Here is a 41,659-nt window from a genome sequence, read left to right on the forward strand (position 1 = left end):
GTGAACGGCATGGCAGAGGCGACAGGTCCGTCACCCGCATCGGCGCGTCCGCGTGGCAACGTCCGCTGGGTCATTTGCGCGCTGCTCTTCTTCGCCACCACGATCAACTATATCGACCGGCAGGTCATCGGCATCCTGAAGCCGCTGCTGCAAACCGAACTCGGCTGGACCGAGGTCGACTACAGCATGATCGTGTTCTGGTTCCAGGCGGCCTACGGCATCGGCCTGCTCGCCAGCGGGCCGATCATCGACCGGGTCGGATCGAAGCTCGGCTATGCCGCCGCGATCACGCTGTGGAGCGTCGCCGCCGTCGCGCACGCGCTGGCGCGCAGTCCGATGGGGTTCGCCACCGCCCGGTTCGCGCTGGGCCTGGGTGAGGCAGGCAATTTCCCCGCCGCGATCAAATCGGTCGCCGAATGGTTTCCGAAGAAGGAACGCGCGCTGGCCGCCGGTATCCTCAACGCCGGCGCCAATGTCGGCGCGATCGCCACGCCGATCATCGTGCCGATCCTAGCCATCAATTATGGCTGGCAGGCGGCGTTCATCGGCACCGGTCTGCTCGGCTTCGTCTGGCTGGTCGCCTGGCTGCTGCTCTACCGTGCGCCCGAACGGCATCCGCACGTCACCGCCGACGAGCTCGCCTATATCCGCGCGGACCAGGACAATGACGCCGGCGCCGCGCCGATCCGGTGGGGCGCGCTGTTCCGCTATCGCGCGACCTGGGCGTTCGTCGCGGGCAAGTTCCTGACCGACCCGGTCTGGTACCTGTTCCTGTTCTGGCTGCCCGATTTCTTCGCCAAGCGTCACGGGCTCGACCTGAAGAGCTTCGGCCCGCCGCTGATCGCGGTCTATCTGCTCGCCGACGTCGGCAGCATCGGCGGCGGCTGGCTGTCCTCCGCACTGATCAAGCGCGGCTACAGCGTGAATGCCGGCCGCAAACTCGCGCTGCTCGCGTCCGCCATCCTCGTCACGCCGATCATCTTCGCCAGCAGCGTGTCGAGCCTGACCGCCGCGGTCGCGATCATCGGCCTCGCCGCCGCCGCGCACCAGGGCTGGTCGACCAATCTCTACACGATGGTGTCGGACACGTTTCCCAAAAGCTCAGTCGCCTCCGTCATGGGCATCGGCAGCGCGGCCGGTGCGGTCGGCGGCATGATCATGTCGCGCTATGTCGGTCAGGTGCTGGAGACGGTCGGCAGCTACGTCCCGATCTTCCTCTGGGCCGGCAGCGCCTACGGCGTGGCGCTCGTCATCATCCACCTGCTCGTCCCGCGGCTCGACACCCCCGTCGTGCCCGCCGTCGCCAATCGGGCCGAATAGAATGCCCACTCATTCCGGAGACCACCGCATGTCCGCCGACCTGAAGGACGCGATCTCGCGTCGTACCCTGATGAACGGCGCCGGCTGGGGCACCGCGATCGCCGCCCTGCCCGCGATCGCCGCCGCCGCGTCGAAGCGCATCGCCGCGCCCGACCGCCGGACCGCCTTCCCGCTGATCGCGGACGGCGTGCCCGCCACGGTCCTGATCGACGCCACCGCCGACAGCGCGGTGCGCCATGTCGCGACCGATTTCGCCAAGGACCTCGAACGGGTCAGCGGCAAGCCCGCACGCATGATCGACGGCGCGGCGGGCGACCTGCGCGGGCCCGTCGTGATCATCGGCGTGCTGGGGCAGAGCCCGACGATCGACCGGCTGGCCGCCACGGGCAAGATCGCCGCCACGGATCTCCGCGGCGAATGGGAGGCGTTCCGCCAGATCGTGGTCGACGATCCGATGCCGGGCGTGGCGCGCGCGCTGGTGATCGTCGGGTCGGACCGCCGCGGCGCGGTGTTCGGCACCTACGACGTGTCCGAACGGATCGGCGTCTCACCCTGGCACTGGTTCGCCGACGTCCCCGTGCCGAGGCAGCGCGACGTCCTGATCCCGCCCGGATCGCGGCGCGACCAGCCCAAGGTGCGCTATCGCGGCTTCTTCATCAACGACGAGGATCCGTGCCTCAGCGGCTGGGCGAAAAAGGCGTTCGGCGGCGTCAATTCCGGCATGTACGCGCATGTCTTCGAACTGCTGCTGCGGATGAAGGGCAATTATCTGTGGCCCGCAATGTGGGGCAAGGCGTTCGCCGACGACGATCCCAAGAGCATGGTGCTGGCCGATGCGATGGGCGTCGTGATGGGCAATTCGCACCATGAACCGATGCTCCGCGCGCAGGCCGAATGGCATCGCCACACGGACGGCGGCGTCACAGGCGGCGCGTGGGATTATGAGAAGAACGGCGACAATCTGCGCAAGTTCTGGCGCGGCGGGATGGAACGGATGATGGCCAAGGGTGGCGGTCGCCGTTATGAATCGGTCGTCACCGTGGGCATGCGCGGCGACGGGGACGAGGCCATGGCGGAGGGGACCGCGACCGGCCTGCTCGAACGCGTCGTGACCGACCAGCGCAAGATCATCGCCGACGTCACGGGCAAGCCCGCCGCCGCCACGCCGCAGGTCTGGGCACTCTACAAGGAAGTGCAGGATTACTACGATCACGGCATGAAGGTGCCGGACGACGTCACCCTGCTGTTTTCCGACGATAACTGGGGGCAGATCCGCCGCCTGCCCGATCCCGCCGCCGCCCCGCGCGCCGGCGGCTACGGTATCTATTACCACTTCGATTATGTCGGCGGGCCGCGCAACTACAAGTGGCTCAACACCAACCAGATCGAAAAGACCTGGCAGCAGATGGACCTGGCGTACCAGCGCGGGGCGCGCGCGATCTGGATCGCCAATGTCGGCGATATCAAGCCGATGGAATATCCGCTCGGCTTTTTCCTGGCGCAGGCCTGGAACCCGGAGGCGATGACGCCCGCCGCGCTCGCCGCCTATCCGCGGGACTGGGCCGCCGCCACGTTCGGCCCGGAACAGGCCGATGCGATCGGCGAGATGGTCACCGCCTACAGCCGCTACGTCGCGCGGCGGAAACCGGAGCTGATCGACGAGACCAGTTTCCCGCTGGGCGGCGTCACGCCCGCCGGGCTCGACGGCGGCGAATTCGGCACGATGATCGCGGAATGGGATGCGCTCGACGCCCGCGTCGCGTCGGTCCGCGCCCGGCTCCGCCCCGACCAGCACGACGCCTATTACCAGCTGGTTGAGTTCCCGGTCTCCGCGGTCGGCAACCTCTACCGGATGTATTACGCCACGGCCTGGAACCGGCTGCTCGCCGGCACGAACGATCCGCGCGCCAACTATTTCGCGGACCAGGTGGAAGCCACGTTCGCGCGCGATGCGGCGCTGACCCGCAGCTACCACGCGCTGAACGGCGGCAAGTGGGACGGCATGATGGCGCAGGTCCATATGAGCTACGTCATCTGGAACGACCCGACCGCGCAGACCATGCCGAGCATCGTCCGGATCGCCGGCGACACGCCCGTTTCGGAACGCAGCCGCCAGCCCAAGTTCGTGGCACCCCGCCCTACCGACGACGGCATCGTCGCGGTGGAGGCCCCCGCGTTCAGCCGTGCCCGCGACGGCAAGGGCCTGCGCTGGGCCACGCTTCCCAATCTCGGCCGCACCGCGGGTGCGGTCGTCGCGCTGCCGCAGGGCCGCCCGGCGACTGCCATGACCGACGGCGTCTGCCTGGAATATGACATGACGGTCCGAAAGGCGGGTCCCGCGACGCTCACCCTCACCCTCGCCCCCACGCTCGACACGATCGGCCATGCGGGCGGGCGGATCGGCGTGTCGATCGACGGCGGTCCGGTGCAACCGCTGGTCGCCGCGCCGGAAGTGACCGGCGGCAGCACCGACACACCGGGCAAGAAGCGCTGGGCGACCGCGGTCTGCGACAATGCGGTGCGACTATCGGCCAACCTCGGCCAGGTCACGGCCGGGCGTCACACGGTGAAGGTCTGGCGGCTGGACGACAATATGGTCCTGCAGAAGCTCGTGCTCAGCACGGTGCCCGTCCCGCCCTCCTATCTGGGGCCGCCGCCGAAACGGGCCTGAACCAAACGTTGCGGGACCAGTTAGGCTCGCACCACCTGCCACGGTCCGTCCGCCGCGTTGGGTCCGGCGCGCGCCACGATGGCAGGCGGCCCGAAATAGGACGCGACCGGGGCATCCCGCGACACCGCGAGCGTCTGGATCACCATCGTGGGATCGATCATGCCGATGGTCAGCACGTGGCGTCCGGGCCGGTCCGCCTTGACCGTGAACCGCATCGTGCGGCCATTGTCCTTCGTGTTCGCGGCATGCTTGTCGCCCAGGAAATCCTGCGACGCCGCGTCCGCCGGCGTGAAAACCGTGGCGATCTCCGCCGGCCCGGCGTCCAGCCACATCGCGACGCTCAGGTTGCGGCCCGGCAGGACCTGCAACGTCGGCCCGGTGACCAGGTCGACATGATACGTCCCCGCCTCGGCCAGATAGACCAGATATTCCAGCCGCGGTGCTGCCTTCGGATCGGCATGGGACGCCGCATCGACCGGAAAGATCGACATCGCCGCCCCCACCCGTCCGAAATCCGGGATCGCCTCCCACCGCACGCCACCCACCGGCACCGCGCGCGAGAACCCCGTCACCGGCACCGCGAACGGCCCCGCCAGCCCGCCATACGCCCCGCGCGCATCGCGTTCCTGTGCGGGAGTCGCGCGGATCGCCGTCACCTTCACGCGCACCGTCTGCTCGCCCTTGACCGTCACGGACGCTTCCGACCGGCCGACAGGCGCCTTCGCCCAGTCGACATCGATCCAGTAGCGCCGATCACGCGGCGACACGCCGAACGCCTTGCCCTCGCGGATGATGAGCCACGGCTTGTCCGCGGTGACCGTCACGGCCAGCGGCACATCCGCCCCGCGCGGAAACACCTCGAAATAGGTCGGCATCCGCGTGATGCTGTCGAGCGTCGGCAGTTCGGGCGGCAGGTAATAGCCCGGCCACGACCGCCGGTTGCCGTCCACCGCCACGCCGAACCCCGTCACGTCGGCGGAGTCCACCTCGCTCACCGGCGGCATGATGTCCGCTTCGGGCGGGTACCAGTCGAAATAGCCGATATGGGTCTGGTCCATCATGTGGTTCCATTTCCCGCCGGCCATGACGTGGTTGTACGTATCGCTCAGCTCGCGATCGTAACGGAACCGGCGGCGCACCTCGTTCGCCTCGACGGCCGTGCTGGCGCGCGCCTGTTCCGCGAACAGCGCGTTGCGCCCCGCCGCGACGTACATCGACGTCAGGTTGGCGCATGCCCGCACCGGATACAGCACGAGCTGGTAGAAGGCATCGCGCTGGTCGGCGCGCAATGCCGCATTCACCGCATCGGCGCGGCGGACCAGATCGTCCCACGCCGCACACATCCGCTCCGCCTCGCGGTAGTTGACCAGGCTGAACGTGTCGGGCCGGATCTGCTCGGGTTTGCGCAACGCGTTATACTTGCCGTAGCGCGCCGCGAGATATGCGATCTCGTCGGCATGCGCCGCACCGAACTGCCGCTCCGCCCAGTCGCGGGTCCAGCCGGCGATCTTGTCCTTGCCCACATCGGCAGGGTTCCACGCCATTGCCAGGAAGAACTCGATCGGCAGCTCCAGCGGCTTCAGGTCACCGACATTGGCGATCCAGATCTCGTTCGCGCCGTACTGGTTCGCCAGGTTCATCTGTTCCCAGATCTTGGGCAGCGGATTCGAATTGATCCACTGGTACGCGAACGGCCCGCCGTGCATGTCCATGTGGAAATAGATGCCGAACCCGCCCTTCCGCCCGCGCTCGGCCGGCGTCGGCAGGCGCCGCAAATTGCCGACATTGTCGTCCGCGAACATCAGCGTCACGTCGTCGGGCAGCTTCAGCCCAGCGTCGTAATATTTGTAGACCTCGGTAAACAGCACCCAGACCTGCGGCACCTGTTCGGCGGGTTTCGCCATCCCCTGCGCGATGATCGCACGCTGGTCCGCGATGATCGATTCGAGCAGTTTCACGTCGGATTGCAGGCTGCCCGTGCTTTCCAGCGCCACGTCGCCGTCGCCGCGCATGCCGATCGTCACCACGACCTCGTTCGCCCGGTTGCGCGTGATCCCTTCGCCGAAGAACTTGCGCACCGCGGGCTTGTTCGTGGCGTAATTCCACGCGCCGTTGCCATACTCGGCGCGGTTGTCGGTCCATTCCTTGTGCGCGCGCATCATCGGTTCGTGATGCGACGTGCCCATCACGATGCCGTAATCCTCGGCCATCGGCGCGTTGGCGGGATCGTCGATGGCGAACGCATTGTTCCACATCGCCGGCCACAGATAGTTGGCCCGCAGCCGCAGCAGCAGCTCGAACAGCCGGCCGTAGAACTTCGCGTTCATCCCGCCGAACTTCTCGGTGGTCCAGCCCGACAGGCACGGCGCCTCGTCGTTCAGGAAGATGCCGCGATACTTCACCGCGGGCGACCCCTGGACATAGCGACCATGCGCCACGCGCAGATGCGCCTGCCGCACGACGGGCACGTCGGCCCACCAGTACCAGGGCGATACGCCGATCATGCGCGACAGGTCATAGGCGCCGTAGATCGCACCGCGCCGGTCGCTGCCCGCGATCACCAGCGCCTCGCGCACGCCGGGCAACGGGTTGGCGATCGTCTGCACGACGAACGCCTCCCACTTCCCCGTCACGCCCGTGACGTCCAGCTTGCCCGTCGCGATCATCCGGTCGATCAGCGGGCTGTGGCCGATCGTGCCGACGACGATCATCCGGTCGGGCAAGGCCGCGCGGTCGCCGATGATCCGCGCCGCGGTGCCGGTCACCCGCCCGATGTCGGCGGCCAGATCCGCCGCCGCACGCCGCACGCCGGAAATGTCGGCCGCATCGACGAATAGCGGCACGACGCCGCCGCCGTCCGGCGTGAGGACGAAGCCCGGCTTGCGTCGGTCGAACCGCACCGCGGCGGCCAGCGGCGATGCCATCAGGCCTGCCGCCACCGCACCGCCCATCATGCCGCGTCGTGTGATCGTCATGTCGCCTCCCAGCCGTTCGATCGAAGTTGTACTGCCTGAACGTCGCATTCCCACACCGGAATGAGCGTCTCCCGCTCCGCAGTCCGCGAGGCGATGATCGCGTTGGCGGTTCAGGGCTGTATCGACGTTCGGGTTGGCGCCGGGGCGTTCGTCCGGCGCGTGCGAGGTGAAGAAGGTCGCCCCGGTATCGGCATCACCACATTAGAACTGACCGAAGCGCGCCTCGTCTTCGAAGGCGAAGCGGCAGCCCCGGCCGCCATCACCATCACCGATCAGGAACTGGCCGAACTGAAATTGCTCGTCGAGGCGATCGGTCGAGAATAGCTGAAAGCCAGAGAGACCGAGAATGCCGACCGCGCGTTCCACCGCACGATCGCGCGCGCGACGCAGAACGCTGCGATCGAAATCACGATCGACCAATATTGGCGACTGCGCGAAACCTCCCCCCAATGCGCACTCCTGCACGGCCGGGCCCGCAGCGCGAAGGTGCCCGGTCGTCGAGGAACATCGCCTCATTCTGGCGGCGCTCCAAGGGTGCCGCGTTCGGCGATGCGCTCGCATCTCTCGGCGGTCACGAGTCACCTGCTCTACGCGACGGAAGAACGGGCGGGCGAACCCATGCGAGGGTCTGCCGCCGATATGCGCGCACGCTACGAGGCGGCCGTCACCGCCTTAGCGCGTGCCCTCCCCAATGCACCGTTGCGGCAGCGTCAGCCGCGCGCGCCGACCATCGCGATTCGGGGGCGATGGCCAGAACGAATTTGCCGGAGAGCATCATGCTAAGAATCGTCGGCGCCGCGTCATAATCACCTGTCCGGGCCGCACCGTAACGATGACCACGATCGCCGCGGTCTGCCGTCGCGCCGCTGTCAATCGACCGTAACCAGACTGCCATGCGACAAATCTGCAACATAAGTGCGTGTCATCATACCGAGGCCTATTTTTCGGTTTGAAACCGCCTCGGAAACATGTCCATTATGACATGTCCAATACAGCCGGATGGCACGGTCAAACGTTTGCCGGGTAAATCGGGGGTAAGGTTCAACACGTCGAAGAATCGGCGGCTGAACGGCGGACTTGGAGAAAGAGGGTATCTGAAAGCGCCTTAATCAATTGGGGGCTCTTGATGATCAGATCTATGACTTCGTCCATCGCGTTGGCGTTCTCGCTCGCGTCGGGGTCCGCAGCCTTTGCGGCCGATACGGAGGCAGCCGCGGCGACGGCATTGATTACGACCCAGGCCGCAGCGTCGCAGGACACCTCCGCTTCCTCCGGCACGGCAGCGTCCCAGGATCCGGCCAGTGAAATTGTCGTGCTGGGCACCCGCAGAACCGATCGCACGCTGGCCAACTCGCCCTCGCCGGTCGACGTGATCAGCGCAGCGGACTTCGCCGTGCAACCCGCCGCCAACATGATCGACCAGCTGAAGAACATCGTCCCGTCCTTCTTCGCGGGCCAGAATTCGATCTCGGACGCCTCGACCTTCGTGCGCTCCCCCTCGCTGCGCGGCCTCGCGGGCGATCAGGTCCTCGTGATGCTGAACGGCAAACGCTACAACCGCTCCGCGCTGGTCCAGGTCTATGGCGGCAGCGACACCGGCCTCGGCCGCGGTGCGCAGGGCCCCGACATCTCGGCCATCCCGTCGCTCGCGATCGGCAGCCTGCAGGTCCTGCGCGAAGGCGCCACCGCACAATATGGTTCCGATGCGATCGCCGGCGTGCTGAACTACGGCCTGCGTGAGGATCAGGGAATCGAGATCGTCGGCCGCACCGGCCAATATTATGACGGCGACGGCGAAAGCTACCAGATCGCCGCAAATGCGGGGCTGAAGGGCGAGTGGGGTTTCGTCAACGTCACCGGCGAATATGTCGACGAAGGGCAGACCAGCCGCGGCCAGACCCGCCCCTCGGCCGCCAATTTCGCGACGAACTTCCCCGCGCTCGCCTCGCAACTGCCCAACTACCCCGGCCCGGTGCAGATCTGGGGCAACTCGCCCTCGCACGGGTTCAAGACGGTCTTCAACTCGGCGCTCAACGTCACCGACGACAGCAAGCTCTACTTCTTCGCCAACTATGCGCAGAACAAGGGCAACCAGAGCTTCAACTACCGCCCGTCCGTGTCCAGCACTGCGGTCGATACGGCCGGCGTGGTCCGCAATCAGGGTGCGAACGCTGCGTTCAACAACACCTTCTTCCTGACGCCCTGCCCCGCCGGCAACGCCACCTGCCCGACCGGCGGCTTCGTGCGTGACGGCAACACGTTCCGCTTCTCGGAACTCTATCCGGCTGGCTTCACGCCGCGCTTCGTCGGCAAGACGCAGCAGATGTACGGTGTGCTCGGCTACAAGGGCACGTCCGGCAAGTTCAGCTACGATCTGTCCGGCACGCTCGCCCGCAACAAGCTGTCGCTGTCGATGTACAGTTCGGCCAACTTCTCCTTCGGCCCGCAGACGCAGACCGCGTTCGACTTCGGCGATCTGATCCAGGAGGAAGTGAACGCCAACGCCGACTTCACCTATGCGGCCGACGTCGGCCTCGCCGCCCCGCTGACCATCTCGTTCGGTGGTGAATTCCGCGAGGAAACCTACGAACAGACCGCGGGCGACGAGCAGTCCTACGCCGCCGGCCCCTATGCGGTCGCGCAACAGCTCTACACGCAGACCGCACCTGGTGTGTACACCCCCTCCGGCAGCACCGCGGCGCAGGGGGTGGGTGCCAGCGGCTATGCCGGCACCAGCCCGCAGACCGCGGGCAAATTCAGCCAACGGGCTTATGCCGCTTATGTCGGTCTCGAAACCGATATCACGGAGGCGTTCACGGTCGGCGCGGCTGGCCGCTACGAACATTACAACACGTTCGGCGACGCTTGGGTCGGCAAGGTGAACGCGCTCTACAAGCTGACCGACATGTTCTCGATCCGCGGCAGCTTCGGCACCGGCTTCCACGCACCGTCGCCGGGCCAGTCGAACGTCTCGATCGTCACGACCTCGTTCAACAACGGCATCGCGTTCCAGAGCGGCACCTACCCCACCAACACCGCGGTCGCGCAATATTATGGCGCGTCGAACCTCACCCCCGAAAAATCGAGGAACTACGGTGTGGGCTTCATCCTCGAACCGGTCCGCAACATGACGATCACGGTCGACGGATATCAGATCGACCTGCGCAACCGGATCGGCCTGACCTCGCCGTTCATCGTCACCGCGGCGGATCTGACCGCACAGCCCGCCTTGTTGCCGGTCGGCATCGGCGGACAGGTCCAGTATTTTACCAACGGGTTCAAGACCCGCACGCGCGGCGTCGATTTCGTCGGCACTTGGCGCGCGACGCTCAGCCGCGCGCTGGTCAACGTGTCGCTCGCCTACAACTACAACGATACCAAGGTCGTCGACTATAACGACCGCATCATCAGCATCGCGCAGCTGATTGATGCCGAAAACCTGGCCCCCAAGCACCGCGTCGTCTTCAACGCTAACTGGTCGCTCGACAATGTGAACCTCAACATCCGCGAGAACTACTACAGCTCGTTCACCAGCGCGCAGGACTATGGGCAAACGAACGGAGTCCCGAACCAGGTTTTCGGTGGCAAGTTCACGACCGACCTCGAACTCGGCTACAATTTCGGTGAGCACTTCACGCTGGCGATCGGCGCGCAGAACGTCCTCGACGAGCGCCCCGACAAGCTGAAGGCGACGAACACGGTGCAGATCTATCCGATCACCGGCGGCACGTCGGACGGGCAGGTCTATCCCCGCGCCGGCGGACCGTTCGGGTTCAACGGTGGCTTCTACTACACGCGCCTGCGCGTGAAATATTGACGGCCGGTGGCGGTGCGGACAGTCTGCACCGCCACATCCGACAGGGCATGCCTTGACCGACTTCACCCACCGCATCGCGACGATCAACGACCTCGATCGTCTGCATACCCTCATTCGTCGGGCGATCGACCGGCTCCAGTCCGGCTTCCTCGACCCCGATCAGGTCCGGGCGAGCCACCGCGTCATGGGTCTCGACACGCAGCTGCTCCACGACGGCACCTACTTCATGCTGTTCGATGGCGACGCGCTCGTCGGCTGCGGGGGGTGGAGTTACCGCAAGACCCTGTTCGGCGGGGACACCAGCCTCGTCGCGCGCGAACCGGAGACCCTCGACCCCGCAACCGATCCCGCCCGCATCCGGGCGATGTACACCGACCCTGACCATGCCCGCCGCGGCATCGGCCGCGCGATCCTCGACCTCTGCGAACATGCCGCGCGGTCGCACGGTTTCCGTGACGCTGAAATGATGGCAACGCTCGCGGGCGAACCGCTCTACCACGCCTGCGGTTATCGACGGCTTTGCGACCCGATCGCCGTGCCGTCCGATGGGACGATCGTCCCGCTGGTCAGGATGGGCAAGGCCTTGTCGCGCGCGGAATGAGCCCGGGGGAGGCGTCGCGTCCGCGCATGCGGCCCGCTTCAACAGGGTGCGGGACCCTGCCGCCATCTTGCCCTGCAAACCCTCAGCACTGTCGATGAACAGGTGTTCGAACTAGCTGCCTTTGCAGCCGCGACACGGTCGACGCTCAGGACGCTCCGGCGCGTGTGCGAACGGACGCGATCCCGCTTTCGTGCCGCCGTTCGCTACGAACGGTCTCCCACAACGCGACATCTTCGCGATAGAGTCGGCGGATCCGCTCGCGCTGGACATCGGACACCGTCATCCCCGAAGCCCGGCTGACATTAAGTCGCGGAAACGGCGCGACCTTGCGATCAGCGAACAACGCATGGAGCCGGCCCAGATCATCGATCGGCACCAGATGTTCGACCGCAAGTCGCCCGGCGGCGTCCGCGAGATACCAGCGTTGCGGACGGAAGATGTGATCGACATCGAACGGGTCGCGGTAGCGTTCGAGATGATCGAGCGCCGCGTCGATCGATTGGAACGCCTGATACGTCGCCCGGAACGGTTCGGAAACCCACCGGCACGGCGTGCCCCCGTTCGTTGCATAGCGGAACGCCGAGACGAACCGCTCGACCGGTTCGCGAACGACCGCCACGGTGGCGGCCGACGCGACGAAACCGGGCGCCACGCGCTCGTAGTAGCGCATTGTGTCGTGCGTGATAGCGTGACCGTACAGCGCCATGCTGAGCGAGGTTCCCGCATTCTTGGGCACATGAATGAACAACACACCGCTCGACCGGATACTGGCCAGCCGATCGCGGCGCTTGGCGCTGAGCGGTACGGGAAGCCCCGCTGCTATCAGCCGCTCGGGAATGTCACCGGTCAGCTTCACCCCGAACATGCGGGCCAGATGGCGACGCCATCGATAACTCTTGGGGGCGTTGAGCTGTTCTGTGTGCATGAATAGATCATGCGGCTTCAACTTTGCTGGGGAATTTCGGAACATGTCCGGCGTGTGACCAGCATCACGCTATGTACCGACGGATTGAAAGACACCTGCACCCGCTCATCGGAGCGTAGGTGGCCATACTGGAAGACGATCATCTGACCATAGACTTACGGCACGAGCTGGCCCCGACCCGAAGGCTATCCTCTATCGTCGGCTGAAAATACGCATCTTTCCGTCATTTCTTCACATCTCGGTCCCATCCCTTGATATCGATCAACAGGTTATTGCCTGACTGTTTCCATGATTATCATAACGAAATAAATTGAGACATATTCGGTTTATTCGATACCCATAATATTGCCCCAGACGTAACTCGTGAGGAACAAGCCGCCGTCGAAGCAAAATGTAGAATGTCGAGTTTCAGCGCCGCAGCAATTGCGTCGAGCGGGTTCGACGCAAACCGTAGTGATCACTGGATCAACGGCGCGGTCTAGATGGGCACCTTAAGGTGTCCGCACCACGCGCTGCACAGGAGCACGCGGAATGCCGTGCACAGCCTCCGCCCACCGGCATCTGCCGCGGCAGTCAAACGACCAAAGATGGGAAACCCGTCTGCGCTAGCTGCAACGGAATGCCCGCGATGCACCATCGTAACGTTCTAGCGATAGAGGCGTCGAAATCGTTCCTGACAACAATCGTTATCATTTATCAATGTGCTACGTTATTGACGCGACGCAATAGGTTTGAGGACGTCCTCCGGGTACAGATTTTACATGCCCAATGCTTTCATACGTAAGTTGCAGAGCTTCGGTTCTCTCGTTGAAAATGATATCTCCGCGCTTCAGGGATTGACGGCCAACGCGCGCAATGTGCCGGCGCGCTCTGACCTGATCCGGGAGGGCGACCGCCCGGGGCCCATGTTCGTCGTCCTCGACGGCTGGGCGCAGCGATACAAGATTCTGCCCAACGGGACGCGGCAGATCGTCGCGTTCCTGCTGCCCGGTGACGCGTGCGACCTGCATGTCGGCACGCTGGCGGAGATGGATCACAGCATACAGACCGTGAAAGCCGCACGGGTTGCGACGATCGGTAGCGGCATCATGGAACGGGTGATGGATCATCATCCCAATATTCAGCGGGCAATGTATCGTGCCCAGCTGACCGACGAAGGGACCCTGCGTGCCTGGATCGTGAGCATGGGACGACGATCCAGCATAGAACGCGTCGCGCATCTGATGTGCGAACTCTACCTGCGGGCCAGCCGGATCGGGCTTGTCCATGGCGAAGGTTTTGAATTGCCGCTGTCCCAGATTGCGCTGGCGGACGCGCTGGGCATGACACCTGTGCACGTCAACCGCGTGCTGAAGGACCTGCGAACGACGAATGCGATGGAGGTACGGCGCGGGACGATGATCATCGCCAATCCTGTCGCCCTGGCGCAGATCGCCGGGTTCGACGAAAATTACCTGCATCGCAGGATGCGGCAGGCGAACTGAACCTGCGGTCGCGGGGTCCGATGCGACCCGCACCAGCTCGTCGCCGAAGACGCTCTCCTGTGCGGCCTCGCTCTGGAACGGGGTCAGCCTGCGCGGGCGTCGATCGGCCACGCGATCCGGCAGACAATCCCGTCCGGTCGCAACACGAAACTCGTTTCTGCGCCGATCTGGTACGGCAATCCGTCCTCGATAAACTCCCGTCCGAAACCCTTGTGTAGCGGCTCTTCGGACAGTCCCATGACGCCGCTTTCCGACCATGTCAGGTCCAGTCTCTGTCCGGACATGACCCAACGGATTTTCAGCTTGGCTCCGTCCGTGGCAAGCGCCCCGAACTTCAATGCGTTTGTCACAAGCTCGTGGATCGCCAGCCCGAAAGGCTGCGCCTGTTCCAGGGGCAGATTGACGGCCGGCCCCGCGATCGTGATTCCCGGCGCGGACCCGAAGTCGAACTGCTGGAGTTCGTCGCGGAGAAGTTGCTCAAGGTCGACATCACCGCGCGAACCCAGCGATCGTGGCAGTTGGTACCGAAGCAGGACGCTCAGGCGGCCACAGAAATGGCGCTCGACTTCCTCCAGGTTTTCCGCCGTCGCGATCGTGGTTTCGAACACCGCGCGCACCAACGCGGCGGTGTTGCGAACACGGTGCTGCAACTCGCTCAGAACCTGCGCGTGATGCCGGGCGGTCTCCGCGTCGCGCAGGTCCCGTGCGGCGATCTCTTCCCGCAACGCCGTCAGCGCGGCCCGAATATTGCCCGGTTTCGTACCGGGATCCTGCGGAAGACAGGTCGGGATCGTATTGAAAGAGGGGTCATTCGTCATTGGCGGTTGAAACCGGCGCATGTCATGTTCCAGCGTGTCGCAGAAGGTGCCGAACAGGGCACCTGGAAAGCGGGATAAGCCCCCCGTCTGAGCGTAAGCGAAGGTCTGCCACTGCCTCGGCTATACCTTCATATCGTACGACAATTGGCCCATCGTCTTGATGATCTGTGACATGCGCAGCGGTTTTTCATATCGTGCAACATGCGTGAAGCGGTCCGGGATGATCGACGCATCATATCCGGTCGTGAACATGAACGGGACCCCCTGCTCGGCCAGCATATCCGCCAGATCGAAGACCGGTTCGCCGCGCAGGTTCACGTCTAGAATCGCACCGTTCAACCGCGGCGTGTCGCGTAGGAAAGCGGTGCCCTGCTCCACGGTCGCCGCCGGTCCGACGACCTGTACCGACTCTGCCGCCAAGGCCGCGGACAACTCTTCCGCCAGCAAATATTCGTCTTCGACAACAAGGATCGAGCAACCCTTTAACGTGAGCTCAGTCATGCAATGCTCCGGATACGGGTATGATCATCTGGCACTTTATACCATCGGGGCCGACATCGTAACGCGTTTCTGCATCAAGTTGATACGGCAGCGCGCGTTCGATCAACTCGCGGCCTTGCCCCGTTCGTTTCGTCGCCATGCCATCCGGCGGCATGATAACGCCATGCTCTTCCCAGATGATTTCCAATCGGTCTGGAAGACCATCGATCTGCAGCGTGCGCCAGCCTATCTCCAGCCGTCCGTTCCGTTCCCGTAACGCGCCGTACTTCACGGCGTTCGTGGCCAGTTCGTGCAACGCCAGCGCCAGCATCTGGACCATGCCGGACCGCAGCGGGATCCCGCGGATCCCGCGCAAAATGACCCGCCCCTCATCTCCGCCCGCCACGCCGTGCGCGGCAAGCTCGGCGCAAATCAACTCGTCGAAAGTGACGCGGTACTGATTGTCCACGCGCGACAGCAGGCTCTGCACACGCGCCAAAGCATCCAACCGCGCGCTGAAATCCCGCTGGAACTCCTCCATCGTCGCGGACTGCCGCATTGTCTTGTCCGCAATCGAACGCGTGACGCCCATCAGATTGCGCGTCCGGTGCTGCAATTCGCCGACCAGGATTCTCTGCCTCTCCTGCAATCCGCGCAGGTCGTCAATGTCGGTCGAGGTGCCGAGCCACTCGGTGATCGTGCCGGATGCGTCCCGGATCGGCGTCGCCCGTGTCTGGAACCAGCGATAGACACCTTGCTGTTCGCAGATACGGTAATCCACTTCGAGGATTCCCCGCTCGATGGCGTGAGCCCATGCCTCGCGTGCCCGCCCGCGATCGTCCGGATGAAGCGGCTCCAGCCAGCCCCATCCGCGGCTGTCCTGCTCCGCCTGGCCCGTGAACCGGGTCCATTGCGGACTGCACCAGGTCCACTGGCCCGGGTCGCCGGCCCGCCACACAAATTGCGGCACACCTTCGATCAGCGCCCGCTGGCGGTCTTCACTCTCGCCCAGCGCCGCCTCCGCGCGGGCACGCTGAATGGCCGCCCAGGTGCGCTCGGCAGCCCCTCTGAGCAATTCCCTGTCGCCGTTGGTCCATTGACGCACGCGCGTGTCGGCGACCAGAAGCACCGCAGCCAGCCGCCCGTTCCGTAAGAGCGGGGTACCGAGCGCAGCGCGAATGCCAAGCGCACCGTAAGCCGACCTAGCCTGCGCGCTGAACTGCTCGGCGCTCGTCAGGTCCGGCATGTCGAGCATCGACTCCGAGCACATCAGATCGAGAAAGCCCTGCTCGCCCGACAGGTCATGGACGCCGACCATCGAGGGCAAACCGTCGTCGTGGAAGTCGCCAAGCACGGTCGCGTGCGTGCTGCCGTCATCGAACTCGTTGAAATAGCATCGACTGACGCCAAGCTGTCCGGCCAGTAGGCGCGCGGCCTCCGCCTGAATGGCTTGGGGATCGGCCAACGACGCGAGCGCATCACTGAGTGTCAGCTGGAAAGTCTGCCGCTCCTCGCTCTTGCGGAGGGCTTCCTCGGCACGCGCACGTTCCGTCGCCGCCCAGGTGCGCTCGGCCGTTTCTCGCGCCATCTTGACCTCGTCCGGCGTCCAGGCACGCGGAAGAATGGAATGCAGTGTCAGGCCACCGACAAAGCGCCCGTCCTTGACCAGCGTGATCCCGACATAGGCACGGACCCCGATCTCAGCAAAGCTGCGCTGCTGCGCCTCGCTGTGCGCATCGGCAATGTCGGCGACGACGACGGTGGTTTGACCCTGGCGGTGCTTCTCCACCAGGTCATCGCCAAAGGACTTAATGGAATGCCGTCCGGCCAACGAGGCTCCGCTCCGCCCCCAGTCCTTCTCGATCAGATAGTCGTCGCCGTCGGTCTCGTAATAAGCGACGCGATCGGCCTCAACCTGCTCGCCCAGGACGCGCGCGGCCTCAGCTTGTATCTGGATCGGATCGGCGAGGGGCGCGAGGGCGTCGCTCAGCTTCAGCAGAAAGGATTGTCTCTGCTCGCTCTCCCGCAGGACCGCCTCGGCGCGCCTGCGCGCGTCGATGTTGATGTTCATCCCGGCCCACTTCTCGATGTTTCCTTGCGCATCGAGCACGGGTGCCGCGCGGACATTGGTCCAGCCCCACCCACCATTCGCATCACGAAGGCGGAACTCCGCGTCGACGAGCCCGTGGGCGGCGGTCGCTTCCCGCCACTGTCGCTCGGCATAGGGCCGGTCGTCAGGGTGAATCGCGTCGAGCCAGCCGTAGCCGAGCCATTCCTGCAACGTCTGACCGGTATAAGCACGCCAGCTCGGGCTGTCGGCGATCACGACACCATTCGGATCCGTTTCCCACACCGCCTGTGCCCAGCTCCCGATCAGCAGCCTGTGCCGCGCCTCGCTTTCGCGCATGGCTGTCTGGGCCTTGAGCCGGTCCGTAGCCTCGGCCAGGGTCTGGAGAGTCCCCGCGACCGCGCCGAATTCGTCATGGATCGGGACCCAGTCGGTGTCGAATACGCGTTCCTCGACCCCATCCGGGCCGTGCAACGGGACGGGGAACGCCGTTAGCTGTGTCGCGCGGCCGGTACGCGCGCTCTCCAGCAGCCGCGCGATCACCGTGTCATGGGCATCCGGCCAACCGTCCGCCACCGGGCGTCCGAGCAGCAAGGGGTGACGGTCCCGTGCGATGGTGATGTAGGCATCATTGTACAGCTGGACGTGCTGCGGGCCCCACAAGATCGTTGCAGGGCTGGGCATCGCTAGCATGATGTCGACGGCAGTGCGCAAAACCTGCGGCCATCCCGCGATGGCCCCAAGCGGCGTCGGTGCCCAGTCGTGGGCACGGATACGCGCGGCCATCTCGCTTTCGCCGAACGGCCATTGTGTCATCGCCAAACGTTTGTCCATTTGCGCCTGACGTCACCATCCTATCGACGGCTGACGCTGGCAGAAGCTCACGCAATGACAAGCCTTTTTGTTGCCCGTAGGCGGGCCGGCGCAGCGAGAACAGGGCGCCGGCGTCCAGGCTGACGGTATCGCACGCGTGGTTCAACGATCCGCTAAACTCGCACATGGCACATAGGTCGCCGGGCTACGCACAAGGGCGGCGACAGAGGCGCGATCGACCGGGTTCAGGACCCGCAAGTCCGCGACCGCTGCCAAGGACGCAACGGCCGCGACATGCATTGATGACGTGAAATGGCGACTCATCGCTGCCATCCCGGGCGCACCAAACTCCTGGAAGGCGGCCGAAAGTCGAATCTGACGTCCTCGTGCGTACCGAACCGCCGCTACCGAGCCCGACGTCGGCACTTCGATCAATGCAAGCCGGGCGTCGCGATCGGCAGCCGCCGCCAATGTCCTCAATGACATGCCGCCCCGCGTGACGCCGTCGAGCGGCAGCGCCGCGCGTCCCTCCGGCGCTCCGATGATCGGGAAGCAGCCAATCTGCTCATACTCCGCGATGACGATCTGATCCGGGACACCGAGTGCGGCACCACCCTTCGTATCAATGAACGTGTCGTCGTCACGATTGCGAAGCGTCTTGATCGGACGCAGCCTGCCGCTTCCGCCGTGGTAGGACTTTGCAAGCTGGCCACGCATGAGGCTGGTCATGGTCACGTCCGAGCCCGTGATGCCGAACTCGCGACGGGTGCGGCTCGTATCGGCAAGCAAACCGGCAAGCGTATGACGCTGCCCTTCAAACGCTTGATAGCCTCTCGACGTGTCCCCTGCCGAGCAGCGTTCCTTGGCGCGGGTGGAGAAGGGACCGAGCAGGCACGCGATCGGCGAACCGACGAGCGTCGCGATCGGTCGCAGACTGAATTTGGCGGCAATCGCACGCGGCTGATCCAGCTCGGCGAAATGCAGCAGGCCAAGACCGATCAACGCGGCGATCAACGCGCACCGACCGAACAGGTCGAGACCGAGAACATCCTCGTCGTCGCCGCGTCGGACGGACGCGACAGCCTGTCCGGCCAGCGCGCCCTGTCCGAACGAGACGCGTTTCAACGACTCCGGCGTGGTCGCCGCTGTCCAGTCTTCCGGCCGCGGAGCCGAGGGTGCATTGAACACCATCGATCCGGTCGTTCGCGCCAGCGCCGCGATCCGTTGGGTCACCGTCGGATGAGTTGCGCCGGCCCCTTCGGTGTCGCCCGCGATCATCATCGCGTCGTCCTGGGCCCGGGCACCGGAGACCCGGTGGAGCCCGTCGACCTTCAGCAACGCCGATGCCAGCGCGGCGGGGTTCTGCGTCCAGCGGGCAGCTTCGGCATCGGCGATAAACTCGCGCGAGGACGCGATCAGCAGGCGCGATACTTGCCCCGCCTTCAGCGCCCAGCGCGCGACGATGCCGCCGACCAGCGACAGCGGCAGGATCGCCGGGATCGCCCAGGACAACATCGCATGCACCCAGGTAAAGCGCAGCCCGTTGCGCGCATGCAACTTGGTCAGCACCGACATGAAGATATTGGCTGCCGCCATCAGCCGGATGTCGCCGTGCCGGATATGCGACAGCTCGTGTGCCAGGACGCCGGCCAGTTCATGGTCGTCAAGCGCGTCAAGCAACCCGCGGGTCACTACGACGACCGCCCTCTTCCGCCCGATTCCGCAGGCAAAGGCGTTACGTGCCGGGTCTTCGATCACGCCCACAAAGGGCACGGGCAGGCCCGTCAGGATAAGGAGCGGCTCGATGACGCGGCAGAGTCGCGGCTCGTCCGCCGCATCGACGAAGTGGAACCCGATCGCCCGCTTCACCGTCTCGAGATGCCACCAGAACTGCGCGGCGAACCACAGGACCGACGCGACCAGCACGACCGGCGCGTAGCGGCGAAGATAGCCGCCCCAGCCGAAGATCGGCGCATGTTCGATGTCTGCCAGAGTGAGCGGAACGAGCAGGACGAGCGGTGCCAGCATCTGGATCGCGACAAGGAACGCGATGAACAGCCCCGTCGAGCGGCCGTCGTTGGTGCGGATCCAGCCATGAAGTCCGGTGGGAGCGGCCCGCGCGATCATTCCGGCGGACCTAAAGAGCGAGGCTTAGCGGCTCATCGACGAGCACGCGCTCGATGCCGAGATCATAGACTTGGCGGCTATGCATGCGGCGCTTGGTGGCGATGTAGCTGCCGGGGAATTGCCGCAGCGCGATGTTATACTCTTCGATCGCGAGGTTGTAGAAACGGCGTGCCGCGGTGATCCTGTCCTCGCAATCGGTCAGCTGGCTGCGCAGTTGCGCGAATTCGGGGATTGCCTTGAGTTCGGGGTAGCGCTCGCTGCTCGACAGGAGGGTGATGACCTTGCGGCTTAAGTCCCACTCGGCCTGCAGTTTTGCGTCGGGTGCGACGGCGGCAAGTGCCGTCGACCGTGCTTCTGCAACCCCGAGAACCAACGCCCGCTCATGCCCCGCGACGGCCTTCATGACGTCGACGAGGCCGGGCATGAGATTGTGCCGGTGCTTCAGGTGGACGTCGATATCGGCGAAGGCCGTCTCGCACCGCTGGTCGAGCGCGACCAGCGTGTTCGTGGTCACGGCATATGTCCGGATCAGCAAGAACAGCGCGAAGACGATCGCCGCGATCAAGGCGACGATCACCCATAGCAACGTCATCATCCCTCGTTCCCCCACGCTCGTTCGTTCGTTCGAAGAATAGCGCAGCGGGTCTTGCCGAAACGTTATGGCCAAAGAGCTTTACGGCATTTTAAGTCCGAGGACGGAGAGTAAGGCAGCACCTGAACGGAGGGATTGATGGCCGAGTCATTATTCGCGCGCGTAAGCCGTCTGTTGTCGGCCCGGGTCGAGGACAATGTCGATGCGATGGAGCGCGCGAACAGCGACGGCGTCATGCGTGAATCGATCCGCGAGGTCGATCGTACCATCGACGCGGTCCGCGCCGACCGGGAGCGCGCCATGACGCGTCGTCTCCAGGCCGCTCGGCAGCAGGAGATGATTGCCAGGAAGGTCGAGGAACTGACCGGAAAGGCACGCTTCGCGATTGAGAATGGCCGCGACGATCTCGCCGAGGCGGCACTCGCGCGTCAGGTCGATCTCGAAGGGCAGAGTACGGGCCTGACAGACGTGCAGTCGGTGGCCCGCGAGGAAGAAGCAAAGCTTGAGGAAAGCCTCGCCGCACTTCGGGCGCGCAAGACGCAGATGCAGGAAGCATTGGCCGCTTTCGATATCGCGCGCAGCGACGCATCGATGGGCGGCGATGGCGGTTTCGCGCAAGCCTGCAAGATCGAGCGCAACGTGGAACAGGCCGAAGCCGCCTTCGACCGCGCAATGGCTGGTGCGGGCGGGGTCGGCTTCGCGCGCGGCAACGCCAAGGCACTGAACGGTGTCGCCGAACTGGACACGCTGCAAAAGAGCGCAACCGTATCGGCGCGACTAGCGGCGCTCAAGCAGGCCGCCACCCAGGCGACCTGAGGTGATCCGTAAACCCGACGACACGGAGTTCCGTGAGCGCGACGTTGTTGCGGGGCTCCGCGATGCGCGCACGCTCACCGTCAAGGGGGTCCGAGGCATCGGTCGGGGCGCCGGCAGTCTGCTGAAATGGTGGCTGATCGTCATGTTCGGGTTCAGTTTCGTCATGTCGGTGCTGAGCCAGATCGAAGCGGCCGGCATCCTGGTGCTCATGGCCGGCGGCGTCGCGTGGTTCTGCTACGCTTGGCGAAAGCGCGCCCGCCGTCACGTCGATCTGCCGTCGTCACCCCATATGCGAACACCGCGCGCCGCGGGCGAGACGGGCGCGTTGTCCACCGGTCGCTACGATCTGTCGGTGGCCGAAGTCGGCCGCCGGGTCGCAAGGCTCGCGCTGTTCGCCGTGCTGCTGTTCCTTATGGCTTCGACCGTCTCTGCCATGGCGCCGCTCTGGCTCCTCGGCATTGTCGTGTTCGCGCTGGCGATCCTGACTGTCGCGCGGTTGTTCGGCGACCGGACCATGCTGCGTTTCGACGATCGGACCCTGACCGTTCGCGGATTGCTTGGCGAAGCCACGATGCGGTGGGACGACGTCGGCGACATGGTGATCCGCAAGGCATCGTTCCTGAGCCTGCCGACGCTCTTCTCGAGCGGCACGAGGCGTAACATCCAGGTGACCGCCCGGATCAACAGATTGGGCGGGCCGGAACGGCTCCTGATACCCTATCCCTTGCTGGGCATCGGCGAGGACGGCCTTGTGGAGCTGTACGAGACTTTGACGACGGTTCTGGCCGGTGGCTCGCCGCCCGCGGTCGTCTCCGGCACGGCCGACGTTGCTCCGACCGCTCCGAACGCGCGCGGGGACGACACGGCTTCCACGCCATTCGATCCGGACGGCAGCATCTCACGCTACTTGGCTGGACGCGACCAGGCTACGCTTATTCCCCGACAGGAGGTGACGAGTACCAGTCGGCCGATGTTCGGGCGCAAAACCATCCGGCACTGATCGCAGATCAACCGCTTTCCGGAAGTGGACGCGTATTGATCATGGTCGGGCGACGGATCAAACACGCATCGCCGCGACGAATGCGCGGAAAGCGGCCGTGGGTTGGCGGCGGCTGGGATAATAAAGATGGTTCGGGGGCAGGACAGGTGCCCAGCCGGCCAGCACCTCGACCAGCGAGCCTTCCGCTAATTGCAGCGCGGCGTGCGGTAGCGGCAGACAGGTCACGCCCAGCCCCGCCAGCGCGGCGTCGCGCATCACGTCGATATCGTTGGTGATGAAGTCGCCGCGGACCGACCGCTCGGTCGTCCGGCCATCCCGCTCGAAGGCCCAACGGTGGACGACGCCGGACGACGTGTACCGGTAACATAGACAACGATGCGCGCCGAGGTCGTCGGGATCGACCGGTGCGACACGCCCGGCAAGATAGGCCGGCGCCGCGACGAACACGAGCGGGACCGGCGCGCTGATCCGTACCGATATCATGTCCGCCTGCAACGTCTGCGCATGCCGTATCCCGCAGTCGAAGCGATCGGCGACGATATCGACGAACCCGTCATCCACGACCAGCTCGACGGCAATATCAGGAAAGGCGCGCGCGAAGTCGGCAAGCCGCGGCAGGATGGCATAGATCGCCGCCACCCGGTGCGCGCTGACCCGGATGCGACCCGCCGGTCGATCGCGCGCGCCGTCCAGATCCTCCAGCGCGCCCGCGACCGAGGCGATCGCCGGGCGCAACCTTAGCAACAGTTCCTCCCCCGCGGGTGTCGGCGCCAGCGACCGCGTCGTCCGGTCGAGCAGCCGAACGCCCAGCTTGGTCTCCAGCGACCGCATCGCATGGCTGAGCGCAGACGCCGACAGCCCGAGCCGCGTCGCCGCCCGCGCAAAGCTTCCGGCCTCGACGATCGCCTCGAACACCGCCAGGCCGGACCACAGATCACGATCCACTGCTGAACATCCTTCAGTGACCCATGCGCCGCAGACCGTCTAATCCCGGTGCCGCTTCGCGTCCATCTGAAGGGTGACACAACGCAGGATCCGACCATGAACCTCGACACCTACCGCCCGCTCGGCCGCTCCGGCCTGCTCGTCAGCCCACTGGCGCTCGGCACAATGACCTTCGGCACACCGCGCTGGGGCCTGGACGAGGCCGGCAGCCGCGCCGTGTTCGATCGCTACACCGACCTCGGCGGTAATTTCGTCGACACCGCCGACGTCTATGCCGGCGGCCGATCGGAGGAGATGGTCGGCGCGTTCGTCGCCGCGCAATCGTCGCGCGACCGGATCGTCATCGCGACCAAGTCCGGCTTCGCCACCGGCCGCGGCTATCATGCCGGCGGCCACGGCGCGCGCCACGTCCTGGCCTCCGTCGATGCATCGCTTCGCCGGCTCCGCACGGACTTCATCGACCTCCATTGGGTGCATGTCTGGGACGGCGTCACGCCGGCCGAGGAACTGTTGCGGACCATGACCAGCCTCGTCGCATCGGGCAAGATCCGCTACTGGGGCCTCTCCAACAGCCCCGCCTGGTATGTCGCCGAACTCGCTACGCTGGCGCGGGTCCGCGGCGATCCGGCGCCGATCGGCCTGCAATATTTCTACTCGCTGGTGGAGCGCGGGGTGGAGGCCGAACATCTACCGCTCGCCCGGTCGGCGGGCATGGGCCTCGTCCCCTGGAGCCCGCTCGCCTACGGCCTGCTGACCGGCAAGTACGACCGCGCGACCGTCGAGGCGGGGCCCAAGCGCGCGGGCGGCGTCCCTAACCAGGCCGGACAGGCCGACGCGGCGCGGCCCGCCGACGACAAGCGTCTGGACGGCGACAACCCGTTCGGCGACACGCTATTTACCGACCGCAACTGGCAGATCCTCGATGTGTTGAACGGCGTTGCCGCGGCGATCGACGAGACACCGGCGCGCGTGGCGCTGGCCTGGGTCGTCGGGCGGCCGGGCGTCGCATCGACCCTGATGGGGGTAAGCCGGCCGGAGCAGGTCACCGACAACGTCGCTGCGCTTGGTCTAGAACTTCCGCCGGAACACCGTGCCGCGCTCGACGCGGTCAGTGGTGACAATCTACCGTTCCTTTACGGCCTGTTCGAACAGGCCGCACGCAACCAGATCGTCTTCGGCGGCGGCGATGTTCGGACCTGAGACGCGTCGGGCTCCTGCCCGGAAAGCGGAACCGAATGGTCGTCGTCCGGCCTTCTGCGTTGCAGACCTCCCCAATCTCAGTCCATCTCCAGGACTGCAAGTGGCGGTTCGTGAAAGCGGCCTTCGGGCAACATGGTACTGCCGTCATTATTCCAGCTGGTTGGCAACGACATCACGGGGCGGCACGTTCGTTCCTCATGCCAGCAGATCCAGATCAAACCGCGACCATCATTACCAGCCGGGCGATCCGCGTCGGTCATGAGGAGGACTTTGAACGGTGGGTCTCTGAGCTGAACCGCCTCGCACGAACCGCGCCCGGCTATCGGGCCGCGATTCGACTTGGTCAAACTGCCGGGTTCCAGCATCTGCTGTTCCGTTTTGACGATCAGGACGCGGCCGAGGCATGGCAGGCCGACAAGACCATCCGCGCTCATGTCGCCGTTGCCGACGGCTATTCTACTGCGCTTCGGCAAATGAGCAAAGGCGATGGGGTCGCTTTCGAGTTGCCCAGCGATGCGAGCGCAAGCAAATGGAAACGCTTTGTGACGACATGGCTGACGGTTTTTCCGGTCCTGCTTGTGATCAGCCTGGCGGTCCGCACAGTGTTGAAGGATGCGCCGCTCCCGCTCCAGCTTCTACCGTCGTCGTTGATACTTACAGCGACGTTGCAATGGATCATCCTGCCGCGCCTGCAACGATACACCCGCTTCTGGTTGCTGCAGGACGGGTCTGGGCGACTACAGACCTGATTAGCAGGAGATAGGACTAAGAAAATCCGGCCCGATCTACCTTCCAATTTCCATCGATAAGCTTTTCAACGGTCGGCTTAAATCAAAGGTCGGCATTCATCCTCTCCTCATAATGATCGCGACGCGTCAACCCCTCAGTCTTGCCATAGTATCGGGTAGCGGCGGGTCGCCTCCGAACAGACCGGGCGGATCGAGCCGGCCGTCTGGCACCGAATTTAGGTGCAACCGCCCGACTGTAACGCGATAGTTCGGAGGATGCACCGCCCCCGGATCACGACCCGTCAGCTCAGTTACCTGGCGGCCCTTGCCGAAACGGCAAGCTTCACCCGCGCGGCCGAACGCCTGGGCATATCGCAGCCGTCGCTATCGCAGCAGATCCGCAGCCTGGAACTGGTCATCGGGGCGCCGCTGGTCGAGCGGAGCGGCCCGGCCATCCTGACCCCGCTGGGTCGCGAGGCGTTGAAGGGGGCGAAGCGGATCCTGCTCGACCTGACGGAGCTGGAGGCGATCCGCGCGGCATCCGAGGACGCGCTGGTCGGCACGATCCGGCTCGGCGTGTCGCCGACGCTGGGCGCGTATCTGTTGCCAAGCCTCGTCGCCCGACTGCACCGCGAACATCCGACGTTGCGCGTGCATATCCGCGAGGGATTGCCGGCCCTGCTGACGAGCGGGCTCGCCGCCGGCGACCATGACCTGATCCTGCTGCAGTTGCCGGTCGTCGGCCGTGCGTTTCACACCGAACGGCTGTTCCGCGACGCGCTCTGGCTGGCGATGGCGACCGATCATCCGCTGTGCGCGAAATCGGCGATCGCGGCGAGCGACCTGCAGGGCCAGAACCTGCTGACGCTGGTGCCGGAGTATCGGCTCGCGGAACAGGTCGCGGCGATCGCGGTCGATGTCGGGGCGAACATGCTGAACGATTACGAAGGCACGAGCCTGGACGCCATCCGCCAGATGGCCGGCATGGGAATGGGCCTCGCACTGCTGCCCGAACTCTACGTCCGGCAGGAGGTGCGCGACGGCGACGACGTGGTCGTGCGGCCGATCAAGGGTGGGCGTTATTACCGCGAGATCGGCCTGTTGTGGCGGATCGGCGCGGGTCGGGCACCCGCCTACCAGCTGATCGCGGACATGCTGCGCGCCGTGGCGCCATAGGATAATCCTATCAGGAGAATAGTCCGCACTATATTGTGTCAATGACGTGGATCGTCGATTGATGGCATCGTTGCAATGATGGTGGATGGCGCAAGTGGCAGGCGAACGGCTCGGATGGCGTGAGGCAATCGGCTGGCTCGGCCAGATCGTCGGCCCCGACATGCCCTACATACGCCTCGCGGCGGTGTACGGCGTCGCGATCAGCCTCCTGTCGCTGGCGACCCCGATCTCGGTCCAGCTGCTGATCAACAATGTCGCCAACACCGCGCTGCCGGCGCCGCTCTGGACGCTGGCCGGGCTGCTGCTCCTGCTGCTGCTGTTCGTCGCCGGGCTCAGCGCGATGCGGTTCTGGATCATGGCGTTGTTCGAGCGGCACGTCTTCGCGCGGGTCGTGTCCGAAGTGACGACGCGCGCGATCCACGCGCAGAACCCGTTCTTTGCCGATCAGAGCCGCGGCGATCTGTTCAACCGCTATTTCGACCTCGTCGTCGTGCAGAAGGCAGTGCCGAGCCTGATCATCGGCGGGTTCACGATCCTGTTGCAGTCTGCGGTCGGGCTGGTCGTCACCAGTTTCTACCATCCGTTCTTCCTGGCGTTCAACGCGCTCCTGGTGGTGCTCGTCCTGGCGATCTGGCTGATCTGGTCGCGCGGGTCGATCCGGTCGGCGGTCGCGCTCAGCCACGCCAAGCACGACGCCGCGCGGTGGCTGGAGAGCGTCGGCGCGTCGAACGGCTTCTACAAATCGAGCCGTCATCTCGATTTCGCGATGGACCGGTCCGAGGCCGTGACGGCGACCTATGTCGATCGGCACCGGCGCTATTTCCGCTACACCTTCGCGCAGACCGTCGCCTTCCTGCTGCTCTACGCCTTTGCCAGTGCCGCGCTGCTGGCGCTGGGCGGAAGCCTCATCCTGCGCGGGGAACTGTCGATCGGGCAACTGGTCGCTGCAGAACTGATCCTGAGCGGCGTGTTCTACGGCATCTCGCAACTCGGCTGGTATCTCGACACGCTGTACGACCTCGTCGCGAGTGCCGAGGAGCTGTCGTTGCTGTTCGCGGTGCCGCAGGAGCCGCCGGTCGCCCGCGCGGGCCAAGCCCCCGTCGACGGGGCCGTCCAGCTGTCCGGGGTCGAGGTCGAGCAGGCGCGTTTCGACTTCACGCTGGCGGCCGGCGAGCAGCTCGTCACGCTGTCCGACGGGGGTGCCGAGCGGCTGCTCGCGATGGTGCTGAAGCGCCACATCATTCCGGAGCGCGGGCTCGTCACGGTCGGCAATGCCGACATGGCGACGTTCGACAGCTACCGCCTGCGGTCCGAGATCATGGTGCTCGACCGCCCGAGCATCGTCGAGGTCACGATCCGCGAATATCTGACGCTGGCCGACAACGGTTCGATGCCCGGAACGGTGCTGGACGCCCTCACCACGGTCGGCCTGCGCAACACCATCGCGCGGCTGCCGCTCGGGCTTGATACGCCGCTGGCCGCATCGGGTTTCCCGCTGTCGATCGCGGAGGTGATCGCGTTGAAGCTGGCGAAGGCGCTGCTGGTCCGTCCCCGCGTGCTCATGCTGTCGCAACTGTTCGATCTGGTTCCGGCCGATCGGCTCGCCAACGTGCTGCGCCAGTTGAAGGCCGCCCAGACCACCACCCTGCTGTGCACCGGCCGGCCTGAGGACATCAGCCTCGACGGCTGGTTCCAGCTCGACCTGCGCCAGCAACGACGGTTCGACACGCGCGAGGCGTTGATCGCTGCCATGCGGAAGGAGGCGAACGATGCCGTCACTGTCTGATCGCCCCGTGCATTTCACCACCCTGGCGGCGATGCGGCCGCCCCGCGTCGCGACCGCGCTGGCTTGGATGCTGCTGATCGGCGTTTCGACCGCGGGCGCGATCATGGCGCTGGTCCCCTGGGTGCAGACCGCGAGCGGCACCGGCCAGGTCGTCGCGCTCGACCCCGACGATCGGCAGCAGCAGGTCACCGCGTTCGTGCCCGGCCGGGTCGAGCGCTGGTATGTCCATGACGGCCAGCACGTCGCCAAAGGCGATCCGATCGCGCGCGTTGTCGATCTCGACCCCGACCTGTTGTCCCGCCTTCGGGCCGAACGCGCGCAGGTCGAGGCGGAGATCGCCGCCGTGCAGCAGAGCCGGGCCGTCGCGGGGATCGACGTGTCGCGCACCGCACAGCTGTTCGCCGAAGGGCTGGCCGCACGGCGCGATTACGAGCAGACCCAGATCAAGGTCGCGGATGCGGGTGCCAAACTCGCCGAGGCGCGGGCGAAGCTCAACCGGATCGACATCCAGCTCAACCGCCAGTCCGCTCAGATGGTCCGCGCACCCCGCGACGGTCGTGTTCAGCAACTGAACGCGGCGACCGGCGGCGCGATGGTTTCGCCGGGCACGGTATTGGCCGTCATCGCGCCCGAGCGCGTCGAACGCGCGGTCGAGCTGTTCATCGACGGACGCGACGTGCCGCTGCTGCGCGCCGGCCGACCGGTCCGGCTGGAATTCGAAGGCTGGCCGGCGATCCAGTTCAGCGGCTGGCCGTCGGTCGCGCAAGGCATGTTCGACGGCCGTGTCCGCACGATCGATCCCAATGCCGCGACCGACGGGCTATTCCGCATCCTGGTGGAACCGCAACCGGGGAAACCGGCCTGGCCCGCCCGCGAATTCGCTCGCCCCGGCGGCAAGGTGCGCGGGTGGGTTCAGGGCGAGACGGTGCTGGTCGGCTACGAACTGTGGCGACAGCTCAACGATTTCCCGCTGGAGTTCGGGCGCCGCCCGGCCGCACCCGTGAACGGGGATGCCAAGGCTGCGGCACCGAAGGCGACTGAAGACGAGGGAGCGAAGAAATGATCCGCCTCCTGCTCGGTTCGCTCGTCGCGCTGTCCCCGCTCGCCGTCGCCGCGCAGCGACCCCCGCGCGTGCCGGTCGTGCGTTCGCCCGAGGTGAGCCCCCTTACGCTGGACGAGGTGCTGCGCTCCTCCGCCCGGTCCGCGCCGCAGATCGTCGAGGCTCTGGCGCGCGTCCGGCAGGCGGAAGGTCGTTCGCTCTCGGCGGACGGGGCGTTCGACACGGTGTTCGATGTCGACAGCAAGTCGCGGGTCGCGGGCTATTATGACGGCACCGTGATCGAAGGGCGCGCGACCCGCCCGCTGACCGGCAACGGCGGCTACGTCTACGGCAATTACCGCGCATCGCGTGGCACGTTCCCGGTCTACGAAGACCAGGCCTATACCAACCGCGCGGGCGAGGCGAAGGTCGGTGCCTTGTTCGCGCTGCTCCGCGACCGGGTCATCGACGAACGCCGCACGCGCCGGACGCTGGCCGGCGCCGATATCGACGTCGCCAAGTTCGAAGGCGAGATGGTCGCAATCGGTGTGCAGCGGCGCGCGGTCGACGCCTATCAGGCCTGGGTCGCGGCGGGATTGCGGCTGCGTGCCTACCGCGAACTGCTGGACCTTGCCGAGCGTCGCCGCGGCGCCATCGGCCGGCTGGTCGCGCTCGGTGCCCGGCCCGAAATCCTGCTGACCGAGAACGACCAGAATCTCGTTCGACGTCGCGCGCTGGTCGTCCGGGCGGAGCAGGATCTCGCGACCGCCGCCAATACGCTGTCGCTTTACCTGCGCGATGGCGATGGCGCACCGCTCCTCGTCTCGGCCGACCGGCTTCCGCCCGACGCGACGCCGCTTGCGGGTCTCCCGACCGCCTCGCCGATCGCGGCGGCCATCTCGCGGCCCGACTACCGCGCGATCCTGACGCGGATCGACCAGTCGACCGCGCGGCTCATGCTCGCCGAAAACGAACTGTCGCCACGGCTCGACCTGCGCGGCGACGTCGGCAAGGACATCGGCGCCGTCGGCCTGGGCGGCCCGACGCGCACACCGCTCGAGGCCACGATCGGGTTCCGCTTCAGCGTGCCGTTGCAGAACCGCGCCGCCAAGGGCCGCGTCGCCGAAGCGCGTGCCGAGATCGACGCCCTGAACCAGCGCAGCCGCTTCCTGCGCGACCAGATTGCCGTGGAGGTCGACGGGATCGTCATCGCGGTCGATGCGAGCGAGCGGCTGGCCACGATCGCGGACGAGGAACGCCGCCTGGCCGACCGCCTCGCTGCGGCGGAACGGCGACGCTTCGAACTCGGATCCGGCGACTTCTTCCTGGTCAATCAACGCGAAGAGACCGCAACCGACGCCCGTGTCCGGCTGATCGACGCGCAGGCCCGGATCGCCTCCGCCCGCGCCGAACTCGCCGCCGCGACCGCCGATCGTGCGTCGTTGCGGCTGGAAAGGTAAAATCAGGAGAGTACGCTTGGTTCCGGTGAACAGCTTCACACACCGGCAGTCCTTAATATCTGATGCCCCATAAGTGTCGGGCACATTCTGGAACGCGCTAAACGTGGTTCGCCCGGACCCTACGAAGTTCTGCCGATCACTGGCAGCGACACTGCTATCTCGTCCATTGACGTTTTTACCGAGGCGGGGCTGATGGGCGTGTGAGCATCGGTCCCATGTCCCTTTTCCTCGGCCTGTTCGAGGCGCAGATGCTGGTCCTGGCAACTGCCATCATCGTTGGCCGCCGGGGGCCGGCGCAACATTATCTCGGTTCGCTGCTGATCGTCTTGTGCGGGATGCTGACGCCATTCGCCATCGGCTATGCCGGCTTTTACGATCGCTGGCCCTGGCTTTCGTTCGCGCCGTTCGCCGTGCCGCTGGCGATGGGCCCGCTCCTTTACGCCCATCTGAACGCACTGGTCTTCGATCGGTCGATCTCACGCTGGCACGCCGCCTTGCCCGTCGGCCAGTTCGCCTACCAGGCGGTCGCTTTCTGCCTTCCGCTGGGCCTCCGCTGGGAGTTCGACCGGGAGGTCCAGCGCCCATGGCTCGATCCGATCTTGGCGATCCTGCTGCTCGCCTCGATGGTCGGCTATGCCGCGGCGGGCTTGCGCGCGTTGCGGCGGCATGAGGCATGGCTGTCGGCGCGCCGGGCGGACCTTGCAGCGGCGCGGCGGGTGCGTGCGGTGCTGGTCGGCTATGCCGCCATCGTGCTGGTGCGGACAGGATATCTGGCGGCCGATGCGCTGATCGCGCCGCTGTCCTACTTTGACATGTTCGGCTTCTATGTCGTGCTGGCGCTCATCGGCAATTACCTAGCGATCGAAGGCTGGCGTCAAGCCGACGCCCGACCGAACCCGATCGTGGAGCCTGTCGAACGTGACTGGTCGCCGATCGCCACCGACTGGCTGCGCCGGATCAAGGAGCATGGCTGGTGGCGCGATCCGGAGCTCGATCTGGCAGGGCTGGCACGCCGGCTCGGCACCAACACGGCCTATCTTTCGCGGGGGCTGAACGAGGGCCTCGGGCTTGGGTTCGCCGAGGCCATCAACGGACTCCGCGTCGAGCATGTCGCCGCTCGTCTGCGGGACGGGACCGATGCCGATATCCTGACGCTCGCGCTCGATGCCGGTTTCGGATCGAAGGCGACGTTCAACCGCGTCTTCAAGGGCCGGTTCGGCGTCACCCCGTCCGCCTTTCGCCGCGTCTCAAACGACAAAAACATCGCTGCCCCCCCGGATATGCAGCGCACCGACTGACGCCCGGAGGCATCCGGTTCGGCGGACATCCGCCCGGAGCACATCCATGGCCCAACTCGATCGCCGCCAAATCCTGACGGGAGCGTCCGGAGCTGTCGCCGCAGCCCTTCTTCCCGCCCCCGCCCCGGCAGCCGGGGACCTACTGTCACCAGCGGCGATGCGCAAAGACATCGGCATCCTGTGCGATGCCTATGCCACCCTGCATCCCGGCCTCTATCGCTCAATGTCACCGGCGGGTTTCCGTCAGGAATGTCGGCGTCTCGATCGGTTCGTCGGCACCCCCCGCAGTTTGGGCGACTTCTACCTCGCTCTGGCGGCATTTACCGCAACGATCCGGTGCGGCCACAGCTTCCCCAACCCCGCCAACCAAACCCCGGCCGTGGCGGCCACGTTGTTCGGCAGGCCCGATCGCCTGCCGTTCGCCTTCACCTGGCTCGACCGCCACATGATCGTCACCGCCGATCTGGGCAGCGGGCACAATCTGACGCCCGGAAGTGAAATCGTCGCGATCGGCCGAGTCGCCGTACGGGTGATACTGGCGAAAATGCTTCCATACGCGCGCACGGACGGTGGGAACGAAGCGCGGAAGGTCGCCGATCTTGGCATAGCCGGGGGCGCCAACTGGCCGGCCTTCGACGTCCTGCGCTCGCTGCTCTTTCCGTCGTCCGGGCAATCGGCTCGTATCGCCGTTCGCACCGCCGGCGGCGTCGCGACGGTCGCATGTCTCTTGATGACCGCATCAGCGCGCGACGCAGCCTTGCGCCCTCCATCGAAAGCATCCCCCTATGGCTGGACGTTCCATCTGCGCGGCAATGTCGGCGTCCTAACCATGCCGACATGGGCGGTGTTCCGTGACGAATGGGATTGGCGCGGCTTCATCGACGCGAGCCTGGACACGGCGGTCGACCGGAAGCTGTCGGGCCTCGTCATCGACATCCGCGACAATGGCGGCGGCCTAGACTGCGGCGCGGCGATCATCGCCCGCCTGATCGATACTCCCTTGGCGACCGACGGCTATTCCCGCCATGTGCGCTACCGAAAGATCCCCGATCGGCTGTCTCCCTACCTCAAGACCTGGGATCGCGGCTTCCGGGATTGGGGGGCCTCCGCTGTCGGCCCCGACGCAGCGGGCTTCTACGCGCTCACGCGCCCCGGCGATGCGTCCGACACGGATATTATTCGACCGGCTGGACGCCGGTTCGCGGGCAAGGTCGCCGTGCTGGTCGGGCCGAAAAATGCGTCGGCCACCTTCGGATTTTCAGGCGTCATGCAAAGGCACCGATTGGGCACGCTGATCGGCGAGCCAACCGGCGGCAATCGGCGCGGCATCAATGGCGGTGCGTTCTTCTTCGTCAATCTGCCGGCATCGGGGATCGAGGTCGATCTTCCGTTAATCGCCTACTGGCCCGACGCCCCACAACCGGATGCCGGGGTGGCGCCGGATTACAGAGTTCCGGCACGTGCTGTCGATGTGCAAGCCGGACAGGACCGCCAACTTGCGCGGGCCATCCTTATTGTGTCGGCCTGATCGCCAGACAGATACGGCACCCGATTGAACAATTGCAATGCGCTTGAACAAGCAGCCTTTCGAGACGCCAACGTCGGCAGGTCAAAATGTTGGACCTACTTGACGGCTTTTAAATCAGCTCACCAGCGGCCCGCAATGACTCTGAATAATAATTGAACGGAAGAATCATAGTAGTTACGTATTGATATACCATAAAAGGGGCGCTGCGCGTTAAATTGATAAGACATCATCTGCCTTGAGCTCATCTGCCTCCCGACGTCGCAAATCTACCCCTCGATCGTGCTCGATAACATGCCTATAAGCCGGGGGCGCGCAGCATCTCGGCGACCTTCATCGACAGCGCTTCGAGCGTGAACGGCTTGGTGAGCAGTTCCATGCCGGGCTCCAGATGGCCGTTGCCGACAGCGGCGTTCTCCGCGAACCCGGTGATGAATAGGACCTTCAGGCCGGGCCGCAAGGCACGGGCCGCATCTGCGACCTGCCGGCCGTTGATCCCGTTCGGCAAGCCGACGTCGGTGATGAGCAGTTCGATCTTGGCACCGGACTGGAGCACCTTGATCCCTGCCGCACCGTCGGCCGCGCCGATGACGGTATAGCCCAGGTCGTCCAGGACCTCGTCGATCAGGTGGCGGATCGTTGCTTCGTCATCGACGACAAGCACCGTCTGCGCGTTGCCGCTGCCGGCAGGGCCACGTGCCCTTTCTTCCTGCTGTTCGAGCGCATCGCCGTGATGACGTGGCAGGTAGACGCAGACGGTCGTCCCCTGCCCTATCTCGGAATAGATGCGCACCTGCCCACCCGATTGTCGTGCGAAGCCGTAGATCATCGAGAGCCCGAGCCCCGTGCCCTGACCGATCGGTTTCGTCGTATAGAAGGGTTCGAAAGCACGCTGGACAACCTCGGGCGTCATGCCGGTCCCCGTATCCGTCACGCAGATCGAGATATACTGCCCCGGCGTCAGGCCGCGTTCCCGACCCGTGTGATCGTCGATCCACTTGTTCGCGGTCTCGATCGTCAGCCTGCCGCCGTCCGGCATCGCATCCCGTCCGTTGATGCAGAGGTTGAGGACGGCATTCTCAAGCTGCGGCCCGTCGATATCGGCCGTCCAAAGGCCGACCGCGCCGACGATTTCGATCGTCGTCGTTGCACCGACGGTTCGGTGAAGCATTTCTTCCAGGCCGACGATCAATCTGTTGACGTCGGTCGGCTTCGGATCAAGCGTCTGGCGACGCGAGAATGCCAGCAGCCGCTGCGTCAGGGAAGCGGCACGGCGGCCCGCCCCCTGAGCTGCATTGATGAACCGGTCGAGGTCGTCGAGCCTACCCCGCGCGACGCGGAGCTGCAGCAGTTCCAGATTGCCCATCATGCCGGTCAGCAGATTGTTGAAGTCATGCGCTAGCCCGCCGGTCAGCTGGCCGACGGCTTCCATCTTCTGCGCCTGGCGCAGCTGGTCCTCGGTCTGGCGCAGGGCGATCGCCTGCTCCCGTTCGGCCGTGATGTCGCGACCCGTCGCATAGGTCATGTCGCCCGCCGGCGCCGCGACCCAAGATAGCCACCGTGTCGATCCATCCTTGTGCCGATAGCGATTGACGATCGTCGGACGCCCCCCGTGCGCGGCCAGTTCATAGGCATCGACCGTCTCGTCATGGTCTTCGGGCACAACGAAATCGTTGACATGGCGCCCGACAAGCTCCTCCGGATCGTAACCCAGCATCGTCGTCCACGCCGGATTGACGCGTCTGAACACCCCGCCGAAATCGATGACGAGCATGAGGTCGGGCGACGTCTGCCAGATCCGATCGCGCTCGGCCGTGCGCTCTGTGACCTCCTCTTCCAGTGTCTCGTTCAGCCGTCGCAGTGCCTCCTCCGCCTGCTTGCGGCCGCTGATATCAATCGACGATCCGACCAGCCCGATCACCCGGCCGTCCTTGTCGCGGAACGGCGACTTGGTCGAAAGCCAGGTGGCGCCGGTACCGTCCGGCAGGGTGACGGATTCTTCCACGACTTGCGTGCTGTTGTCGGCCATGACGCGGGCGTCGTTCGCCATGACGGTCGCCGCTTCGGCAGGATCGTCGAGAAATTCCCGGTCGGTTCGGCCGATGATCTCGCTCAGGGCTTTGCCGACGAGTTCCGACGTCCCGCGGTTGGCGGCGATGATCCGGCCGCGACAGTCCTTGGCATAGACCACGCCCGGCACGGCATCCATCACGGCCGCAAGCAGCGTGTTTGCGTCCCGGACCGCGTCCTCGGCCGCCCGCCGGTCCGCGATGTCGATCACTGAGCCGATATAGCCTAGATACTCTCCCCCCGAACCGAACCGCGGCGCCGCGGCAGCGATTGCCCAACAGTGGACACCGTCCGCACGACGTAAACGATATTCGAGCCGGAACGGTTCGTGCCGAGCGTTGGCGTCGAGAAAAGCGCGAGCTGCCATGGCCTTGTCGTCGGGATGCACGACATCGAGCCAGCCCATGCCGTCCGCTTCCTCGACCGTCTGGCTCGTGAACTCGTACCAACGCCGGTTGAGATAGGTGCAGTTGCCCTCCTGATCGGTGACCCACATCATGACGGGCGCATGATCCGCCATGTTGCGGAAGCGCGCCTCGCTGTCGACAAGGTCGATCCGCGCGAGCCTGAGCTGCTCCTCGTTCGCCAAAGCCACCTGATGCCGACGATCTCGCTCGTGGATCGCACGGCGCAGATCCAGCTGCGCCATGACCTGCCGCGCTAGGACACGCAGCGTATCCTGTTGCAGGATCGTCCATTCGCGCGGCCGGTAGTCCAGGACGCAAAGCGTGCCGATCGGCAGGCCGTCGTCTGTCTTCAGCAGTGCCCCTGCGTAGGATCGGATATGCGGCTCCCCGGTCACCAAGGGATTGCGCACGAACCGGGCATCCCGCGTCGTGTCCGGAACGAGCAGGAAATCATCCTCCAGCAGCGCCTTGGCACAGAACGAACTTTCCAGCGGCGTTTCACGCACGCCGAGGCCGACCTCCGCCTTAAAGAACTGACGCCCCTCTCCGATCAGATTGATGACTGCGATCGGTGCGTCGCACAGCCGCGCCGTCAGCCCTGCCAGTTCGTCGAAGGATTGCTCCCGCGGGGTATCCAGCACCGCGTAGCGCGCCAGAGCGGCAAGTCGATCCGCTTCGCGCTCGTTCATTCCGATACCGTTCCGTTGCCTCTACCCGAAAAGCATATTGCGGCCTTTTCAGCGAGGCTATCGGTTTCGTTTGCAAGCGGATATTATTCTATATCCCTTTGCAATTCGTGTCGACGAGCGCGGACATCCGCGGGCCGTGATCGGTCGTCGTGCCCTAACGACGAGCAGACGGAGCATTCGAAGTCAGGCTTGATCTCTCGGCCTTGGCGAGGTCGGCCGGCAGCATGCCGATGACTTTGTCGAGCGCAGGTTGGATCAATTCACGCGTAACAGTTGCCCGCGTTCCCGCGCCATCACGCTTGTGCTCCCATGACGGAGATCGCACGATTTCTATCTTCGATCGCTTCACGAAGCCTGGACATTCCCGCAGCGCTCCTGCCTGTCCGTCGGCAACATCGTCCGCCTGCCCGGTGCAACGCTACGCGGACAGCGTCCAACTCGCACTTCGCGTCGATGGGCATGCCGAAGCCGCTGACATATTCTTCATCAAAGTCTTAGCCCGTCGCGGTCCGTCTGATCTGCACGCGACGGCAAAGGATACCCGACCGCGGACGCTCTCCCATGACCGCATTTCGTATCCCATGTTACAGGCGGGCCTTGCCCTCGCTATCAGTGCCTCGGCAAGATCACCCTCTGCTAGAGAGCTTATAATTCGTCGAAGAGAGGAGCATCTGGAGCAAACGGCGTACAGTCCAGCTTGCCGAACAGGAAACGGCGCAGGCGGTCGAATACCAGCGATCTCAATCTCGTCGTTCATGAGCATGTGAACTTCTAGGTTCGCCGCAGCCGAACGGGCCCGGGTCGCCTCTTGATCAACGCCGAAGTGTCGCCGCGTTGCATACCACTAGGCTGCTCACTTTCGGCCGTTCATTCATATTGATTGCAGGGTGGAGTCGGGCACTGGATCACGGCCAACATGCCGTTGGCTTTCCCGAAAACGATCGTTCAATGGGAAAGCGTCGGCTTTCCCAAAACTCGTATTGCTCCCTAAACCGGAAAAAGACTGACGATGTGCGCGGTGTCAAAACCGTTCGGTTGTGACACCTGATGGGTCCTCCTTTCACCGAGCGCCACATCCCGCTTTTACCGTGCGGTAAAAGCCTTGAAGGCAGGGAGCAGCGTCTGGCCAGCCCAATCGCGCAGCGTGGTCGGCGTGGTCGTTTCGCGCGTGCGCTGCTCAATGTCGTAGGCATGGAGCGCGTCCTTGGTAAGGAGGCGAGCGAATGCGCTGGCAAAGCCTTCCGGCAGCCCGACCCGCGTCATGTTGTCGATCAGCACCTGGTCGGGAACCTGGATATAGCGGATCGGCGTCGCCAGTACGTCGGTGAGGACGCTCGCCATCTCATCGAATGAGACATGGGCGGGACCGTGGACGGCGACGTGACCTTGACCCTTCCACGAGCGATCGACGATCAAATCGACAGCCTTATGGGCAACATCGGCAACACACACCATCGGCAGCGGGACGTCGCCAGGACCATTGAAAAACACCGCACCCGGAGCGGCAAGCGTAGGCAACGCTTCGAGGAGATTTTCCATGAAGAAGGCCGATCGCAGGTGCCGCACGGTCGCGCCCGAGGCATTGAGCGTATCTTCGACCGCAGCGAATGCTGCGACAATGCCATGATCGTCATAGCCATGCCGTCCCGCGGAGGCCGCGACTACACGCGCAGGCGACCCTTGGAGAGCAGTCGCGGCGGCGCTGGCGAACCGCTGATGATATTCGTGCGCATCGTCCCAGCGATTGCCTTCGCTGCTCTGCGGGATGCACCAGAAGATGGCATCGGCACCCTCGAATCCGCGCTTGAGCGTATCCGCGTCATCGAGCGAACCGGTGATCACCTCGCATCGCTCGTGAACCGAGGGAGCCAGCTTGTAGGGACTGTGAGAAACGGCGCGGACCTGTTCGCGGCGTTCGAGCAACCGTTCGAGGACGATCGAGCCGACGCGACCGTTGGGCGTGGTGACGGTAATCATGAGAGCCCTTTCGTGGGAGTGAGAGGTTTGTCGGCGACAAGCAGCCACATGAGCGAGAGCGCCACGCCGAATGCGGGCTTGGATTGCACGACCGTCAGGCCGGCGTCGGCGAATGCCGCCGCGTAGGCGTGGGTCGGCACATAGTCGCCGATCACGACCCGCCCGCCTGGTTTCAGGACACGAGCGATCTCGCGACAGGCGCGCGCACGATCGACCTTGTCCTCGATATTGTGGATGCAAAGCAACGACACGGCTCGATCAAAGCTCGCATCGGGGAACGTCAGCTCTCGCGCGTCGCCGGTCAGGACTTCGACGCGATCGGCAACGCCTTCCACGGCCACGTTCCGCATGGTGGTCGCGGCGGCATTGTTGGAGAGGTCTTTCGAGGCCCATAGATCGATGCCGACGACCTTGCCGCGCGGCGTCCGCTTCGCCGAACCGACCAGTAGCAGCCCAGCGCCAGTGCCGATGTCGAGAACGGTTTCACTGCCGCGCAAGTTGGCAAGGTCTAGGATGCGCTCGCGTGTGCGAGACTTGCCGACGAAGGCGTAGATGACCATCAGCAGTCCAAAGAACAGCGGCACCGCGCCGAGGACCGCGATCGCGATACCGGCGTAGCTCCATGCGCCGGATGCGAGTGCGATGATCATGCAACCGATCAGGACACCCGCCCCGCCCCCGAGCGACAGGCCGAGCATGATGCCAGGGGCATCGAAACCATAATGGGCGCGCGCGGCAGGCGTGGTTTGCTGCGTCATTCCCGCTATCCTGGGTTGTGACGAATCATGGACGGTTCCGTATAGTATTTGAGCGCGGGCTGGATGGTCAAGACGTAGGCAGGTGTCGAGGGTAATGACGATCAAGCGCGGACCAGGGCGGCCGAAGGACGAGGCCAAGGGTAGCGCAATCCTCGACGCGGGGTGGGCGCTGTTCCTCGAGCGTGGTGTCGGCGCGGTATCGATCGAGGCAATCGCGGCGCGCGCGAACGTGTCGAAGATGACGGTCTATAAACACTTCACCGACAAGCACGCGCTGTTCGAGGAAGCGGTGTTGCGCGAGATGCGCGCGATCGAAGCAATGCAGATCGACGAAGCGGTTGGTGCGGCCGATGACCTTGAGGGCACGCTTCACATGTTCGGCGTCGGGATCATGTCATACCTCGCCACGGGGCCGGCAATTGATTTCTACAATGTGCTGGCGGGCGAACTGCGACGCCACCCCGACGTCGCGCAGACCTTCTACCGCATAGGTCCCGCACGGACCATCGAGCGATTGTCGGCGATCCTTATGGGCGCGGGCGATCGGCTCGCGATCGACGACCCGTCGAGGGCAGCCGAGGCGCTGTTCGGCCTGTGGCAGGGGGCCAGCAACTTGCAGCTATCGCTTGGGATCGACACCGGGACTGCCGAGGCCGCTATCGCCGAGCGGGTCGACTACGGCATCGCGGTGTTCATGCGCGCATTCGCGCGGACCGCACCGTGATACCGACCGAGCGGTTGAGCAGGAGACGAGCCTCGACGAGGTTCGCCAGGGGCTTTCTGCCAACCATGCGCGCGACGAAGGCGTATGGCTTATCAGGTTCAAAAAGAACGTGCCAAGCAAGTTCATCGACGGCTCGACTTGCTCGACGAGCTAACTTTGTTACGGATGGATCGACGGCATCGCCCGCAAACTCGACGACGAGCGCACCATGCAGCTCATTTTTCAATGCCAATGGTATTACGTCACCGCGCGCCCGGCAGACCGACAAGTATAACGGCGGTGTCTGGAACCCTCAACCCTGTTAGGCAGCATCACGTTCGGCGAGGGGATCATCAACAACCAAATTTACATCGGTCGTCGCATCTTAAACCGCCGGACCTCGGTTGAGGTGTCGAACGCCACGCGCGGCTTTACGCGTTAGCCCCGCGTCAACCCGGAAGCCGAGTGGATCTTCCGCGATACGCCTGAATTGCGTATCATCAATCAGTTAGTCTGGGATCAGGTAAAGACGCGACAGTCCGCGGCCCGTGCGGCACGCGACGCTCATTTCGAGATTAGTTCCAATCCGCTGGCAGGAGCCAAGCGGCTGTCCCGTCTTCTTTTCCGGTTTGGTCGAATGTATAGTCTGTGGTGCACCGTTCCTTGCAACAGGTGGTGGACGCTGGCGCTGTAAGAGCCACCGTAACGGCTCGTGTGCGACCAGTTCGATCACTACCCAAGAGCTTGAAAAATCGCGCACTCGCCGGCGTGCGTGACGGGCTGCTAACGCCGGACCTGATCAACCGCTTCGCCGTAGAATTACAACGCGAACTTGAGGTCGCGCATAACTCTAGCAACATCGATCGCTCGCGAATGAAAGCTTCTCTCGCTGAGGCGCAGGCCAGAATGACGAAGCTCGTTCGTCGTATCGAGGACGACAACGACATGCCGCGTTTGCTAGTTCAGCGTCTAAAGGCGCTCGAACAGAATAAGGATACGTTGGCAGCTGCGCTCACGATGACACCTGAATCGATAACGTTCCGCCTGCCAGCTAACTACGAATCGCTTTACCGATTAGCCATCACCGACCCCAACCATCATCTTGCGTCAGCTGGTGACGTCGCTGGACGTGAGGCCATTCGTGTGCCGGTCCGGAAGGTTGTGGTTCACGCCGGCGACGCACGCGGCGGGAAGCGTCGCCCAATGCAGCTCCACGGTGACCTGTACACGATGTTGGAGTTCGCGGCGTCGACCCAATCCAAAACGGACAAACGAAAACTCCCTCAAGCCGGACGGCCTGAGGGAGTTGTGAGATCGTTGGTTGCGGGGACAGGATTTGAACCTGTGACCTTCAGGTTATGAGCCTGACGAGCTACCGGGCTGCTCCACCC

The 41,659-nt window shown here is 64.9% G+C and carries 31 protein-coding genes; 19 read left to right on the forward strand and 12 right to left on the reverse strand.

Annotation, left to right across the window (positions count from 1 at the left end):
* The first annotated feature begins 9 nt into the window (after positions 1 to 9).
* Together IEX50_RS12055 and IEX50_RS12060 are read left to right on the forward strand one after the other, a co-directional pair.
* Positions 10 to 1,320: an MFS transporter gene (locus tag IEX50_RS12055; RefSeq protein ID WP_157176140.1), complete on the forward strand. Its 1,311-nt coding sequence runs from the start codon at positions 10 to 12 to the stop codon at positions 1,318 to 1,320.
* A gap of 28 nt (positions 1,321 to 1,348) precedes the next feature.
* Complete coding sequence (locus IEX50_RS12060) at positions 1,349 to 3,991, forward strand: glycosyl hydrolase 115 family protein (RefSeq protein ID WP_157176141.1); 2,643 nt, start codon at positions 1,349 to 1,351, stop codon at positions 3,989 to 3,991.
* A 20-nt stretch (positions 3,992 to 4,011) separates the two neighbouring features.
* Here the strand turns inward: IEX50_RS12060 and IEX50_RS12065 are convergent, their stop codons facing one another.
* Complete coding sequence (locus IEX50_RS12065; RefSeq protein ID WP_229673952.1) at positions 4,012 to 6,966, reverse strand: glycosyl hydrolase 115 family protein; 2,955 nt, start codon at positions 6,964 to 6,966, stop codon at positions 4,012 to 4,014.
* Between the two features lie 93 nt (positions 6,967 to 7,059).
* Between IEX50_RS12065 and IEX50_RS12070 the strand changes: the two genes are divergently transcribed.
* Positions 7,060 to 7,290 carry a hypothetical protein gene (locus IEX50_RS12070; RefSeq protein ID WP_157176142.1) on the forward strand — a complete coding sequence of 77 codons (231 nt, stop codon included), beginning with the start codon at positions 7,060 to 7,062 and terminating at the stop codon, positions 7,288 to 7,290.
* A 717-nt stretch (positions 7,291 to 8,007) separates the two neighbouring features.
* On the opposite strand, the gene IEX50_RS17470 is transcribed toward IEX50_RS12070, so the two are convergent.
* Entirely contained in the window at positions 8,008 to 8,400 is a 393-nt protein-coding gene (locus IEX50_RS17470; protein WP_229673969.1) for a hypothetical protein, read from the reverse strand.
* Between IEX50_RS17470 and IEX50_RS12075 the strand changes: the two genes are divergently transcribed.
* Positions 8,282 to 10,783 (forward strand): TonB-dependent receptor plug domain-containing protein, encoded by a 2,502-nt coding sequence (locus IEX50_RS12075; protein WP_229673965.1) that lies wholly within the window; start codon positions 8,282 to 8,284, stop codon positions 10,781 to 10,783. The two genes, IEX50_RS17470 and IEX50_RS12075, sit on opposite strands and share 119 nt — an antisense overlap.
* 52 nt (positions 10,784 to 10,835) lie before the next feature.
* Positions 10,836 to 11,384, forward strand: a complete 549-nt coding sequence (locus IEX50_RS12080; protein WP_157176144.1) for a GNAT family N-acetyltransferase — start codon at positions 10,836 to 10,838, stop codon at positions 11,382 to 11,384.
* 145 nt (positions 11,385 to 11,529) lie between these two features.
* Here the strand turns inward: IEX50_RS12080 and IEX50_RS12085 are convergent, their stop codons facing one another.
* Positions 11,530 to 12,309: a sulfotransferase family protein gene (locus tag IEX50_RS12085; protein ID WP_157176145.1), complete on the reverse strand. Its 780-nt coding sequence runs from the start codon at positions 12,307 to 12,309 to the stop codon at positions 11,530 to 11,532.
* Positions 12,310 to 13,070: 761 nt separating this feature from the next.
* On the opposite strand from IEX50_RS12085, the gene IEX50_RS12090 reads away from it, so the two are divergent.
* Positions 13,071 to 13,793, forward strand: a complete 723-nt coding sequence (locus IEX50_RS12090; protein ID WP_157176146.1) for a Crp/Fnr family transcriptional regulator — start codon at positions 13,071 to 13,073, stop codon at positions 13,791 to 13,793.
* Between the two features lie 83 nt (positions 13,794 to 13,876).
* Here IEX50_RS12090 and IEX50_RS12095 read toward each other — a convergent pair whose 3' ends face one another.
* From IEX50_RS12095 to IEX50_RS12115, 5 genes are all read right to left on the reverse strand, one after another.
* Positions 13,877 to 14,632: a sensor histidine kinase gene (locus IEX50_RS12095; RefSeq protein WP_157176147.1), complete on the reverse strand. Its 756-nt coding sequence runs from the start codon at positions 14,630 to 14,632 to the stop codon at positions 13,877 to 13,879.
* Positions 14,633 to 14,731: 99 nt separating this feature from the next.
* On the reverse strand, positions 14,732 to 15,112 hold the full coding sequence (locus IEX50_RS12100; protein ID WP_157176148.1) for a response regulator: 381 nt from the start codon (positions 15,110 to 15,112) through the stop codon (positions 14,732 to 14,734).
* Entirely contained in the window at positions 15,105 to 17,993 is a 2,889-nt protein-coding gene (locus IEX50_RS12105) for a PAS domain-containing protein (RefSeq protein WP_157176149.1), read from the reverse strand. Before IEX50_RS12105 ends, IEX50_RS12100 begins: the two co-directional genes overlap by 8 nt.
* A 141-nt stretch (positions 17,994 to 18,134) precedes the next feature.
* A complete protein-coding gene (locus IEX50_RS12110; protein WP_157176150.1) occupies positions 18,135 to 19,898 on the reverse strand; it encodes a M48 family metalloprotease in 1,764 nt (587 codons plus the stop codon).
* Between the two features lie 211 nt (positions 19,899 to 20,109).
* Complete coding sequence (locus IEX50_RS12115) at positions 20,110 to 20,691, reverse strand: LemA family protein (RefSeq protein WP_229673954.1); 582 nt, start codon at positions 20,689 to 20,691, stop codon at positions 20,110 to 20,112.
* A gap of 138 nt (positions 20,692 to 20,829) precedes the next feature.
* Between IEX50_RS12115 and IEX50_RS12120 the strand changes: the two genes are divergently transcribed.
* Positions 20,830 to 21,507 carry a PspA/IM30 family protein gene (locus IEX50_RS12120; RefSeq protein WP_157176152.1) on the forward strand — a complete coding sequence of 226 codons (678 nt, stop codon included), beginning with the start codon at positions 20,830 to 20,832 and terminating at the stop codon, positions 21,505 to 21,507.
* 142 nt (positions 21,508 to 21,649) lie between these two features.
* Positions 21,650 to 22,507, forward strand: a complete 858-nt coding sequence (locus IEX50_RS12125) for a hypothetical protein (RefSeq protein WP_157176153.1) — start codon at positions 21,650 to 21,652, stop codon at positions 22,505 to 22,507.
* 57 nt (positions 22,508 to 22,564) lie between these two features.
* Here the strand turns inward: IEX50_RS12125 and IEX50_RS12130 are convergent, their stop codons facing one another.
* Complete coding sequence (locus tag IEX50_RS12130; protein WP_157176154.1) at positions 22,565 to 23,452, reverse strand: LysR family transcriptional regulator; 888 nt, start codon at positions 23,450 to 23,452, stop codon at positions 22,565 to 22,567.
* 96 nt (positions 23,453 to 23,548) lie between these two features.
* Here IEX50_RS12130 and IEX50_RS12135 point away from each other — a divergent pair, with 96 nt between their 5' ends.
* From IEX50_RS12135 to IEX50_RS12170, 8 genes are all read left to right on the forward strand, one after another.
* On the forward strand, positions 23,549 to 24,652 hold the full coding sequence (locus IEX50_RS12135; RefSeq protein WP_157176155.1) for an aldo/keto reductase: 1,104 nt from the start codon (positions 23,549 to 23,551) through the stop codon (positions 24,650 to 24,652).
* 110 nt (positions 24,653 to 24,762) lie between these two features.
* On the forward strand, positions 24,763 to 25,401 hold the full coding sequence (locus tag IEX50_RS12140; RefSeq protein WP_157176156.1) for a putative antibiotic biosynthesis monooxygenase: 639 nt from the start codon (positions 24,763 to 24,765) through the stop codon (positions 25,399 to 25,401).
* Positions 25,402 to 25,656: 255 nt separating this feature from the next.
* A complete protein-coding gene (locus IEX50_RS12145; protein ID WP_157176157.1) occupies positions 25,657 to 26,556 on the forward strand; it encodes a hydrogen peroxide-inducible genes activator in 900 nt (299 codons plus the stop codon).
* Between the two features lie 94 nt (positions 26,557 to 26,650).
* Positions 26,651 to 28,342, forward strand: a complete 1,692-nt coding sequence (locus IEX50_RS12150) for an ABC transporter transmembrane domain-containing protein (RefSeq protein WP_184075246.1) — start codon at positions 26,651 to 26,653, stop codon at positions 28,340 to 28,342.
* On the forward strand, positions 28,326 to 29,405 hold the full coding sequence (locus tag IEX50_RS12155; protein ID WP_157176159.1) for an efflux RND transporter periplasmic adaptor subunit: 1,080 nt from the start codon (positions 28,326 to 28,328) through the stop codon (positions 29,403 to 29,405). Before IEX50_RS12150 ends, IEX50_RS12155 begins: the two co-directional genes overlap by 17 nt.
* Positions 29,402 to 30,841 carry a TolC family protein gene (locus IEX50_RS12160; RefSeq protein ID WP_157176160.1) on the forward strand — a complete coding sequence of 480 codons (1,440 nt, stop codon included), beginning with the start codon at positions 29,402 to 29,404 and terminating at the stop codon, positions 30,839 to 30,841. Before IEX50_RS12155 ends, IEX50_RS12160 begins: the two co-directional genes overlap by 4 nt.
* Before the next feature lie 215 nt (positions 30,842 to 31,056).
* Entirely contained in the window at positions 31,057 to 32,139 is a 1,083-nt protein-coding gene (locus tag IEX50_RS12165) for an AraC family transcriptional regulator (RefSeq protein ID WP_157176161.1), read from the forward strand.
* A gap of 157 nt (positions 32,140 to 32,296) precedes the next feature.
* Complete coding sequence (locus IEX50_RS12170; RefSeq protein WP_157176162.1) at positions 32,297 to 33,667, forward strand: S41 family peptidase; 1,371 nt, start codon at positions 32,297 to 32,299, stop codon at positions 33,665 to 33,667.
* A gap of 295 nt (positions 33,668 to 33,962) precedes the next feature.
* On the opposite strand, the gene IEX50_RS12175 is transcribed toward IEX50_RS12170, so the two are convergent.
* The 3 genes from IEX50_RS12175 to IEX50_RS12185 form a co-directional block, all read right to left on the reverse strand.
* On the reverse strand, positions 33,963 to 36,830 hold the full coding sequence (locus tag IEX50_RS12175; RefSeq protein ID WP_184075206.1) for a PAS domain S-box protein: 2,868 nt from the start codon (positions 36,828 to 36,830) through the stop codon (positions 33,963 to 33,965).
* Positions 36,831 to 37,913: 1,083 nt separating this feature from the next.
* Complete coding sequence (locus IEX50_RS12180) at positions 37,914 to 38,807, reverse strand: NmrA family NAD(P)-binding protein (protein WP_157176163.1); 894 nt, start codon at positions 38,805 to 38,807, stop codon at positions 37,914 to 37,916.
* Complete coding sequence (locus IEX50_RS12185; RefSeq protein WP_157176164.1) at positions 38,804 to 39,565, reverse strand: class I SAM-dependent methyltransferase; 762 nt, start codon at positions 39,563 to 39,565, stop codon at positions 38,804 to 38,806. The genes IEX50_RS12180 and IEX50_RS12185 overlap by 4 nt, the downstream gene beginning before the upstream one ends.
* 94 nt (positions 39,566 to 39,659) lie before the next feature.
* Here IEX50_RS12185 and IEX50_RS17740 point away from each other — a divergent pair, with 94 nt between their 5' ends.
* The 3 genes from IEX50_RS17740 to IEX50_RS12200 all read left to right on the forward strand — a co-directional run bounded on the left by IEX50_RS17740 (position 39,660) and on the right by IEX50_RS12200 (position 41,630).
* Positions 39,660 to 40,289 (forward strand): TetR/AcrR family transcriptional regulator, encoded by a 630-nt coding sequence (locus IEX50_RS17740; RefSeq protein ID WP_157176165.1) that lies wholly within the window; start codon positions 39,660 to 39,662, stop codon positions 40,287 to 40,289.
* A 527-nt stretch (positions 40,290 to 40,816) separates the two neighbouring features.
* The gene (locus IEX50_RS17800) at positions 40,817 to 41,044 is read left to right on the forward strand and encodes a recombinase zinc beta ribbon domain-containing protein (protein ID WP_157176166.1); all 228 of its coding nucleotides are present in this window, start codon (positions 40,817 to 40,819) and stop codon (positions 41,042 to 41,044) included.
* On the forward strand, positions 41,037 to 41,630 hold the full coding sequence (locus IEX50_RS12200) for a hypothetical protein (protein WP_188699477.1): 594 nt from the start codon (positions 41,037 to 41,039) through the stop codon (positions 41,628 to 41,630). Before IEX50_RS17800 ends, IEX50_RS12200 begins: the two co-directional genes overlap by 8 nt.
* The last annotated feature ends 29 nt before the right edge of the window (positions 41,631 to 41,659 follow it).

The organism is Sphingomonas prati (genome assembly GCF_014643515.1).
Lineage (GTDB): Bacteria > Pseudomonadota > Alphaproteobacteria > Sphingomonadales > Sphingomonadaceae > Sphingomonas_R > Sphingomonas_R prati.

What these genes read in the sequence shown, in the direction of transcription:
- IEX50_RS12060 (WP_157176141.1), top strand. Translation starts at nt 1,349, where the DNA reads ATGTCCGCCGACCTGAAGGACGCGATCTCGCGTCGTACCCTGATGAAC.
- IEX50_RS12105 (WP_157176149.1), bottom strand. Translation starts at nt 17,993, where the DNA reads ATGGACAAACGTTTGGCGATGACACAATGGCCGTTCGGCGAAAGCGAG.
- IEX50_RS12065 (WP_229673952.1), bottom strand. Translation starts at nt 6,966, where the DNA reads ATGACGATCACACGACGCGGCATGATGGGCGGTGCGGTGGCGGCAGGC.
- IEX50_RS12160 (WP_157176160.1), top strand. Translation starts at nt 29,402, where the DNA reads ATGATCCGCCTCCTGCTCGGTTCGCTCGTCGCGCTGTCCCCGCTCGCC.
- IEX50_RS12115 (WP_229673954.1), bottom strand. Translation starts at nt 20,691, where the DNA reads ATGACGTTGCTATGGGTGATCGTCGCCTTGATCGCGGCGATCGTCTTC.
- IEX50_RS12055 (WP_157176140.1), top strand. Translation starts at nt 10, where the DNA reads ATGGCAGAGGCGACAGGTCCGTCACCCGCATCGGCGCGTCCGCGTGGC.
- IEX50_RS12155 (WP_157176159.1), top strand. Translation starts at nt 28,326, where the DNA reads ATGCCGTCACTGTCTGATCGCCCCGTGCATTTCACCACCCTGGCGGCG.
- IEX50_RS12100 (WP_157176148.1), bottom strand. Translation starts at nt 15,112, where the DNA reads ATGACTGAGCTCACGTTAAAGGGTTGCTCGATCCTTGTTGTCGAAGAC.
- IEX50_RS12145 (WP_157176157.1), top strand. Translation starts at nt 25,657, where the DNA reads ATGCACCGCCCCCGGATCACGACCCGTCAGCTCAGTTACCTGGCGGCC.
- IEX50_RS12120 (WP_157176152.1), top strand. Translation starts at nt 20,830, where the DNA reads ATGGCCGAGTCATTATTCGCGCGCGTAAGCCGTCTGTTGTCGGCCCGG.
- IEX50_RS12180 (WP_157176163.1), bottom strand. Translation starts at nt 38,807, where the DNA reads ATGATTACCGTCACCACGCCCAACGGTCGCGTCGGCTCGATCGTCCTC.
- IEX50_RS12125 (WP_157176153.1), top strand. Translation starts at nt 21,650, where the DNA reads ATGTTCGGGTTCAGTTTCGTCATGTCGGTGCTGAGCCAGATCGAAGCG.
- IEX50_RS12070 (WP_157176142.1), top strand. Translation starts at nt 7,060, where the DNA reads ATGATCGCGTTGGCGGTTCAGGGCTGTATCGACGTTCGGGTTGGCGCC.
- IEX50_RS17740 (WP_157176165.1), top strand. Translation starts at nt 39,660, where the DNA reads ATGACGATCAAGCGCGGACCAGGGCGGCCGAAGGACGAGGCCAAGGGT.
- IEX50_RS12165 (WP_157176161.1), top strand. Translation starts at nt 31,057, where the DNA reads ATGTCCCTTTTCCTCGGCCTGTTCGAGGCGCAGATGCTGGTCCTGGCA.
- IEX50_RS12095 (WP_157176147.1), bottom strand. Translation starts at nt 14,632, where the DNA reads ATGCGCCGGTTTCAACCGCCAATGACGAATGACCCCTCTTTCAATACG.
- IEX50_RS12085 (WP_157176145.1), bottom strand. Translation starts at nt 12,309, where the DNA reads ATGCACACAGAACAGCTCAACGCCCCCAAGAGTTATCGATGGCGTCGC.
- IEX50_RS12170 (WP_157176162.1), top strand. Translation starts at nt 32,297, where the DNA reads ATGCGCAAAGACATCGGCATCCTGTGCGATGCCTATGCCACCCTGCAT.
- IEX50_RS12090 (WP_157176146.1), top strand. Translation starts at nt 13,071, where the DNA reads ATGCCCAATGCTTTCATACGTAAGTTGCAGAGCTTCGGTTCTCTCGTT.
- IEX50_RS12185 (WP_157176164.1), bottom strand. Translation starts at nt 39,565, where the DNA reads ATGACGCAGCAAACCACGCCTGCCGCGCGCGCCCATTATGGTTTCGAT.
- IEX50_RS12175 (WP_184075206.1), bottom strand. Translation starts at nt 36,830, where the DNA reads ATGAACGAGCGCGAAGCGGATCGACTTGCCGCTCTGGCGCGCTACGCG.
- IEX50_RS17470 (WP_229673969.1), bottom strand. Translation starts at nt 8,400, where the DNA reads ATGTTCTTCAGCTGGTCGATCATGTTGGCGGCGGGTTGCACGGCGAAG.
- IEX50_RS12135 (WP_157176155.1), top strand. Translation starts at nt 23,549, where the DNA reads ATGAACCTCGACACCTACCGCCCGCTCGGCCGCTCCGGCCTGCTCGTC.